The following is a 57,671-nucleotide window of genomic DNA, read 5'->3' as shown; positions in this document are numbered from 1 at the left end:
AGAATCTAGTTCAAGTTCTATTTCGTCAAATTGCATAACCTCTGGATTCAGCAAAGCATGCCTCGCTGCTTCTGGGCACGAAAGTGTAGCAGATTGTTCTAAAGATCCGTTAATCATATTAAGAGTCCGAGGATAGGTTGAGCAAACACTAGATAAATAGTTTTCCCCTAAATTCAATTGAAAAGAACATAATTTTTCAGTATTTAAAAAAGGGCATGCGTTTTTATTATCCATTTTAATTTTAGCATAGTTAAGATCACTTGACTCATTTCGTAAGCGCGTTATGTGATCGTTAATGATCGGGACGAATTCTTTGTCCCGTATATTCTTATAACGTTTATAAGTTTTTTTATCAATAACAACTGTCCAGCCTTGACAGCATGTGTCTTCACAGAACGAACCAATACACTGAAAGTTTTTCATATATTGGGGTACAAGGGCTTGGTGCATTTTCTTGCTCATGTTATCTCTCCTCGCCTAAAAAAGGATATATAGTTTTATCGGCTAAAGCGGACAAAAAAGTAAGTTTAATAACAATAATCCAAAGAAAAAATAAAACTCAATCGTATTCTTACCGATATATAGAATAAGATCGCTATTGAGGAGTGAATAAAATGGAGATATCCTCTGTTCATTCATTACCAGGACAGAAGAATAACATGAGACAGGGACCGGGAACAAGTGCTACAAGCGAGCAGAACAACACGAACAATCAAGCGGAACTGAATCTACAAACAAAGCCTGATTTACAGAATGAGATTGCCGGCCTAAACAAATGGCTACAATCTACGAATACCCATGTTAAATTCACCTTACATGAAGATCTAAATGAGTACTATGTACAGGTTATTAACGATCAAACGAATGAGGTTATCCGCGAAATACCATCAAAGAAAATGATGGATATGGTTGCAAAAATGCATGAAATGATCGGTCTGCTCGTGGACGAAAAAAGATAGGAGGTAGAAATAAATGGGAATACGGATTAGTGGTATGGCTTCTGGAATGGATACAGAGAAGATGATTAAAGATTTGATGAAAGCTCAACGTGAGCCAGTTAATCGTTTACAACGAAATAAATATTCAACAGAGTGGAAACGAGATGCTTATCGTGATATGAATACTCTTTTTGCAGACATGCAGAATTCACTGAAGAATCTCCGAATGACCAGTAGCTTCAACAAAAAAGTTGCGGCCTCAGAAAATGATAGTGTTGCCACTGCCAAGGTAGTAGGTAAACCAACACTCTCATCCTATACAATAGAGGTTCAGGACTTAGCAAAAGCGGGAACTCCTTCAAGGACGGAATTTAGCACAGGAGTAACAGATCCTAAAAGTCCTATTGGCGGTACAGATTTTACAATCACTGTTGGTAAAGATACGAATGGTGATGGTACGGTAGATACAAATGATGCTGCTGGTATACCAATATCAGTATCTGCGACAGACACCTTAGAGAATGTCATAGCTAAAATTAACAATACGAATACAGGTGTGAAAGCCAGTTTCTTTAACAATAAACTGGTTCTTACTTCAGAAGATGGCAAACAGTTTAAAGTTGAAGCATCTACTGTGAACAATTTGAACATCGGAAGTTCTACAACATCTACTCCAGGGACGGCAGGGACTCCGGCAAAATTTAAAATTAATGGTGTAGAGTACACCTCTCCTACAAATTCGTTAACTTTTGATGGCATGGAAATTAATTTAAAGCAGGTTAACGTTGGTGCCCCGGTAGTTATTAATACAAAAACTGACGAAGATGCTGTATACACCATGATTAAAGATTTTGTAGACAAGTACAATGCCATCATTGAAACTATTAACAAAAAGATTTCTGAACCAAAATATAAAGGCTACCAACCGCTTTTGGATGAAGAAAAAGAAGCTTTACCTGAAAAGACAGTCGAAAAGATGGAAAATATGGCTCGTAGTGGTATTTTACTGCGTGACCCAATTTTGACCAGCGGATTACATGAGCTAAGAAGAGCAATTAGTACACCATTACAGGTTGCTAGTGTTAATAAATCAATGGATACTTTGTCAGAAATAGGTATCGGTGGACCTCCAAATGGTAAGTATGCATATCAAGAAAATGGAAAACTTTATATTAACGAAACAAAGCTGCGGGAATCTATTCGTAATAACGGGGAAGATGTCCTCAAGCTATTTACAAATTACAGTGATAATAGTAACGCTGCTACGAAGTATAATGAAAGTGGCATTGCCGAGCGTCTGTATGGGCAAGTGAAACAAGTAATCGATAAAATTACCGAGCAAGCTGGTTCCTCAGGAAGTGTATTTGACGACAGTAATTTGAGTAAGAAATTAAAGCAAACAGATGATGAAATCAATCGCTGGGAAGATCGTTTAAAATTAATCGAAGATCGTTACTGGAAACAATTCTCCGCCATGGAAAAAGCAATGTCAAAATCTCAATCTCAGGGATCTTGGTTTGCACAAATGTTAGGGCAACGATAATAGGGAGTGATGCAGATGTTACAAAATGCTGCTCAAACGTACCAATCGAATCAAGTAACAACGGCTACTCCTGCTGATTTAACACTGATGTTATATAATGGGGCACTCAAATTCATTAAACAGGCAAAGCTAGCTCTTGAGGACAAAGATGTAACAAAAGCTCATGAAGCCTCGATCAAAGTACAGAACATCCTTTACGAGTTAATGTCTACTTTAAATAGTGACTATGATATTTCAAAAGAATTCTCCAGACTCTACGAATATATGCTTCAACGGACAATAGAAGCAAACATGCGTAAGGATGTGGATATTCTGTTAGAAGTAGAAGACCTGTTCATTCAATTCCGAGACACTTGGAAAGAAGCCATGCTTTTGGCGAAGAAACAAGGGTAAGGTATCTAATATGGAAATGACAGTCGATGCTCTTCTAAATAGTCTGCTAGAATCAACAGTGCGTTTAGAGAAAGTAGTAAGTGTAAAGGATTCTGAACCGGATACATGGTTGTCGTTATTGGATGAACGAGAAGAAGTGATTTCTAAAATTCAGCAGATGGGTATAGAGAATGAATCTCTATCTGCAATGCAAAAGCAGCAGCTGGAGCAAATGTACGAGATTAACCAACGCCTCATTCCCCTTATCGATGGAAGAATGCAAGGCGTCCAGCAACAACTAAACAACCTCCAACGCAGCAAGCTCGCAATGAATACGTACAACGAAATGGGTCCAAACGGCTACGGAGCCTTTATCGACCGCAAAAAGTAAAAAAACGGCCGGGGAACCGGCCGTTTTCTTTTCACCACTTATGCACGAATATCAATTGTTTTTCCAAGAGATGGATGACTTGCCTGAGCCGCTTGAACATTTTGCTGCGTCTTAGCAAAACCCTCCAACATGATGGAAGCTTGCGCTTGCGCAGTCTCCTGCACTTGCTTCGTCAAACTAATAGTAACAGCTTGTTTTAATTGTACGGCATTCACAGATGATCACCTCTTTGCCAGAATTACTTTCTTTATCATTATCGACATTTTCTATACCAAGCTTCACTATAACCATGACTCTATTCTCTCATCTTTTTTCCACCATCTGCTATACTTTAAGAACAACTTGCTGAAAAACTAGGAAGGTGAATCACTTTTGTCCACAAAACGCCGCTCACTCGTCTTAATCGGAGCTGTCCTCCTCATCTTCATACACGCGGTCTACCTAAACGGAACCTTATCGGACCTCCTCAACGTAACCGCCATCGAGCTAGTCGCGCTCTCCGTAGTCATGTCCTACGCAGTTAAACGCAAGCATCTTGACTTGAAAAAAATCTGGCGCCTGCTCATCCACGGCCGGCAAAGCAACGTCGAAGAAACGATCAAGCGCTTCTACTACTACGCGCTCGTCCAGAAGGAACAGGGCTATATCGCGCTCGAAAAGGAGCTGCAACAAGAACCTGATTCATTTGTCCAACGAGGATGCTTTCTGGCGATCGAGGGTGTTCCGGAAGAAGAGCTGCGCCTGATCCTGGAGAACGAGCTCAAGGGAGAGCAGTACCGCTACCAACAATCAGCAGGGTTCTTCCGCCTCATTAGCTTGTTGGCGCCGGGGATGGGACTGGTCGGTACGCTCTTGGGGATGACGGGCGTACTGAAGTCACTCGAAGACATGGCCTTGACCGGACACAGCCTGAGCGCAGCGGTCGTAGCGACGTTGTATGGCGCGCTCTTGGCGAACTTGTTCGCTCTGCCATGCTACTACCGCCTGATGGATCTGTACGACCGGGAAATGTTTGAAAAGCGTCTTTTCATCGAAGGTTGTGTTGGTCTCCAGCGCATGGAGACACCACGCTTGCTGTTTGAAAAGCTGAACTCATTCTTGCCAGGTGACCAAAAGCTGGTGCTGATTAAAGAAGCAGGCAGCATGAAGGGCACGATCGAAAGGCAGGACCGCTATGCATGACGAACGCTTATACGACGAAAAAGAGCTAGAAAAAAGCTGGCTGCTTAGCTACAGTGACCTGATTACGCTGTTGTTCGTGATCGTGATTATTATCGCAGCGATGCAGACAAAGAGCATTCAGTCACAAAAGGAAGATGTCCAAAAGGAAAAAGCGAGCTTAGAGAAGGTGCATGAGAGTCTCGACCTGCTCAATCTGCAAAAGCTGGAGCTGCAACGCGAGGTCTACCAATTGGAGGCTCGCCAGAAGGAGCTCAAGGGCGAAACAGAAAAAGAAGGCTCCCAAGACACAGTGAGCGTGCCGAAGCGGCCAATGGGCATGTCTGACTCGAGTGAGCGCGATATGGAGACGGTACGCAACCAGCTATCCTCCGCTTTGGCTGAGCTGAATCTCGACTACGAGGAGACCGAAGAAGGCCTGCGTATCCGTTTGCCGGAAACGATTTTGTTTACGAGTGGTTCGGCAGACCTACAGGCGCAAGGGAAGCAAGTTGTCGGGACGGTAGCGGGGGTTTTGAAGCGCTTTGAACACAAGGTGAGAATCGAAGGCTATACAGATGATGTGCCGATAACTCGCAGTTCCTACCAATCCAACTGGGAGCTATCCTCGGCGCGCGCGATCTCTGTCATGCGTGAAATGGTCAATGCTCACTCCTTGCCAGCGTCTCGCTTTACCGTGGCTGGCTTGGGCGAATACAAACCGCTTGTGGACAACTCCAACGCGGAGAACCGTGCGAAGAATCGCCGGGTAGAGATCGTGATTTTGGGGGAAAAAGAATAATTCATTATTTTCAGATAAAAGCAGGATTTTTATATGCAGGATAGAACTATATCCCGTATATATGAATCCTGTTTTTTTGCTGCTAGTTCCACTTATTCTCCCATTTCGTTCCCCTTACTTTCGCACTAAAGTGGCAGAATATACAGGAAAATAGTTATACCCAGCTTGTGCACAATGGTATGTGGATAATGTGGATAACTCTGTGGAGAACGCAAAAAATCCGTAATTTCCATGTGGACATTGCTGGGGACAAAATGGGCAGATAGAGAGTCACAAGGGGGATTTCGAAATGCGTATCGGGACAAATTGGTTCAAATCGCTCGCGTTGGTCGTCGGTGTGGGGGTACTCCTCGCAGGCTGTGGATCGGGTGGTCAGCAAACGTCTGGCAATGGCGGAGCGAGTGGTGGTTCAGGTGACAAAGTGTACGTAGTCGGTACAGATGCGGCATATCCACCGTTCCAAATGCTTGAGGCTGACAAGATTAGTGGCCACGACATCGATGTGATGAACGCGATCGCGGAAGCTGGCGGATTCAAGATTGAGTGGAAAAACACAGGATGGGACCCGCTTTTTGATGGACTGGACAAAGGGACGGTTGATATTGGAATCTCGTCCATCACGATCACGGAGAAGCGCAAGGAGAAATACGATTTTTCGGACTCATACTTTGAAGCGAATCAACTCATTCTGGTAGCGGAAGATTCTCCAGTGACGAAGCTGGCAGATTTGAAAGGCAAGAAGATCGGGGTTCAAGCTGCGACCACGGGTGAAGAAGTGGTCAAAAAAGCGTTTGGAGATACGTACGAAGGCTTGAAAGGCTATGACGACATGCCATCCTCTGTCGATGACTTCTTTAATGGTCGAGTAGAAGCTGTGGTTGGCGACAATGGCGTTTTGTCATACTACGTGAATAAAGTAAAAGATAAGAAATTTAAGCTGATAAAAGATGATTCCTTTGAAAAGGAATTTTACGGAATTATCGTGAAAAAGGGCAATACTGATGCCATGAACAAAATCAACGACGGATTAAAAAAGATAAAAGAAAATGGAAAGCTGCAGGAAATTTACACCCAGTACTTTGGCAATAAGTAGGCAGCAAAATGGCCGGGTGCGTCCTTCGACGTAGCCGGCGTTTGTTCGCAACTTGGCTTGCTGACATGAAGAAGGGAGGATTAGCCATTGGACTGGAGTGTCATCTACGACTACCGTGAATTGTTTATTCGAGGCATTATTAATACGATTTTACTAACAGCTGTGGCTACGGTTTGCGGAACATTTTTAGGGTTGTTCATCAGCTTGGGCAAAATGTCCTCCAAGCGAATCTTGCGTTGGACCTGTTCGATTTACGTAGAGCTGTTTCGGGGAACTCCGATGCTGGTCCAAATTTTGCTGATTCATTTTGCGGTGATTCCGTCGATTTGGGGTATTCTGTATCCGGGAGCGAGCAGCCCGGAAGCGATTTATTCAGGCTTCGTCGCGCTTTCGCTCAATGCGGCTGCCTATATGGCGGAAATCTTTCGGGCTGGCATCCAATCAATTGATCCGGGGCAAATGGAAGCGGCACGATCACTTGGCATGAATAAGGGACTTGCCATGCGCCAAATTATTCTTCCACAAGCGTTTACACGTATGCTACCTGCAATCGGAAATGAGTTTATTGCTCTTTTGAAAGATTCGTCTCTTCTGGCAGTAATCGCGACACCGGAATTAAATTATGCGGCCATGAACGTGGCGAAAAGCACCTTTGAGCGGTACCCCCCGTATTTAACGGAGGCGGCGGTTTATTTGGTACTTACTTTGTTCTTGTCCCGTGTAGTCGTGAGAGGACTTGAGAAAAAATATTCCACACGGTAAAGGGTGAGCGTGTGGAATCAATCGCCTGAATTGGGGAAAGCTAGACTTGATTTCATTTTCACAAAAGAAAGGGTTGTGCTGTTTCATGCAAGGCAAAGTAAAATGGTTTAATGCAGAAAAAGGATTTGGATTTATTGAACGAGAAGACGGTGATGACGTATTCGTCCATTTTTCGGCGATTCAGTCGGACGGGTTTCGTTCGTTAGATGAGGGACAGGCTGTAGAATTCGACATTGTGGAAGGGGACCGCGGTCCACAAGCGGCGAACGTCGTAAAGTTATAAACGAAACAATAGCAAAATCCCCCTGGTTCCTTGATAGGACAGGGGGATTCGTTTTTTCTACGTGTTTAACTGATCATTCTTTGAATGCGTAGGGAGCGCTGGAGTCTCAGGTCTATAAAATCATTACCTCTACGAACGAGAGGGCGCATAGGCTCATCAGTATGAATCATAATGATTTCGACGTGGTCGCCATTGTTCAAAAGCGCATGGGAGCCGACGTAAAGTAAGATAATGTGATGGATAAAACGAGATACAATCATCGGATTTAATTGGCCTGAACAAGCTAACTCCCACAGAACATTCGCGGCTTCAAAGGGAGAGGTTCCCTTCCGATACACGCGATCTGTGCATATCGCATCAAATACGTCTGCGACACTGATGATTTGGCATTCAAAAGGGATGCCATCTTTTTTTCGTCCGAGGGGGTATCCACTTCCATCCCAACGTTCGTGGTGCATCAGAGCGCATTGTGCCAGCAAGTTGTCGGCATCGTCCATGGTGCGCAGGAGCTCGTAGCCGTATACGGTATGCTTTTTCATAATCGTATACTCTTCGTCTGTCAAACGCTCTGGCTTGGACAGCAGCTCATCGGGAATTTTCATTTTGCCGATGTCATGGAGAAGACCTGCAAGGCCCAAAAAATGAACATCGTGTTGCGGCAATCCTATGATTTTTCCGATTAAGGCTGCCACAATACCTACGTGCAGGGAGTGGCGATACGTGTAACTTTCCGTTCCTTCATTCAAATAAATGAAGCGCAGAAACCTCATGTGATGAAGAACCTGATCGAGCATCGGATGAACAGCGTCGCTAAATTGTTGCAGTCGAGGAGTATCCCCATTTGCGAGCTGGTTAAATAAATACTCGGTTTTTTGTACGGCTACCATATAGGCCTTTGCAGCCTCTGCCTCACTCCAATGGAGGAGAGGAAAAGGCATTTCGGGTGCTTCCGAGTCAGTAGTAACGTGTACGGCTTCCACTTGATGAGCCTCTAGCAGTCGTATATCACTAAGATGAAGGTTTGCACCAGCGGGTAATAAAAGCAGGCCGTACTCATTGTAGACGTCTTGAGCGAGCGTTGTTCCGATAAGTGAATGGGAAGGTTTTACCTCGGCCATGAGGATTCCTCCAGTGCGATGTACGACCGCGATATAAGATAGGATGACTACCTCTCTTATTATAGCATAGGGAATCTAGTAAGTATTGGTAAAATAATGTCGGATATTGATGGTTTGTAAAAGATTTGCAAAGATTTTTTTAAGCTGAGTGGAAGGATTATTTACAGAACTGGCGAATACCTATGTATAGACGGAAGGAGGTTGGAACCATGAAATTTAACATTCGTGGAGAAAACATTCAAGTCACCGCTGCGCTTAGAGAATATGTCGAAAAGAAAGTCGGCCGTCTGGAAAAGTATTTTGAAACTCCACAGCCTACAGAAGTACAAGTCACCATGCATGTACATCGCGGAGAAGGCACGATCGAGGTAACTATCCCACTGAGTGGGGTCATTATCCGAGCGGAGGAAACGCACGAAGATATGTATGCTGCTATCGATCTGGTAGTAGAAAAGCTGGAACGTCAGATTCGTAAACACAAAACGAAGCTGATGAGGAAGCTTCGAGTGGATTCGACAGGAAGAATCGCACAACGTGAGAGTCAGCCAGTAGCAGTCATGATCCCGGAAGTGGATGAGGATGATATCGACATAGACATCGACATCGTTCGAACCAAACGCTTCGATTTGAAGCCGATGGATGCACAGGAAGCGGTCATGCAGATGGATATGCTGGGACACAGCTTCTTCGTTTTCCAAAACAGTGACACTAATGATGTCAGTGTGGTGTATCGCCGCAATGATGGGCGTTACGGATTGATTGAACCAAAATAACGAAACTTTACACATTCTCATTCGTATAAGACTAGGGAGTTGCTATTGGCAACTCCCTTTACTTGTGTAGAGGATGCTCTATTTGATAAAATATCTTTTTAGAAAGTATTATTTTCGTAGAATCGGTATCCTTTTTTATTATTGGACTCATGCCGGCTTTGCATTTTGTTTGGCAGTATATGGAAGGGGTGTCCTCATGTTAGGACTCGTTAAAAAGATATTTGGCGATAGCAATGAACGTGAAGTAAAGAAAATGTTTAAGCGTGTAGAAAGTATCAACGCGCTGGAACCAACGATTAAGGCACTCTCGGATGACCAATTGCGGGAGAAGACAGCTGAGTTTAAGGCGCGCTTGGCAAATGGAGAAGAACTGGACAAAATTTTGAACGAAGCGTTTGCCGTTGTGCGTGAAGCATCGATCCGTGTACTGGGCATGCGTCACTTCGACGTCCAAATGATTGGTGGTATGGTGCTTCAGGAAGGCCGTATCTCCGAGATGAAGACGGGTGAAGGTAAAACGCTGGTTGCGACACTGGCTACATACCTGAATGCCCTGATGGGAAAAGGCGTCCACGTCGTTACCGTGAACGAATACTTGGCTGAGCGTGACTCGACTATCATGGGTAAGCTGTATAACTTCCTCGGACTGACAGTCGGTTTGAACAAGAACGGACTGAGCCCTGAAGAAAAACGCGAAGCATACGCGTGTGATATTACGTATGGTACGAACAATGAATTTGGCTTCGATTACTTGCGTGACAATATGGTTCTGTACAAGGAACAAATGGTGCAACGTCCACTCTTCTTCGCTATCATCGACGAGGTGGACAGCATTTTGATTGACGAAGCACGTACGCCGTTGATCATCTCCGGTTCTGCTAACAAATCGACAGAGCTGTATTATATCTGCTCGCATTTTGTGAAGCGTCTGGAAGAAGAAAAAGATTTCACCATCGACGAGAAGCTGAAAATCGTCAGCCTCACAGATGATGGTGTGAGCAAGGTCGAACAGGCATTCAACATCGACAACCTGTACGATACGGCACATACCACGTTGAACCACCACATTACGGCGGCTTTGAAGGCTCAAGTTTTGTTCAAGCGCGATGTTGACTATGTGGTGCAGGAAGGCGAAGTTGTGATCGTCGACGAGTTCACCGGCCGTCTGATGGTTGGACGTCGTTACAGCGATGGCTTGCATCAAGCGATTGAAGCCAAAGAAGGTCTGCGTGTCCAAAGCGAGAGCATGACACTGGCGACTATTACTTTGCAAAACTACTTCCGTATGTACGAGAAGCTGGCGGGTATGACAGGTACAGCAAAGACGGAAGAAGAAGAATTCAAAAAGATTTACGGTCTCGATGTTGTGGTTATTCCAACGAACAAGCCAGTACAGCGTATCGATTCACCTGACCTTGTTTTCAAAACAGAGGCAGCTAAATATCGTGCGGTTGTAAACGACATTGTCGAGCGTCATAAAAAGGGTCAACCGATTCTGGTAGGTACCATCTCCATCGAAAACTCGGAGCGCTTGTCCCAAATGCTGAAGCAAAAAGGCGTACCGCATAACGTATTGAACGCGAAGCAGCATGAACGCGAGGCGGAAATCGTTGCACGTGCAGGTGTGTACGGAGCGGTTACCATTGCGACAAACATGGCGGGTCGCGGTACGGACATTCAGCTTGGCGAAGGTGTTGCGGAGCTGGGTGGTCTTCATATTATCGGTACAGAACGTCACGAGAGCCGTCGGATTGACAATCAGCTGCGCGGTCGTGCTGGTCGTCAGGGGGACCCGGGTTCATCCCAGTTCTTCCTCTCGATGCAAGATGAGCTCATGCGTCGTTTCGGTGCGGACAATATCATGAATATGATGGATCGCTTGGGGATGGAAGAGGATATGCCGATCGAGAGCCGTCTGGTTACTCGTGCGGTAGAATCCGCGCAGAAGCGTGTAGAGGGATCGAACTTCGATGCGCGTAAAGGCGTTCTCCAGTACGATGACGTCATGAATCAGCAGCGTCTGGTTGTCTACAAACAGCGTAAAGACATCCTGGAACAGGAAAACCTCAGCGATGTTGCTTTGAATATGATCTACGCAGTGATGGAGCGTGCAGTGGCTCTGCATTGTCCAAAAGAAGAGGTACCAGAGGATTGGGATCTGCAAGCTTTGGCCGATGCAGCCAATAATGGATTCCTCCATGAAGAAACGATTACGGCTAAAATGCTGAAAGGCATGGAAGCAGAAGAAATTCTCGAGCTGTTAAAAGCAGAAGTCGATAAGCAGTACAAACAGCGTGAAGAAGAAATCGGCGAATCGATTCGCGAGTTTGAAAAAGTCGTCATTCTGCGTGCTGTCGACAGCAAGTGGATGGATCACATCGATGCGATGGATCAGCTGCGTCAAGGTATTCACCTGCGCGCCTACGCACAAAACGACCCACTTCGTGAGTACCAGTTCGAAGGATACGAAATGTATCAAGGTATGCTGGCTGCTGTTCAGGAAGAAGTCGCTATGTATATCATGAAGGCCGAAGTCAGCCAAAACCTTGAGCGTCAAGATGTCATTCGTGGTCAAGGAATCGATCCGAGTAGCTTGCAAACCTCCGGACCATCTGATCGTCCAGATCCGGAGACCTCCGGTGATGCTGATCCGAAAAACCGCGCACAGCGTCGCGCTCAGGAGCAAGAACGCAAACGCCAAAATAAGAAACACTAAGCAATAACAGAACATTCTCCTCGTATCGGCAAATTCGGTACGAGGGGAATGTTTTTTTCTTGCCCATTCCTAATGCCTTGACAGTATTCGTCCCCATCTATTCTTCCTCGTCTGATATTAACGATCTATTTGTCTAACACTGGTAAATGTGATCGAACGATTCAAGTGGTAATTATCTGAAAAATAAATAGAATCATAAGTACAACACTTTTACCAAAAATTCACGAAGACGGGGGAATGAACAAATGAGAACGTCAGTGAACGTGATGGGGATACAAACAAAAAATATTATGGAGCGCATTTCCGTTACTTTAAAAGCAGTCCTACAGACAGGAAAAGAAAATAAAAAAGTACAGCTCATTGAAAAGGAGGAGGGGATCGAATTACCGAGAGTCATCTCAGCACAAGACCCGGTCTTTGAGGACAAGAGACTGATGGAGGAAATTCCGGAGCCGAATTGGAAGGAGGCCTTGATCGCACCTCCGAATGGAATGGTGGATCGAACGCGTGAAAGTCCATTAGCCAAAAAATATCGAAAAACACACAGTGGAAAGCGACAAGCTATCATCAAGCAAGCATACCAGTTGAAAGCAAGCGAAGCTCGGCGTACCCATCTCTTTCTGGTTGCTGCATCGCAGACGGAAAATAAACAACCGCATGAAATACGAGACCTGAGATCCTCGCCATCACCACCGGTGGCAACGTGACAAAGAGTAGCGGCGAAGTCCCTTTTCTAAACGTGACAAGCTGCCGTATTTGCGCATCGGGCAAATTACGTTACAATAAAACATAGCTTACGTAAAGAGAAGGTGATTCGCAACATGGCATTAATCGATATTGCGGACATCAAACAAGAGATGTCTAGCATGGCTAAGCGTTTAGCGGATATCAGGGGGTCTCTTTGACCTCCCAGTAAAACAGGAACGAATCGGTGAACTGGAAGAGCGCATGCTGGCACCCGATTTTTGGGATGACAATGATGCAGCGCAGAAGACAATCAGTGAACTGAATGCAATCAAAAGCCTCGTAGAGACGATGGCCAAGCTGGATTCTCAGTACGAGGATCTCCAGGTAATGCTGGAGCTCGTCATCGAAGAAGGAGATGCGTCGCTCATTCAAGATCTGTATGACAGTACGCAGGAGCTGCGGAAGTCATTTGAGAGCTTTGAGCTGGAATTGCTTTTGAGCGATGAATACGACAAAAACAACGCCATTCTGGAGCTGCATCCGGGAGCGGGTGGTACGGAGTCCCAGGATTGGGCGTCCATGCTTCTGCGTATGTATACACGTTGGGGGGATGCCAAGGGCTTCAAGGTCGAAACATTGGACTATTTGCCTGGCGATGAAGCCGGTGTAAAAAGTGTTACTCTCCTCATTAAGGGCTACAATGCGTATGGCTACCTCAAATCAGAAAAAGGGGTTCATCGTCTTGTGCGGATATCTCCGTTTGATGCCTCTGGACGCCGACACACATCGTTTGTGTCTTGCAACGTCCTGCCGGAGATCGAAGACGATAATGCGGTAGACATACGTACTGAAGACCTGAAAATCGATACGTATCGGTCCAGTGGGGCGGGTGGTCAGCATATCAACACGACTGACTCCGCTGTACGGATTACTCACTTGCCTTCTGGAATTGTGGTGACGTGTCAAACAGAACGCTCCCAGATTAAAAACCGGGAGCGTGCGATGAAGATGCTGACGGCACGACTGTTTGAGAAAAAACGGGAAGAACAAGAGAAAACGTTGGCCGCTATTCAAGGTGAACAAAAAGATATTGCGTGGGGCAGCCAAATTCGTTCCTATGTCTTCCATCCATACAGTCTGGTAAAAGACCACCGGACGAATATGGAGGTAGGAAACGTTCAAGCCGTCATGGATGGTGATATTGATTCGTTTATCGATGCCTATTTGCGCGCGCAGATTAATCGTTAAACGAAACAGTAGGCTTCAAGGCTTTTGGTATGGATATCGATACGGTGGTTCCTTTGCCGACATCGCTGGCGATGTTGATTGTACCGCCGTGATCGCGAATAATTTTTGAGCTTACCATTAACCCCAGGCCAGTTCCTGTTTCTTTTGTACTATAAAAAAGCTCTCCTAATCGGGGAAGTAGCTCGGCAGGGATACCTTGTCCTTGATCGCTGATTCGGATGATAACATCGGAAGTGCGCTCTACAACCTTGATTGTGAGATTTCCACCTAACGGCATGGCTTCCATGCCGTTTTTTATGATGTTTATGAAGACTTGCTTGATTTGATATTCCTCACACAATATGAGGGACGTGACTTGCGGAAAATCAGTAAGAATGGATACATTTTTAAGAAGTGCCTGCGGTTCCAAAAGCTTAATGACAGACGAAAGCAATGGCAAAAGGCCGTTGGGAGCAAATCGCAACGCTTGCGGCTTCGCCATTATTAAAAGCTCACTGGTAATCGAGGTGATCCGGTCAATTTCAGATCGCATAATTTGCAAGTATTGCTGATTGGCGAGCTTGTCCCCTTCCATGAGTTGAATAAACCCTTTTAGGGCCGTAAGCGGATTGCGAATTTCATGGGCGATACCCGCGGCAAGCTCTCCTAGAACGGACAGCTTGTCAGAGTAACGAAGCAATTCCTCTGATTGCCGACGTTCTGTAATATCACGTGCTACAAAAACCGTGCTGAGAATATGACCGTTTGAACAAACGTCAGGTGTCCCTTTCACATCGAACAGCAACATTCTACCGTCTGGGTGCAGGTAATGGTACTCGGCGTCGAGCGTGATCTTCTGCTTCAACATTTGAGCAAAATCGCTCTTGGCGCTAGATACTTGCTCAGGATGAATCAAGATCGAAAAATGCTGGTTGATCACTTGATCAATCGTGAGACCAGTTACCGCCTGAACAGAAGGAGAAGCGTAGGTAATCATTCCATCTACGTTTACAATAAAAATCAAATCCATAATGTTCTCGGATATTAACCGAAAGTTCTCTTGTATTTGGTGAAGAGCCTCTTCCATTTTCTTTTGCTGCGTGATGTTTTTGGCAATCGTATAGCGACTGATGATTTCGCCGTTTTGAAAAATGGGAAAACTGGAAGCGATAATATCCACAACCTGCCCGTTTTTATGGAGCAACTGATAATGCTTATTTTTTCTGATTCCTGCAGAGAGGATTTGTTGTTGTTTCTTACTGTCGAGACCCTCAGTAGAAGCGAGAACTTCCCAAATTTGCATGCGCAGCAATTCTTGAGAGGTGAATCCTATCAATGCTTCACCAGCAGCGTTTACGCCTGTGAATCTGCCCTGCATATCGAACATGAAAACAGCGTCAGGATTGTTGTGGAAGAGAGATGTATATAACTGTATCTGCGTGTCCATACCTATCCGCCTCTCTGTTGCTACTTGCTACCTTTGAATCGTTCGCTGTTGAAAGGAAAAATCCTACCAGACCAAAGTCCGTATTCATAATTATGTTATACTTCATGAAAGAACAAGGTCATGAAAAAGGAGAGAAACCGTCCATGTTATATGCCGCATTTTTGCCAATCGTGAATCAAGAGCTGAATGCTCAAGTAAGACCTGCGCATCTTACGTATATCAATGATTTGTACAAGCAGGGAAAAGTGTTTATGGCAGGACCTTTCACAGACAAGCTCGGGGGATTGGTTATTTACAAAGCAGATTCTCTGGAAGAAGCTCGTAAATTGGCGGAGGCTGACCCAGTTGTCGTGGAAGGCGCACGGACGTTAGAGTTGCGTGAATGGAGTCCGTTGGAATTTCCTTTGTCCTAAATGGCTGTCGTAAGAATGAGAAGTGGAAGTCGGAGGCATACTTAGCGAAGAAATCCGAATAAAGGAGGGAACAGCCTTGAAACGTATTCCACTCGTTTTGACAGCGGCTGTACTCGCATTCTCGCTAAGTGCCTGTGGCGGAAATCAGCAAACACAGCCGCCAGCCAATCAACCAGCAACAGAGGCTCCGGCTACAGAAACTCCGCCAACCACGGCACCATCCGGCAGCTATGATGCAGCAACTGCAGAAACCATGTACAAAAATACCTGTTCAGGCTGCCACGGACAGACATTGGAAGGGGCAGTTGGACCGAACTTGCAAAAGATCGGCAGCCAGTTGAACAAGGACGAGATCATGGGCATTTTGGAAAAAGGAAAGGGATCAATGCCTCCGGGTCTCGTCACCGGAAAAGATGCAGAAAACATTGCTGCATGGTTAGCGGATAAAAAGTAAACAGGGCAACAAACCAGCGCTTGAGCAATCGGGCGCTTTTTTCTTTGGCCGCAAAAAAGTTTTTCTGTTGTATTCTGAATGGATTTTTATTATTATTCATGTATAAAAATACAGGATAGAATAAAGGGGAGAGAGCATGGTTCGGGTCGGGATTGTTGGAGCAACGGGTTATGGTGGCGCGGAGTTGATCCGTCTTTTGGCTGGGCATCCGCATGTTGAGATTGCCAATTTATATTCAAGTTCATCAGAAGGGGAGAGCTTGGAGAAATCGTTTCCACATGCAGCTGGACTCGGGTTGCCCACATTGTCACCAATTGATGCAGACAGCATGAGCGGTGTGAACGATTTGATCTTCCTTGCTACACCTGCGGGAGTAAGTAGCACGCTGTCTCCGCAGCTGGTCGAAAAAGGCGTGAAGGTCATTGATTTATCTGGGGATTTTCGTCTAGAAAACGGTGCGGTCTACAAAACGTGGTACAAACATGAGCCGGCCCCGTCCCAATGGGTAGAAGCGGCTGTTTACGGTTTAACCGAGTGGAATCAAGAGCAAGTAGCGGGTGCCAGTCTTATAGCGAATCCAGGGTGTTATCCCACTGCTACACTCCTCGCCTTGCTCCCGCTGGTAAAGACAGGCTGGGTACAGCCTAACAGTTGGATCGTCGATGCCAAATCAGGTGTGTCCGGCGCTGGACGTGGAGTATCGCTGGGAGTTCATTACAGCGAGATTAATGAAAGCATCCATGCTTATAAAGTTGCGAGTCATCAGCATACACCAGAGATTGAACAAGAGCTGCAAAAACAGAGCGGGGAAGAGACGCTTGTTCAATTTACGCCGCATTTGGTGCCGATGACCCGAGGGATTTTAGTCACGGCCTACGGACAACTAACAACTGACGTCACACAATCACAAATCCAGGAGCTATATGAAGCTGCTTATGCGGATAAGCCTTTTGTGCGTGTACGTCCTGCAGGCAGTCATCCACGTACCAAAGAAGTTTACGGCTCCAATTACTGCGATATCGCCATCCATGTTGATCAGCGCACGAAGCGTGTCATCTTGCTGTCGGTAATCGATAACATGATGAAAGGCGCCGCCGGTCAAGCTGTACAAAACATGAATGTCATGTTTGATTTGCCTGAGAAAACGGGCTTGCCGCTCGTACCTGTATACCCGTAGAGGAGGAAAGCAGATGCAAGGAATTGTTGTGATCAAATGTGGCGGAAGCACCATGGATCAGCTGCCTGACTCTTTCTTTCAGGCAATTGCCGGACTGCAGGCGCAAGGACAAGAGATCGTCATCGTCCATGGGGGCGGACCTGCCATTAACAGTATGCTCGATCGAGTTCAGATCACTCCGCAATTTGTCGATGGGCTTCGTGTTACCTGCGAGGACACGCTGCGCATTGTAGAGATGGTCTTATGCGGCAGTATCAACAAGACGCTGGTAAAAAGGCTGATACAGGCAGGAGCCAAGGCTTGGGGAGTAAGTGGAATCGATGGTCAGACCTTTTTGGCAACAAAAACGATGAAGCCACTCGGGTGGGTAGGAGAAATAAAGAAGGCTGATACGACCATTCCGAAAGCGATTCTTGAGCAGGGATACGCCCCGGTGATTGCTCCTCTTTCCGTTAATGAAGATGGCACAGAGACATATAACGTCAATGCGGATGTAGCCGCAGGAGCGATTGCAGCAGCACTTAGCGCCGAAAAACTGATCATGGTGACAGATGTTCCGGGCATCATGCAGCCACAGACAGACGGCACCAAGGCAGTAGTGCCAGCAACAAGTGCAGAAGAGATACAGGAAATGATTCGGGCAGGGATTATTACTGGCGGAATGATTCCGAAGGTTCAGGCAGCTATCGATGCTCTCGGACAGGGTGTGGAGCAGGTTGTCATCTGTCAGGGAACCGCTGAAGATCTGCTCGGTGTTTGTGCGGGGCAGGCAGTTGGGACAACAGTCCGTATGAATATACTCAATGAGGAGGGAAATGAATATGCATACAACAACAGCGCCTGTGCATCTCATGAATAACTATGCGAGATGGCCAATCAGTTTGGTAAAAGGACAAGGAAATCAGGTGTGGGATGATCAAGGCAAGCAATATCTCGATTTTACCTCAGGAATTGCCGTGACCTCGTTAGGGCATGTCCCGCCAAAATTAACGGCAAAGCTGCACGAACAGCTCGATACGTTGTGGCATTGCTCGAATCTGGTGCATGTGCCTCAGCAAGAGATTTTGGCGGAAAAGCTGAGCCGTTTGTCTGGACTGGATCAGGCTTTTTTCTGCAACAGTGGGGCAGAGGCGAATGAAGGCTTGATCAAGCTCGCCCGCCGCTATGCACAAAAAATAAAAGGGACCGACCGTTACGAAATCATCAGCTTTGAACAGTCTTTTCATGGACGGACATTGGCTACCCTGACGGCTACTGGACAGGAAAAGGTGAAGGACGGCTTCGCACCATTGCCGCAGGGATTTGTCACCGTTCCTTACAACGACCTTGATGCGGTCAAGTCAGCCATTACAGACAAGACGTGCGCGATCATGCTGGAGCTGGTTCAGGGAGAAGGCGGCGTACATCCGGCAGAAGAGGCGTGGGTGAAGGCGCTGCGTGAATTGTGCGATGCGCACGGATTGCTCCTGTTGATTGATGAGATACAGACCGGGATTGGCCGCACGGGTACATGGTTTGCCTTCCAGCACTATGACGTGAAGCCAGATGCGATTTCATTGGCAAAAGGCTTAGGAAGTGGTTTCCCGATCGGAGCGGTAGTTGCGACCAAAGAAGTAGCAGCAGCGTTTGCTCCAGGTACGCATGGTACTACTTTTGGCGGGAATCCATTGGCAGCAACTGCTGGAATCGCGACTCTTGCGACGATGGAAGAGGAGCAGATTTTGGAGCGGGTAGCCCATATCCATGACGTATTGATCAAAGAGCTGGAGAAGCTCAAGGCAGAGCATCCAGACAAAGTGGTTACGGTTCGGGGAAAAGGACTGCTTCTCGGTGTAGAACTTACGATTCCTGCAGGTGAGCCGGTCGCGTATGCACGGGAAAAAGGAGTCATTATGCTGATGGCTGGCCCGCAAGTAGTGAGACTCTTGCCTTCTTTTGTGACGACCGACGATGAAGTAAAGCAAGCCATTACCGTATTAAGCGAGGCGCTGTCGCAGGTTTAGATAAAAAAAGCAAAGAATGCAACGGGTGGAAGTGATCAAAAAACTCGTTGCATTTTTATAATTCCGAATGTATATTAATACAAAAGGTTGCATAAATTTTCGGTAAGAGCGATCAGTCCGGTGCCTATTGGAGAGGAGTTGCTTTATAGATGGATAGAGAGAATCAATCGTTAGGAACAGGATATTTAACGCTGGAGAGCGGCGAGGTTTTTACAGGGAAGCTGTATGGCGCCCCCATTAACGGATTCGGAGAAGTGGTTTTTCATACAGGAATGACGGGATACCAAGAGGTGATGACAGACCCTTCTTTTGCAGGGCAAATCGTTACCTTCACATATCCCTTGATCGGAAACTACGGGATCAACGAAAAGGATTATGAGGCAGCCAAGCCAGCGTTGACAGGGATGATTGTCAGCGAGCTATGCATGGAGCCAAGCCATTACGAATCAAACATGACTTTGGCTCAAGCGGCAGAAGCATTTGGATTCCCGATTCTTGCGGGGATCGATACGCGAACGATTACCAAGCGCGTCCGTCAAGACGGTACCGTATTCGGTGTCATTTCCGATCAGCCTATGCAGGTAGAGGAAGTGGTGTCCCTGCGCTACAAGCACGCCAAGAAATCATTAGTTGCCAACGTATCCAGACAACAAGTGGAGCGTTATCCGGGAACAGGCGAACATGTCGTCTTGATTGACCTCGGCATGAAGCAATCGATTTTGGATGCACTTCTCCAGCAGGGCTGCCGTGTTACGGTCGTTCCTTTTGATACGAGTTTTGCCCAAATCAATGCTCTCGCACCAGACGGCTTGTTATTTTCCAATGGGCCTGGCGATCCAGAGCACTTGCTTGCGTATTGCAGCGAATGGCGCAAAGCCGTGGAGCAGTACCCGACATTGGGCATTTGTTTAGGACATCAAGTATTGGCGCTAATGTACGGCGGCAAGACAGAGAAGCTTGCATACGGTCACCGCGGCAGCAATCATCCGGTCAAGGATATGATGACTGGCAAAGTATATATGAGCTCACAAAATCATGGGTACGTGGTCAAGGAAGAGTCTCTGGATAAACGCCAGTTAACGGTTTCCTATCGCAATGTCAATGACGGTTCAGTCGAAGGATTACGCCATGTCAGTCTGCCTGTTTTTAGTGTGCAGTTCCATCCGGAAGCACATCCAGGCCCAAGTGATACATCCCACATTTTCCACCAATTCTTGCAGTCGATGCGCGTAGTAGGAGCGAAGAGATATGCCTAAATTGCCACACATTCATAAAGTATTGGTCATCGGTTCTGGTCCGATCGTCATCGGGCAGGCAGCGGAATTTGATTATGCAGGTGCACAGGCTTGCCTTTCCCTGAAAGAAGCGGGCGTGCAGGTCGTGCTGGTGAATAACAATCCGGCTACGATCATGACAGATGAACAAGTAGCGGACAAAGTGTATTTGGAGCCGCTCACGGTGGAATCCGTGACAGCTATTATCGCAAAAGAGCGTCCCGATGGCCTCTTGCCTACGTTAGGCGGCCAAACGGGACTTAATCTTGCTGTTTCTCTAGCAGAAGCGGGCGTGTTGGAAAAGTACAGTGTGCAGTTGTTGGGTACGCCGCTGGCTGCCATTCAAAACGGGGAAGACCGTGAGCTGTTCAAGCAATTGATGCAGCAAATCGGAGAGCCTGTTCCAGAGAGCGATACAGTCGAATCTGTAGAATCAGCCATCGAGTTTGCGAACGCTATCGGCTATCCAGTGATTGTCCGTCCTGCTTATACACTCGGAGGAGCAGGTGGCGGGATCGCAGCGGATGAAGCGTCATTGCGAAAGGTTGCAGCAGGTGGCATTGCAGCTAGTCCAATCGGTCAGGTGCTGATTGAGCGGAGTGTAAAAGGCTGGAAAGAGATCGAGTACGAGGTTATGCGTGATGCTAATGATACCTGCATCATCGTGTGCAATATGGAAAATTTGGACCCGGTAGGGATTCATACGGGAGACAGCATTGTCGTCGCGCCATCTCAGACACTGACAGATCGTCAGTACCAAATGCTGCGCAGCGTATCTACGAAAGTGATTCGTTCGCTTGGGGTAGTAGGTGGTTGCAATATTCAATTTGCGCTTGATCCGAATTCCGATCGGTATGTGCTGATCGAGGTAAATCCTCGTGTCAGCCGTTCCAGTGCGTTGGCTTCCAAAGCAACAGGCTATCCAATCGCGCGGATCGCCGCCAAGCTCGCACTAGGCTACGGATTGGATGAGGTACTCAATCCAATCACGGGCTATACGTACGCTAGCTTTGAACCAGCGTTAGACTACATCGTTGTCAAAATCCCGCGCTTCCCGTTTGACAAATTCCCGCTGGCAGACCGCAAGCTGGGGACGCAAATGAAAGCGACTGGCGAGGTCATGTCGATCGCCCGCAATCTGGAAGCAGGACTATTGAAGGCAGTTCGTTCTCTGGAACAGGGATGCACACATTTGACTCGACCAGAGCTGGCATCCTGGACGCGTGAGGAGCTTGCACATTCCCTACAGGAAGCGACTGATATCAGACTGTTCGTTTTTGCTGAGGCGATCCGCAAAGGCTTTACAGAAAGTGAGCTGCACAATCTGACTGGTGTCGATCCGTTTTTCTTGCGGAGCTTGCGTAAAATCGTGGACTTGGAAGTAGAGCTGTCTTGCCACGATAGCAAAACACTGACCTCAGAGCTGTTGTTGGAAGCAAAGCGTCGCGGGTTTGCCGATGAAACGATCGCTTCACTGGTTGGTGCTACACCTGCTGAAATCAAATCACTTCGCCAAGAATCGGGCATTACGCCTTCTTATAAAATTGTGGATACTTGTGCGGCAGAATTTGATGCCCAAACTCCTTACTACTATTCGGATTGGCAAGGAGTAGATGAGGTAGAGTCACTGGCTGGCCGCAAAGTACTGGTACTTGGCTCAGGTCCCATTCGCATTGGGCAGGGAATCGAGTTTGACTACTGCTCCGTGCATGCAGCCAAAGCGCTTCAGGCAAGCGGTATTGCCGCTGTCGTTGTGAACAACAACCCAGAGACGGTCAGCACTGATTATGAAACAGCCGACCATCTTTATTTTGAACCGCTTCACGTAGAAGATGTCCTGCATATCGCAGAACGCGAACAGGTAGAGGGCGTCATGGTTCAATTCGGCGGTCAAACCGCGATCAATTTGGCAGCCAAGCTGGAGCAGGCGGGTCTGAAAGTAATGGGTACGTCGCTTGCAGCCATCGAACGCGCGGAGGACCGCGAGCTGTTCTACACCATGCTGCGAAAGCTGGACATTCCGCATATCCCCGGTAAAGGAGTATCGTCTTTGGAGGATGCGACCGCGATAGCGGAGGAAATCGGCTTCCCTGTTTTGATGCGACCTTCGTACGTCATCGGAGGGCAAGGTATGGTAGTAGTCCACAATATCGACGAGCTGCAGGCTACCATTCAAGACTGGTTGAACCATCCGAACATGAGCATGTTCTTTCCGCTCCTCGTGGATAAATACGTTCCAGGTAAGGAAGCAGAAGTAGATGCGGTATGTGACGGACAATCTGTCATCATCCCTGGAATTTTCCAGCATGTGGAGAGAGCGGGCATCCACTCAGGCGACAGTGTAGCCTTGTTCCCGGCTCCACATCTGACGGATGACATCAAGCATAAAATCGCGAGCTATACAGAAGCAATCGCGGGAGAAATGGAAGCCGTCGGGTTAATCAATATTCAGTTTGTCATTGATGGCGAAACGGTTTATGTACTGGAGGTAAATCCTCGTGCTTCACGGACCGTACCGATTACGAGCAAGGTGACTGGCATCCCGATGGTTCAATTGGCGGTCCGCGCACAATTGGGTGAAAAGCTGTCGGAGATGGGCTATGGTACAGGGCTTTTGCCAGAGATTCCGTTTGCAGTCGTCAAGGCACCGGTTTTCTCCACGATCAAGCTGAATGGCGTAGATCCGGTACTAGGTCCAGAAATGAAATCGACGGGCGAAGTTCTCGGCTTGGGGCATTCTTTCGAAGAGGCAGCAGGCAAGGCCTTTGCTTTCAAGGATAATTTGTACGGCGACTGGCAAAAAGGACAGTTGGTCATGATTTCTTTGGCAGATGGAGATAAGCAGGACGGCGTAAGAGAATCAATCGGACAAATGCAAGCAGACGGTGCCAATCTGGCGGCGACTCCGGGAACGGCCGAATGGCTGAAAAACGAAGGAATTGTCGTGAAGCATATCGTGGCAGATGAAGCGGCGTGGATCGACCTGTTGCAAGAGGAAGAAGCGGCCTTCGCACTTGTTACTGCAACGAAAGGAAATCGTCACGGCCGGACGGGATTTGCCCTGCGAAGCCGGATGGTACAACAAGGTGTGCCATTGTTCTCCGCTGTCGATACGTTCGAGTTATACGTGAAGTCTATTATGAAGAAAAGAGGTGGCTCGCATGCAGCCAGTGAAGATATTGGAACACTTTCAAAACTTGCCGTTACAAAAGCATAAAGGAAAAGATTTCTTGCGCGTCGATGAATTCAACGGGGAGGAATTAATGGAGCTGCTCCATCTGTCTGCTCACGTCAAGCAATTGCAAAAGCTGGGACAGCCATTCCAGCCTTTGCAAGGCAAGACGTTGGGGATGATCTTTGACAAGGCTTCTACCCGCACGCGCGTCTCCTTTGAAGTAGGGATGCATCAGTTGGGTGGCCTGGGGATGTTCATGAGCGGAAAAGAGCTGCAGCTCGGACGCGGGGAGCCGATCAGCGACACAGCGAAAGTTCTCTCGCGGTACGTAGATGCGATCATGATTCGGACCTTTTCCCACTCTTATGTAGAAGAGCTTGCTCTGCACGCGTCGATCCCCATTATCAATGGCTTGACCGATCTGTACCACCCTTGTCAGGCTTTGGCTGATCTGCTGACGATCTGGGAGCATAAAGGCAAGTTGAAAGGAGTCAAGCTCGCCTATGTAGGAGACGGCAACAACGTGGCGAACTCACTGGTGCTGGGCGCAGCTCTGCTAGGCCTGGATGTGCGGGTGGCGACTCCGGTAGGCTACGAAATGGATGCAGCGATTGTCGCAAAAGCTACAGGGTACGCAAAACAAAGCGGTGGAAAAATGATGGTGACCACTGACCCGATAGAGGCTGTCATGGGGGCAGATGCTGTATACACGGACGTTTGGACTAGTATGGGTTTTGAAGAAGAAAATGAGGTGAGATTGAAAGCATTTGCCGACTATCAAGTGAACGAAAAATTGGTAGCAGCGGCAGCTCGTGATTATCTCTTCTTGCACTGCTTGCCAGCACATCGTGGTGAAGAAGTGACAACTGGGGTTATCGACGGATCGCGCTCTGTCATTTTTGATCAGGCTGAAAATAGATTGCACGCGCAAAAAGCGATTTTGGCGGCGCTGGTGTGAACATAGTTCTAGTTAAATAGAACTAGTTGTAATTAAATCGAATAGACTATGAATCTATGATTGCCGAATTTTGTCACTTATGTGTAAAATAAAGGTAGGAAAGAAGCGAAGAAGTACGGACTGTATCTGGTCGCTTGGTCCGTATGGAGCCAGTAGCGAATCCGCCCTTTTCCGAAATGGAAAAGGAAAGGGGAGCAGGGGCTGTACTTGGTCGCTTGGCCTCTGCATCACGGACAGTAGCGAAGCCAGCTTTCTCCACTATGCCTAAAGGGGGGAAAAGAAAATGAAAAAATGGTTCGCGGCAATTATGATGGTGGTAGCAATCGTAGCAGCTACTTCTGCAAACTACAACATTGGGTAATATGGGATGCAAATAAAACACCGCTTGTAACAAGAGTGGTGTTTTTCTCTAATATTTCGGAGGAATACCTTTATGCTACTTGATGTGATTGGTTTATCGTTTGTAGTTGCTCTATTAAGAGGTGGAAGGATTAAAGAGTTTCCGAAATTTCATAAACTCTCTCTTCTCTTTATTAGCATAGCCCTACAAGCTTTTTCGGCGCTCTATCCTCCGGCAGGGGGGATATTCGTATCGATCTCCTATGCATTCATTCTAGCCTTTCTCATGTTTAATCGCCAATTTGAGGACATGCGTATCTTCATGATGGGCTGGTTTTTAAATGCGTTGGCTATTTGGACAAACAATGGAAGAATGCCGATTGATTTGGAACAGGCGAAAAAATTGCCTTACGATCTTACTCCGGTTATCAATGGGACGAATTTTAAGCATAGCGTTTTGACTGAGAGTACAAATTTGCCGTTTTTAACAGATGTCATCTACATGCCTTCGATTATTCCAAGGGTAATCAGCATAGGCGATATTTTTATTATGCTGGGTGCATTTTTATTAGTACAACGCTTAATGAATAAGCCAATCTCACTATTACAACTCCGAGAAGGAAAAAACTATGCAACGAAAAGTTGAGTTTGGATCAACAATGAAAAAAATAGTGGTGACTTGGATTTTTCCACTAGCGGCGTTAGTGATTTTTTATGATTCGTTGTCTGACTGGGAGCCAAGAGAGCATTGGGGAGTTTTGTTTGCGTATACATTACTCACCATCTTTTCTACGTTCGCTCCCATACGGACGTTGAACACCATATTGACACTAAACAATGCAGTTATTTTTTCCGGTATTCTCCTCTTTGGAGCTTGGGTAGGTGTTTGGTCGGCCGTTGTTGAAACGTTGATACTGGCGTTTCTAATCAGGTCCAACCCGGTAAAAGCTATGGCGAATATTGGCCAGCTGGTGTTAACTATTTGGTTTGTCGGTCTCTTCAAAAACTCTATAGATCATGTACCAGCTTCCACGATGTTAATGGATTTACTCTTAGCTGTATCGTACTGGTTTATCAATATAGTCCTATGTGGGTTAGGGATTTCTTACTTTTTTAAGACGAATTGTTTTACAACGGTTCAGAAAATGGCAAAAGGAACAACGCTCACATACCTTTTGCTAATGGTAATGGCGGGAATCGGATCTCGACTGTTTGAGACTTATGGACTATACACATTAGTTCCCATGATGGCTGCTTTTATCACGATGAGTTTTGTGTTCCATCAATATTACGACAGTATGAATAAACTCCAACAAAAAGTAGAAGAAGTCAAAACATTCAACCATAAGTTTTTGACTGCCATGGCAGCTTCTATTGATGCGCGAGATCGTTACACGAGTGGCCATTCCCAGCGAGTGGCACACTGGGGAAGAGAAATTGCCAAGGATATTGGTCTGTCTGCTACAAAAGTAGAAGAAATTTATGTTGGCGGTCTTTTGCACGACATTGGAAAAATCGGAATCGAAGACGAAATTCTCAATAAAAAAGGAAAGCTCACTCCAGAAGAGTATGACAAGATCAAGCAGCATACCGTCATTGGCTACGAAATCATTTTGCAAGCAGGGATGTTCAATGAATTGCTTCCTGCGATCCGCTCCCATCATGAGCGTATAGATGGAAGGGGATATCCGGATGGTTTAGCTGGGGATGAGATTCCGCTGATGGCGAGAATTTTAGCCATTTCAGACGCTTTTGATGCGATGGTTGCGGACAGGCCCTATCGAAAAGGTTTGCCTGTGGAGGAAGCGCTTCAAGAAATCAAGCGGGGCTCCGGTACCCAATTTGATCCGATATTGGCGGAGCATTTTATCAGAATCGTTCACCGACTGCCGTGCGAAGAGTTGCAGAGCATTATTGGAATAGAGTCCATCCCACAAAAACAGTTACAGGAGGCAATCAGATGAGCTGCCCCTTGTAACTGTTTTTATTCGTTTACGACCATATGCGGACGATCTCTCTGGTTTCTAAATGACAGGTAAGCTTGAATACATCTGGATTGCTTAATTTCTCCCAATCGTGAAAGCCAAAGCGATCATCAATTGATTTCATGAGCAAGGCCAGCAGGCATCCGTGGCTGACAAGCACAATATTGTTATGCTCGTCTGCTAAAATCTCAGTAAGCAACGAATTTGCCCGGTTGATAGCAGTAAGACTGGATTCGCCTCCTTCGAATTCAAGAGCCAGGTCATCGAACGTATCGCGCAGCCGCTCGAACCAATCCCCACGCGGTACTCCGCTAAGGACGCGCTCGACCAAACGCGTGTCTTCTTCAACCACGATTCCGCGTTCTTGTGCAAATGGCCGGATGGTGGCAATCGCCCGATGATACGGACTCGAAATGATTCGATCAATGGGGAAACCTGCGAAGAAAGTGGCGAGCTCCTGAGCTTGTACTTCTCCCTTTTCCGTGAGCAGGGCTTCGGGTTCTTGGCCAGCAGCCTGACAATGACGTACCAAATAAATTGTTTTCATAATCCCTCCAACAGACTTCTCCTATGGAAATCCTCCCTTCACTCATTCGCTGCCTTGGATAAGTTTCCCTTTTGCTGACGCAAACGTTTATGCATAAACAGATGATGAGTATGCATAAAAACAAGATACTTTTTATGCGAGAATTGTATATTTTCATTGTATCTCCGTTTTAGACTGCGAATTAACAAGAAATTCACAAGAAAAATAGTTGTATTTTTATTAGTTCATTTGTATAATTACTCGCATAAGAGAAACTTCGAAACGGGGAGAGAGAATGATGGCAAAAGAAAAAATTGTGTTGGCCTATTCAGGCGGTTTAGATACATCGGTAGCAATTAAATGGCTGCAAGATACGTATAACTACGATGTCATTGCAGTTGCATTGGATGTAGGGGAAGGGAAAGACCTCGATTTCGTACAGAAAAAAGCATTGCAGGTAGGGGCATTGAAATCAATCGTAGTGGATGCAAAAGATGCATTCGCAGAGGAATTCGTATTGCCAGCCCTGAAGGCAAACGCGATGTACGAAGGCAAGTATCCATTGGTGTCTGCACTGTCGCGTTACTTGATTTCGCGCGTGCTGGTTGAAATCGCAGAAAAAGAAGGCGCGGTAGCTGTCGCACACGGTTGCACAGGAAAAGGAAACGATCAGGTGCGCTTCGATGTTTCCTTCACAGCGCTGAACCCGGATATCAAAATTGTGGCGCCGGTTCGTGAATGGGGCTGGACGCGTGACGAAGAGATTGAATATGCGAAAAAGAACAATATCCCGATCCCAATCGATTTGGACAATCCATACAGCATTGACCAAAACCTGTGGGGCAGAAGCTGCGAGTGCGGTGTTCTGGAAGATCCATGGGCCGCTCCTCCAGAAGGTGCATACGATCTGACGAAGTCGATCATGGATGCTCCAGACGAGGCAGAAGAAATCGAAATTACTTTCGTGCAAGGGAAGCCAACTGCATTGAACGGCGAAGAGCTCCCACTGGCTGAGCTGATCCTCAAGCTGAACAAAATCGCTGGAAACCATGGAGTAGGTCGTATCGACCATGTGGAAAACCGTTTGGTGGGCATCAAATCTCGCGAAGTTTACGAGACACCGGCTGCGACTACTTTGATTTTGGCGCACCGTGAGCTGGAGTTCCTGACGCAACCTCGTGAGGTCGCTCAGTTCAAACCGATTGTCGAGCAAAAACTGGCGCAAGTGATTTACGAGGGTCTCTGGTATTCGCCAATTCGCAATGCTGTCCAGGCATTCATTGAAGAAACGCAAAAGCACGTAACGGGTGTCGTACGCGTAAAGCTGCACAAAGGACATGCGATCGTTGTAGGCCGCACCTCTGCATCGTCTCTCTACAGCCATGAGTTGGCGACTTACAATGCGGGTGACCAATTCGACCACAAAGCAGCACTCGGTTTCATCAAACTGTGGGGTCTGCCTACAAAGGTATACGCACAGGTAAACGAGGGTGTACTGCACGAGAATAAAAATACTGCCATTAAGATTTTGGATGAAAAGGATGCGATCAAGCAATGAAACTCTGGGGAGGACGCTTCACGAAGCCGACGAATCAACTCGTAGAAGAGTATACTGCTTCTATTTCTTTCGACCAGAAAATGTGGCGACAGGACATCGTCGGAAGCCTGGCTCATGTTGCCATGTTGGGCAAGTGTGGCATCCTGCCGATGGAGGAAGTAAGACAGATCATCGCTGGCTTGAAAAAAGTAAAAGAGAAAATTGAGCGCGGGCAAGCTGAGTTTCTCGTTGCGCACGAAGATGTGCATATGAATATTGAAAAGATGCTGATTGAAGAGATCGGTCCGGTGGGAGGCAAACTCCACACCGGACGCAGCCGCAATGATCAGGTTGCGTTGGATATGCACCTGTACCTCAGAGAAAAGCTGATGGAGATTATCCAATTGGCAATGTATTTGCAAGAGGCATTGCTTGAGCAAGCCAGCCAGCATCTTGACACCGTCATGCCAGGCTATACACATTTGCAGCGCGCGCAGCCAGTATTGTTCGGCTATCACCTGATGGCGTATGTGTCCATGCTGCAACGTGATATCGAACGGATGACGGAGACGTGGAAGCGTGTGAATGTGCTGCCGCTTGGAGCAGGTGCCCTCGCAGGTACGACATTCCCGATCGACCGTACGTTTGTAGCGGAATTGCTGCAATTTGACGGCATCTATCAAAACAGCATGGATGCAGTGAGTGATCGTGATTTCATTGTCGAATTTTTGGCAGACGCTTCTTTAGTCATGACCCATCTTTCCCGTCTGTGCGAAGAGCTCGTCATCTGGAGCAGTCAGGAATTCTCCTTTGTGGAGCTAGACGATGCATTTTGCACGGGGTCCAGTATCATGCCGCAAAAGAAAAATCCTGATGTAGCAGAGCTGGTTCGCGGAAAAACTGGGCGTGTTTACGGCAATTTGTTTGGATTGTTGACCGTATTGAAAGGTTTGCCGCTGGCGTACAACAAGGACATGCAAGAAGATAAAGAAGGCATGTTCGATACGGTAGCAACCATTCATGGTGCGCTAGCGTTGCTCACGCCGATGATTAAGACGATGCAAGTCAAAGCAGATCGCATGCGTCAAGCAGTTACCAACGATTTTTCCAATGCGACAGACCTGGCAGATTACTTGGTTCGCAAAGACATGCCATTCCGTCAGGCGCATGAAGTTGTAGGAAGAACCGTCTTGTACTGCATCGAGCAGCAAAAATATCTTCTCGATTTGACCTTGGAAGAATTCCAGAACTTCTCAGAGGCTATTGGGGCAGATGTGTATGACGCTCTAGCTGTTGAGACAGTTGTCAATGCACGCAACGTGTTGGGCGGAACTGCCCGTAATCAGGTGGAAGTCCAAATTGATTGGTACCGCAAGCAACTGGTAGAAACACATGCGTGGGTGGACAAAAACAGTCAAAAGGTCATGATTGAATCCTTGATCGATGTCGGTTCGCCTGCATAAAAACGTACTTGTAGGTAAAACAAAAAACCCCAAGCTTTGGGGTTTTTTTGCGCTCTATCCTTATCTACCGACTATTTTCGAATCAAAGCCTAATGCGGTTGCGTACGCAAGAGGCAACTCCATGCGGGCTGTCTTTAAAGGATCGACGACCTGACAGATACGCAAATCTCCCGCAGCGGAGAGCAGGAAGGTGGCTTCGGCCTTTTCCACGCCCAGCTCTTCGTGTAGAAATTGCACCATGTTGATTACCGCTCGATCCGCAGCCTTGTCCAGCTCCTTTTCCGACGCAATCGTGATCAGGTGCTCTTGGTTGACTGCCATCGGTAACGGCCACTGCTTTCCTTTTATCACATCGAGCTTTACGGTTACTTCCCCTGCGATTTCTACACCACATACAGCTACTTCACCGTCAGCCATTGCAGCATGGAGGTCACCAAGGGCAAATAATGCGCCCGGAACATTTACGGGTAAAAGCAATGTAGTACCTTCACGGATTTGCTTGCAGTCCATGTTGCCGCCGTGATCGCCCGGCGTACCGCATGAAATGGCTTCTTTGGCAGGAGCTGTTCCAATTACGCCAATCATGGGGTTGATCGGAACCTGAAGCTTGTCTGACAATACAGCTTTTCCATCTTGTATCGGAATCATTTTAATCACATTTTCTTGCAGGTCGAATCCCATTACACCCAGTTCTGGTCCAGTAACCATTACGCCTTGGTTTTTAATCTCAATTTTCTGAATATGAACAACCAAAATATCGCCTGGTTCTGTTTCTTCTATATAAATAGGGCCGGAAGCAGGGTTGATCCGATTCCAATCAAGCTCTTGAAACACGGTGTCAGCCGATTGGATTTGGTCCTCGAAGCAATCGCAGGTTTCAAACGTTACGATGCTGCCTGCTTCCACCTTCAAGACCGGCCGATTCTCAGGAGACATGGCATAAATCACGTCCTGCTTTTTTACTCTGTACATGGTTGCAGTCCTCCACTCCATTTCGGAATTTACATATATTTCTTTATCATAGCATGAAATGCCTGTGTGTTTAGCGTCAAATCATGGAGGAAATAATTGTACAAAGGGATCGAAGGCCTAAAGAGAGCAGGGAACAATCATGCAAGAGAGCTACAAGATCAGTCCCCGTCAACTATTGATGCTCGTCACCCTTGTTACCATTGGGGACTCTGTTCTCGTCCTGCCTGGCATGACGGCTGCACTCGCTAAACAGGATGCGTGGATATCCGTCCTGATCGGGCTTGTGGTGGGACTGCTCAATATTATGTTACTCATAGCTGTGGGAAAGCTTTATCGGAATCAAAGCTTTTTCACCTTCGTTGATCAAACCGTTGGGAGAGTGTTGGGAACCATCATTACACTCTCGTTTATTTGCTATACTCTGTTTTCAGCAGGGGCGCATGTGATGGAAATTGGCGACTTTGTTGGCACGCATTTATTAGTCTCGACACCAAGATTCGCGATACAGCTATTGTTTGTCATTGTGATTATGTTTGGTGTGAGTTTAGGACTGCAAACAGTCGCAGAATCGGCAGAAATCTATTTTGTCTGGTTCTTTTTCTTTTTTGGTTTACTCATGATTACTCTTCTGCCACAGGTGGAAATGTCGAGAATTCAACCTGTTTTTGAAAATGGGTGGATGCCTATTTTGCAGGGATCTACAGCGGCATTTGCCTTTCCTTTTTCAGAGCTGGTCATTTTTATGGCGGTTCTTCCGTTTGTCTCGCCCATCCAAAAACGAATGAGATCTTTTTTTCTGGGGACGTTGCTTGGGGGAATTGTGCTGTTCATCATCATGGTGATGTGCATCCTTGTTTTGGGGGCAGAACAGACTTCGCGACATTTTTATCCGACCTATGTTCTCATCAAACAGCTAAAGCTCGGGGATTTCATTCAACGGCTAGAGGCGATTATCGCAGTGATCTGGTTTATCGCTGTTAGTGTCAAAATTACGCTGTACTGCTTGTTTTTCCATTTAGGAATCCGTCACGTCTTTCGAATCGACAACTTCAAGGTTCTAATCTTTCCGTACATTGTTTTGCTCATGGTGATGTCTACGATTTTCTCGCCCAATATGATCGTCTATGGCGACATCATTGCGAAGTACTGGCCATTCTATGATTTTACCTATAGCATCGGTGTACCGTTGGTGCTGTTATGTGGAAATCTTATTCGGAAAAAATGGCTGAATCAAAACTGACGATCAAATTAATAAACGCCGTACTCCCATTTCTGGAAGGCGGCGTTTGCTTGTGTTTACAAAGACATGCGAAGAATCTGTGCCACATCATCGCTCGTCAACGTTTTGAATTGGCCGATCGGTCCAAACGGAGTAGCTTTTTCGGCCATGAGCTGCAAATGCTCGTCGGTGATACCGTAATCAGCCAAGCGAGTAGGGGCACCGATGCGCTCAAAGAAAGCTTCCGTAGCGGCGATCCCTTCCAATGCCACCTCATCATCTGTTTTGCCGGCAGGATCGACATTCCACACTTCTGTCGCGAACCGCACAAAGCGAGCGACGTTTTCACGGTACACATAGCGCATCCATTTCGGGAAGATGATCGCCAGACCGCCACCGTGCGGGATGTCGTAAACAGCACTCACAGCATGCTCAATGGAGTGGGTTGCCCAGTCTGTTGTGACACCAACCGGGAGAGTGCCGTTCAATGCCATTGTTCCGCAGTACATAATGTTGGCCCGCGCATCGTAGTCTTCCGGATTGGCGAGGGCGCGTTCTGCATTTTCGATGACGGTCTTCATGATCGACTCAGCAAAACGTGTTTGCAATGGAATTTCGGTTGTATGCGTGAAATACTGCTCGAATACATGGGACAAAATGTCGCTGATTCCGTAGATCGTTTGGTCCCGTGGCACGCTAAACGTATGCTCTGGGTCCAGAATCGAAAATGCCGGAAATGTCGTGCTAGCTCCATGCTTTTCTTGTGTCTCCCAGTTAGTGACGACACTTCCCCGGTTCATTTCAGAACCAGTAGCAGCAAGTGTCAGTACGGTACCGAGGGGCAAAGCCTCTTGTGCGGCCGCTTTGCGCGTATAAAAATCCCATACATCTCCTTCGTAAGGAACACCGATCGCGACTGCTTTGGCCGCGTCGATTACACTGCCACCACCTACAGCGAGTATCCAATTGACGCCCTCTCGGCGGCATAACTCAATTCCTTTGTTCACGGTGCCCAGACGTGGATTTGGCTCCACTCCTGGCAACTCATGCACGCGGCAGCCCGCGGACTGCAGGAGAGAAATCACTTTGTCGTAGAGACCGGTTCGCTTTATACTGCCACCACCATATACCAAAAGGACAGTGGGACCTAGCTGTCTTGCTTTTTCCTCGAGCTGGGCCAATTGACCCCGTCCAAAAATTAGCTGTGTCGGGTTATGGTAAACAAAATTTTCCACGTTATAAACAGCTCCTTTTTTATGATGCCCTCTTGTCACACTCATTGTAGCCAACTGTTTTCCATGATGCTAGTTGGTAATGTGCAATCTTATTTTCTCCCTAATTCGTGGCAGTTGTTAACAATCGAAGCTGTTTCGACAAGAAATGAGAGATTTAGTGGATACCATCCGTGAATCGTGGTGGTATAATGGATAGGATGGGAATTCCCGCTGTTTTTCAACAAGGTATGGCAGCGGTTGCTAGTGGGTAGAGGGGTTTTGTCGATTTTTACTTTAAAATTCAGGATCAAGATACATAGACAAGGATCTGACGAAGTAGGATGTGATTGGCTTGATCGAAATGTTTGATGTGTGGAAAACATACCCGAATGGAACGAATGCTTTGAAAGGTATCAACATTCGGATTGAGAAAGGTGAATTTGTGTACGTAGTAGGCCCCAGTGGTGCGGGTAAATCTACGTTTATCAAATTGATGTACCGTGAAGAGAAGCCGACGAAAGGACAAATCTTTTTGGGTGGCTTCAATGTCAGCAGAATCAAAGAGCGCCAAATTCCATTAGTCCGCCGCAGTATCGGTGTCGTGTTCCAAGACTTCAAGCTGCTGCCGACGTTAACCGTTTTCGAAAACGTTGCATTTGCGATGGAAGTAATCGAGAGCAATCCGAAACAAATTAAGCCGCGCGTGATGGATGTTTTGGGACTGGTAAAGCTCAAGCATAAAGCAAAAATGCTTCCGAGCGAGCTGTCCGGTGGTGAGCAGCAACGTGTTGCCTTAGCGCGTGCACTGGTGAATAGCCCGGGAATCATTATCGCGGACGAGCCGACGGGGAACCTGGACCCAGAGACCTCATGGGAAATCATGAAGCTGTTTGAAGAAATCAATCAGCGTGGCACGACAGTCGTTATGGCTACCCACAATAGGGAAATTGTAAACACCATGAGAAAACGGGTGGTTGCGATCGAAGCAGGCCAAATTGCCCGTGATGAGCAGAGAGGGGAATATGGTTATGAAGATTAGGACGCTGGGGCGCCATGTCCGTGAAGGGGTCAAAAACCTCGGGCGGAACGGCTGGATGTCGTTCGCTTCAATTAGTGCCGTGACCATTACCCTCTTTATCTTGGGCGTTTTCCTCATTCTGGCGATGAACGTCAATTACTTTGCGCAGTCCGTGGAAAAACAAGTAGAAATTCGGGTCTTCATGGACTTGCTGGCGACAAAAGAGAACATCACACAGGTTGAGAACAACATCAAGAAACTTCCGCAAGTAGAGTCTGTTTCATTTGTTCCGAAAGACGAAGGGCTGAAGCAATTTAAAGAGAGCCTTGGTGAAAAAGCGTATTTGTTCGAAGGATTGGAGGAAAGCAACCCTCTGCCGGATGCGTTTACCGTAAAAACGAAGCAACCGCAAGACACTGCTGCTGTTGCCGCTCAAATTAAAAATATCCAGTATGTCAAAAGCCTAACCTATGGGGAAGGCACTGTGGAAAAGCTGTTTTCCTTGACAGGAGCAGTCCGTAATGTCGGGATTGCCTTTATTATTGGACTTGGTTTTACAGCGATGTTCTTGATTGCCAACACGATTAAGCTGACAATTGTGGCACGTCGCAGAGAGATTGAAATCATGAAGCTGGTTGGTGCCACGAACTGGTTTATCCGTTGGCCATTCTTTGTGGAGGGACTCATGATGGGGGTGGCAGGGGCTTTGATTCCGACCATTATGTTAATGGTTGGCTATTACTACCTCCTGGATGCCATTCACTCCAGTTTTGAAGCTTCCCAACTGTTTAAACTGTTGCCGCTATTCCCGCTCGTGTATCAAGTGGCGTTGGCTTTGCTGGCGATTGGTGCATTCATCGGGATTTGGGGAAGCTTGGTGTCCGTACGTCGCTTCTTGCGAGTTTAATAATTTGAAGAGCGTGGGAGGAGTATCATGAGAAAGAGAATCCTGCTAGCACTCGTAATCACTGGGCTTGTAGTCGGTACTGTGCTCCCGACAAATGTGAGCTTGGCAGCGCCTAGTAAGGCCTCTTTGGACAAGATTAATCGAGAGCTAAAAGAAATCCAAAAGAAGAAGAAAAGCCAGCAGCAGCAATTGAAGAAGACCGAAGAACAGATCAATGTCGTACAAAAAGAGAAAAAGGGCTTGGAAACGCAATTGATGCAAATCGATTTGCGTCGCAACGATACACAGAAAAAGCTGGACAAGCTTGAGAAGCAAATGGATGATACCAAGGAAAAAGCAGCAAACGCGCAGGATCAGCTGGATGAGGCAAAAGATCGCGTAGCGAAAAGGGATGCCTTGCTCAGAACACGTGTGACTTCCATGTATGAACGCGGTACGGTCTCCTATTTGGATGTCCTTCTCGGTTCCTCTGACTTTGGGGACTTTTTGACGCGTATGCAGGCCTTGCAGCTTATTTTGGAGCAGGACACGCGTATTTTAGAGGATAACATTCGCGATAAGGAAACCATCGAGACCAAAAAGAAAGAAATTGATCATCAATTGACTGTGTACGCCGGGATGTTCGATGAGGCTGAGGAGCTCAAAGCCGAATTGGACAAGCAGTACAAGCAAAGTATGGTGGTCAAGGCTGAATTAGAAAAGAAAGAATCAGCTCTTGAAGTGGATTTGGAGCAGTATGGGCAGGAGCTTTTGGCTATCACCAAACAAGAATCAGCCAAATACGCGGAGCGAGTACGTGCAATGAGCGCATCCAGTACAGGCTACAAGGGTGGGAAGTTTGCTTTGCCTATTGCAAGTGGACAATTTCGCTTCACTTCTGGGTTCGGAATGCGGTCAGACCCGTTTACAGGCCGCTCGGCTGGGCATAATGGTGTAGATATGGCAGCACCGAAGGGAACGCCAATTTTGGCTGCGGCTGATGGAATCGTTCTCTTTGCAGGATATAACGGCGGCTTCGGGAATACAGTAATGATCAAGCATAACGCAGAATATACCACTCTGTACGGTCATATTCGCGAGGGAGGTATTAAGGTTTCTGTTGGGCAATCCGTATCGAGAGGCCAAAAGATCGCAGAGGTAGGATCAACAGGTCGTTCAACCGGAAATCACGTACACTTTACCGTCTATAAAAACGACGTAGCAGTTAACCCAATGCCGTATTTGAAGTAGACCCTCGTGCGACCAGACAAATATTGTTAACGGAACATGCATACACTAGCAGCATATCTTTTTCCGGTAGCACAAAGGATGGTGACGTAACAGTGAGATGGAAAGGACGTACCGTAATCGCGCTTGTACTCATCTCCATGGTAGCCAGTAGTTTTATTACGATGGCGATCATGAAGACATCGGCTAGCGCCAGTTCAAGTCAAGGTGGGGCTTTAACAGCATCCAGCATGGCGCTATTTTCTGGGAGCGGAGATTATCCGAAAGAGTTCCAGAAGCTGTACGAGGCGTTTTCAGCAATCAAGAAAGATTACATCCAAAATGTCACCAATGAGCAGTTAGTAGAGGGTGCAATTGGCGGAATGGTCGGGTCGCTCGAAGATCCGTACAGTGATTACATGGACCCTCGTTCTGCTGAGGAGTTCACATCTACCCTACACTCGACTTTCCAAGGGATCGGGACAGAGGTAACGATGCAAAATGGTCGGGTAACGGTTGTTTCGCCATTCAAAAACTCTCCAGCAGAGCGTGCAGGGCTGCGGCCAAACGACCAAATTTTGAGTGTAAACGATGAATCCCTTGAAGGATTGGACCTGCATCAGGCAGTGACGAAGATTCGTGGTCCAAAAGGAACGAAGGCGGTTCTCAAAGTAGTGAGGGCCGGAGTGCCAGAGCCTCTTACCATCGTGTGTGTGCGTGATGATATTCCGATTGAGACAGTAAACAGTCAGATCATCGAGAAGAACGGTGTTAAAGTAGGTGTGATCAGCCTTACCCAATTCTCGACAGACACAGCTAAGCACTTCAAAGAACAGCTGGCTGCTCTTGAGCAGAAGGGGATTGGCGGTCTGGTAATTGACGTTCGAGGAAATCCGGGCGGGTATTTGCTAGCTGTGAAAGAAATCGGAGAAATCCTCGTACCGAAAAAAGGCAAGATCGTGCAAATCGAGTATGGAAATGGCGGACAGCAAAAAGAAGAGTATTTCTCGACTACAGAAGCTGCCAAGCCTTACCCAATTTCGGTACTGATTAATGGCGGAAGCGCCAGTGCATCGGAGATTCTCGCGGGTGCTATGCGGGATAGCGGCAGCTACAAGCTGGTCGGTGAGAAGACCTTTGGCAAGGGAACCGTTCAGAGTACAATGGAAATGAACGACAAGAGCCAATTGAAGCTGACGATTGCCAAGTGGGTCACACCGAGTGGTGAATGGGTCCATAAAAAAGGCATTACGCCAGACTTTGCAGTCAAGCAACCAGACTATTTCAACGCAACTCTGTTGCCGGCAGATAAAGTATTGCAACGCGACATGGCTGGCACTGACGTGAAAAACCTGCAGCTCATCCTGAAGGGCTTGAATCTGTCCCCAGGACGCGAAGATGGCTACTTTGATGTAAAAACAGAGGAAGCAATCAAGCAGTTCCAAACCTCTAACAAACTTGAGGTAACTGGCAAAGTAGACGCGAAGACACGCTCTTCGCTGGAAGAAAGTCTCCGTAAAACGATGACGAAGCCAGAGAATGACCTGCAATTGCAAAAAGCTCTGGATGTAGTCACGGGCAAGTAATGAATAATCAAGAAAATGGAAGCAGGTAATTCCCTGCTTTCCGTAGAAATGATAACCACGGCAAATCAAATGCCGTGGTTTTTCTTTCTTTCAGTTGAGGTGAGGCAATTGGCGATACAGGCAGATATGCTTACCATTGCATATGGCTTTGCCGCATTTTTTATTAATCCTGTCTTCTATCTCTTTCTGGTGTTTATTTATTTGCATTATCGCAGACAGATGAACCTGGAAAGACAGCTTTTCTCTGCACGCATTCAGTCCCCTCTGCTCTCGACGATACGGGCTGTAGGGATGGGCTTGGTAGGAGGCTTGCTGATTTCTCTTCTAAGTGCAGGACTCGGCGTGGTTGTGCAAGCACAGGATTTGTGGATACTATGGGGATTGGCGCTCATCTTGGCGCTGATTCGTTTACGGTTTCTCTGTTTCGCATACGCTGCAGGGATTTTGGCGATTTTACACGCGATCACACAGGTCATTCCACCGGTTACGGATGTTCCTGGATTGAGCTTTGTCTGGGAAATGATTCGTCAGGCGAAACCATTGCCGTTGCTTGCGTTAGTTGCGGTTATGCACCTGATTGAAGCGATGCTTGTACGCTGGAATGGCGGACGGGACGCTTCTCCGCTGTTCGTGGAAGGGCAGCGTGGACGGATTGTCGGTGCCTATTTGCTTCATTCTTTTTGGCTGACGCCAGTCGTGCTGTTCGTACAGATGGAGCCAGGTGCTATTAGTGGTGCGTTGTATCCAGGGTGGCCGTTCTTTTCGCCGGAAGCCGCTTCATTCGGACTGATGCTTCTGCCGACAGTGACCGGATTCTCCGATATGACGCAAACGATGACACCTTATAGAAAAGCAACGCAGGTTGCGAAAAATTTGACGCTGTATGCGATCATTTTGCTGGGCTTATGCGCTCTCGCTGTATGGTTTTATCCATTGATCTTGCTGGCTGCGATCTTTGCACTATTCGGTCATGAGGCGCTGTTTTTCTGGAGTCAGTATCAAGAAAGAAAACGTTCGCCTTATTTCATCCAGTCTTCGCGTGGCGTAAAAGTAATGGGTGTCATTCCGGGTACAAGAGCAGAGGAGATCGGCATCACACCCGGTGAGATTATCGTGAAAGTAAATGGCATTTCGGTGCGGGAAAAAGAAGATTTATATCCAGCACTACAAGCCAATCCTGCCTTTTGCAAAATGGAAGTACTTACGCGTGAAGGCGAGCTGAAGTTCGTACAGTGTGCGGTCTATGCGGGCAATCATCACCAACTGGGGATCATTGTGGTTCCGGATGCAAATACCCGTGCATTTGTTGATTTGAAACGCGCCAGTGTAGTCGAGCTGATCAAGCAAAAGCTGGAGAAGCTGAATGTAGGAGCATAAGGATAGTTGGGGAGAAGGTATGCAGGCAAAAGTGCATACCTTCTTTTTTTCGAGAAAAGCTCGTCTACTCGGTAACTTACTGGTGGCTGTTGCGTCTCAATGGAGGAGGAAATAAGGGGGAGTTGGTTCGGTGTTCAAAGTAAAAAGAACAGTCTCATGGTTTTTGTCGGGTACATTAGCTGCTGCCACGGTTTTTGCTGCACCATTATCAGGAGCAGGCGCAATGAGTCCTGTGACCGTAGCGCAGGCTCAATCGGTTGTAGCTGTGCCGATGCATGTGACGAAAGGTGTCCAAAAGCTAGTCAAGCTTGTACCGGAATTGTCTTCGCGCTATGTCGTTTACGGTGGAGATGTGGATGGACCTGGTGTTAGCGGGGTGGCGGTCACTTTTGCGCAGTCTGCTGCTGAGGCTGAGTCGTCCATGGATGATGCGATTTTTGACGGACAGACAGGGGAGCTTCTCAGACTGAATCTTACCCCGAAAGCAGCAACAAAGCCTGCGTACCCGAATGAGCAGCAAGCCAAAGCACGTGCGTTGGCTTTTGTCGCTGGTTTGCAGGGAACTGGTACAGGTAACACCTATCAGGCGAGAGAGGTTTATAAAAATAAGGACCTATTGACGGTTCGACTGGTGCGAGTCCTAAATAATGTAGTGCTTGATGACGATTATGACTGTCTCGTCAGTTTTGATACATCAGGAAGAATCGTTTGGTTTTCCACGTTTGATGGCAGGTTATACGAAAAAGTAAGTCCTTCTTCACTCCCATCTACGCAGCGCGTCATCTCCGCGGAACAAGCTGTACGAAAGTGGCAAGAAAGCCGTCCATTGGAGCTTGTTTATTTATTGCCTATTCATAATCATAGCGATCAGGTGGAAGCAAAGCTTGCCTATGTCCTGAAAAATGGAATCATAACCCAACAATATACAGGTAGTGCATTGGATGCCTTCAGTGGCAACCGATTGGTAACAACGAATTCAAGAGCGACAACGAGCCCGTCTCAGACCATCAATGTGAATGGAACAGGTGAGAAGTGGGTTGCGCAAACAGAAACGCAAGCGCGTGATTTGTTACGCATGTTGTTTAAACTCGAAACAGAAAAGCTGCCGCTGTCCATCTACGAGGCGAGTTACGATGATGGTCCAGCCCTTCGTTATTTCATATGGGGAAATTTTGGTGAGGGGGTTCCCGATGCTGACAAAATATCTCGAATGGCTACCTTTCCTGAGGGAAGCAGTAACGGCGAGCAGCATCATCTCCTCGTGACAGATGCGAGGACTGGTGAATTTCTTGAATTTTCCACGAAGGTAAACAATCCGCAATGGTCTAATGTGAAAACGGATAAGAAGCGGGATCGAGTGAAAGCGGATAAGCTTTTGAACAGATTGACTCCGTCTGGAAGCAATCAGTTCCAAATAACGGAGGATGGAGATGAAAGGTACACCTCGATCATAGCTGATCCCATTGTGAACGGGATTCCGGTTTATGGGATCAATCAAAGTGCGGAGGACGGGATGTATACGATTCGGATCGATTCATGGACGGGGACATGGGAGCAGGTGAGAATAAACAAACCGGTCAGTGTCAAATACCCGGCCGGTTCCCAAGCCCTTAAAGAACAAGTGGCCATGACCCGATTACTGCAAACCTATCCACTTGAGTTGACCTACATTCACCAGACAGATCATAAGAAAAACACGATTACGTGGAAGCTTGGCTATGACCTTTCGTTTCGCCAAACTCGCCCGCATTGCTTCTGCGGGGGAGAATTTAAAGTAGATGATACGTTTTATGTGGATGCGATAACCGGAAAAGTGATCGTAAACGAATAGGACCCTGCAAAAGAAAAGCCGCCTTCTTCGATTCGAAGATGTGCGGCTTTTTGTATAGGATTCTAGGCAGTTGCTTCGAATCCTGTGATTTGATTGAGAGCGACTTTCTTATCATCCTGAAGGACGAATTCGACTACTCCGTTTTTCATGCTGACAGCTTTGACCACTCCGGTAAGAGGAGTATTGGTAGTGGTGCCGTCCGGATTCGTTGAAGACTGGTTGTACGTGATGTTGTAGCCGATCATTTGCGCGTAGGCAAGCGAGTTGCCCATTGTTCTGTTTTCAGGTTTCACTGTCATGCCTACGATTTCTTCGGCTTTTACAGTTGATCCATTATCCAGTTGGAATTGTGCGGTACCGTTTTTGGTGGTAAAGCCAGTGATGACGCCATTCAAGATTTCATCAACCTTGGAAACGTCGTGAGTGGTATCTGGATTGCCATCCCGGTCGACTTCCTTGGTTACTTTATAGGAAATCTCTCGACCGATCATTTCCATGTACTTCACGCTGTTATCGAGCGTATTGCCAGCCAGACCTTGCGATTCCAGTCCGGAGACGTCTGCCAGTGGAATCGGTGTCGATTCGCCTGCGATACGGAAGTAGATTTTGCCTTGATCCATGTAGACGGCATCAAGTACGCCTTCTTTCTTCTCCGTCTTGGTTTCTCCCGTCATCTCGTCCTTGGTAGTAAGGGAATAAGAGGCAGTGCGACCTACCAGCTTTTCATACTTTTCCAAAGTGACCATGCTGTTGTTCGATTGCTCCATCAGCGTGGTCATTTTTGTGATTTTTTCTACCATAGTCAGCATACTTGTCTGCTGGATGAACTGAGAGTTGTCCATGGGGGACATAGGGTCTTGATGCTTTAGCTGCTCCAGCATGAGCTTCATAAAGGCATTTTGGTCGAGCTCCGTGGTGAACTCCTTTTTGCCTTTATAGCTCATATGCGGTTGTATATAAGGGTTATTTTTGACGGTTGTTCCGGTATCTGACATGTCAATCCTCCCTGAAGGTGGCGAGTCTATCTGCGTTATGTTTGTACTTTCTTCATCTTATATCGGTAAAATCGGCGGAAAGATGAAGACAAACATTTGTTCGAATTTTGGGCTTAAACTAGCCGGAATTGTGTTATAATGGAAGTAGAAACAGTCATGCTATGAGGAGATGAACGAGGGAATGGAGCGTTTTGAATTGGTATCGGAGTTTCAACCGTCCGGTGACCAGCCGACCGCCATTGCCGAGCTGGTGGCAGGGTTAAAGGCTGGCAAGCGACACCAGACATTGCTTGGTGCGACGGGAACGGGAAAGACTTATACGGCTGCCCAAGTAATTGCTCAGGTGAACAGGCCAACACTCGTGATGGCACATAACAAAACTCTGGCAGCTCAGCTTTGTGCAGAGTTTAAGGAGTTTTTCCCGAACAATGCGGTGGAATACTTCGTCAGTTACTACGATTACTATCAACCCGAGGCATACATTCCCCAATCGGATACGTTTATTGAAAAAGACTCGAGCATCAACGACGAGATCGACAAGCTCCGTCACTCGGCTACCAGTGCGCTGTTTGAACGCCGAGATGTGATCATCGTTGCCTCCGTCTCCTGCATTTACGGATTGGGTTCGCCGGAAGAGTACCGTGAACTGCTCTTGTCTTTGCGCGTTGGCATGGAAAAAGGACGAGACGAGATTTTGCATCGTCTGGTCGATATCCAATACACACGCAACGATATCAACTTTACACGTGGTACGTTCCGCGTGCGGGGTGACGTGGTGGAGATTTTTCCTGCCTCACAGAGTGAGCAGGCGATTCGCGTAGAGTTTTTCGGAGATGAAATTGAACGGATTACTTCGATTGACGTACTGACCGGAGAGATTTTGGGACAGCGTGATCACATTGCCATTTTCCCTGCCTCCCACTACGTTACGCGCGAGGAGAAAATGAAGCTGGCTGTCCAAAGCATCGAGGCCGAGCTGGAAGAAAGACTGAAAGAATTCCGTGATGCGGGCAAGCTCTTGGAGGCACAGCGACTGGAGCAACGCACACGGTACGATATTGAGATGATGCTGGAGATGGGCTTCTGCTCCGGGATCGAAAACTACTCGCGCCATCTGACAGGACTTCCTGCGGGGCACGCTCCGTATACCTTGCTGGATTACTTCCCAGATGATTTTATCGTCATGATGGATGAGTCGCATATGACCTTGCCGCAGGTTCGGGGGATGTATAACGGTGACCGCGCGCGGAAGGATGTACTGGTCGATCACGGATTCCGTCTGCCTTCTGCACGCGATAACCGTCCACTCAAGTTCGAGGAGTTTGAAGGAAAGCTGAAACAAGCGATCTACATTTCAGCTACGCCTGGTCCATATGAGCTGGAGCACAGCCCAGAAATGGTGCAACAGGTGATTCGTCCGACAGGCTTGATTGATCCGACGGTAACGGTACGTCCGATCAAAGGACAGATTGACGATCTGATTGGCGAAATTCAAGCCACGATTGCGAAAAATGAGCGTGTTCTGGTCACGACTCTGACGAAGAAAATGTCTGAGGATTTGACGGACTATCTGAAAGAAATCGGAATCAAGGTCCGCTATCTTCACTCGGATATTAAAACGATTGAGCGGATGCAGATTTTACGTTCGTTGCGTTTGGGTGAGTTTGACGTGCTGGTCGGGATCAACCTCTTGCGGGAAGGTCTAGACTTGCCGGAGGTATCGCTCGTGGCGATTTTGGATGCAGACAAGGAAGGCTTCCTGCGCAATGAGCGCTCGCTGATTCAGACGATCGGTCGGGCTGCGCGGAACGCTGAGGGACGCGTTATTATGTACGCGGACAAAATGACAGATTCGATGGCATCTGCGATTCGAGAGACAGAGCGTCGTCGTTCCATTCAGATGGCTTACAATGAAAAGCACGGCATCACGCCGCAAACCGTGAAAAAGTCCGTCCGCGAAGTGATCGAGGCGACCAAGGTAGCGGAGGAAAAAGCAGATTACTTGCCACATGCAGACTTCAAAAAAATGTCGAAGAAGGATCGCGTGGCTGTCATAGAACGTATGGAAGAAGAAATGAAGGAAGCGGCACGCAACCTCATGTTCGAGCGTGCGGCCGAATTGCGTGATTTGATTCTTGAGCTGAAGGCGGAACTCTAAGGAGAGGTTTTTTTCATGCCATTAGAACATATTGTCGTAAAGGGTGCACGTGCCCACAATTTAAAAAATGTTGATGTAGTCATTCCGAGGGACAAATTCGTCGTTCTGACGGGTTTGTCTGGCTCGGGTAAGTCCTCGCTCGCTTTTGATACGATTTACGCAGAGGGACAACGACGCTATGTCGAGTCTTTGTCCGCATACGCCCGTCAATTTCTTGGGCAAATGGACAAGCCGGACGTGGATTCGATTGAGGGACTTTCCCCTGCGATCTCGATTGACCAGAAAACGACGAGCCGCAATCCGCGTTCCACGGTAGGTACGGTTACGGAAATCTACGACTATCTGCGCCTTTTGTATGCGCGTGTAGGTAGAGCGGTTTGCCCGGAGCATGGTATCGAGATTCAATCCCAGACCATTGAACAAATGGTCGATCGCCTGATGGAGTATCCTGAGCGCACGAAAATGCAGATTCTCGCGCCTATGGTGCAAGGTCGCAAGGGAGAGCATGTCAAGCTGCTCGAGGACATCCGCAAGCAAGGCTTCGTTCGCGTGCGGGTCAACGGTGAAATTACCGATCTGTCCGAGGACATCAAGCTGGAAAAGAACAAGAAACATAACATTGAGGTTGTCGTTGACCGGATCGTCGTGAAGCCGGATGTACAGGCGCGTCTCGCAGACTCCTTGGAAACGGCACTTCGTTTAGCAGATGGCAAGGTCATCGTCGATGTGATGGAGCAAGAAGAGCTGCTGTTCAGTGAAAAGCACGCTTGCCCGGTATGCGGCTTCTCCATTGGAGAGCTGGAGCCGCGGATTTTCTCCTTTAACAGCCCATTTGGTGCTTGCTCGGAGTGTGATGGACTGGGTGTTAAGCTAGAGGTAGACCCGGATATGGTCGTTCCTGATGCGACGAAGACGCTCAATGACGGGGCGATTGGTGCATGGGAGCCGAAGACTTCGACTTACTATCAACAATTATTGGAATCAGCTTGCCGCCACTTTAACATTCGGATGGATGTGCCATATGAGGAGCTTACGGCAGAGCACCGACAAATCTTGATGTACGGCAGTGAGGGCGAAAAAATTCACTTCCGCTATGAGAATGAGTTTGGGCAAGTGCGCGAGGCGGTCGTACCGTTCGAGGGTGTCGTCATCAACCTGCAACGACGTCATCTGGAGACGAGCTCGGATTACATCCGCGAGCAAATCGAAGGATTTATGAGCCAAAAGGCGTGTCCTGTCTGCAAAGGTCAACGTTTGCGTCAGGAGAGCTTGGCGGTAAAGGTCGGGGAGCGCAGCATTTCTGAGCTGACTACACTGTCGATTCTCGATGCGCATCAGTTTGTCGAGGGACTGGAACTGACAGAGCGGGAAACGAAGATCGCGAACCTGATCGTAAAAGAAATCAAGGCGCGATTGAACTTCTTGATTGATGTCGGACTGGATTACTTGACACTGAGCCGTGCGGCAGGAACACTGTCTGGGGGAGAAGCACAGCGGATTCGACTGGCTACGCAAATCGGTTCTAGTCTGATGGGTGTTCTCTACATTTTGGATGAGCCGAGTATCGGACTGCATCAGCGGGATAATGCGCGTCTGATCAAGACGTTGGAGCATATGACCAAGCTGGGGAATACATTGATCGTCGTCGAGCATGACGAAGATACGATGATGGCCTGCGATTATATTATTGATATTGGACCGGGAGCCGGCATACATGGCGGTCAAATTGTAGCGGCAGGAACTCCGGAAGAAGTCATGAAGGACCCTAACTCCTTGACCGGGGCCTATTTGAGCGGGCGCAAATTCATTCCTGTTCCGATGGAGCGTCGCAAGCCTTCGGACAAATGGATCAAGATTGAGGGCGCAAAGGAAAACAACCTGAAAAACGTCACTGCGAAGCTTCCTTTAGGTGTTTTCGTTGCCGTAACAGGTGTGTCTGGCTCAGGAAAAAGTACACTGATCAATGAAATTTTGCAAAAGACACTGGCTCGCGATTTGAATAAGGCAAAGGTGAAGCCAGGGGAGCATCGCCGCATCTTGGGACTGGAGCATTTGGATAAGGTGATCGACATCGACCAATCTCCAATTGGACGTACACCACGTTCCAATCCGGCAACATATACAGGTGTCTTTGACGATATTCGCGACCTGTTTGCTTCCACCAACGAAGCCAAAGTGCGCGGCTATAAAAAAGGTCGCTTCAGCTTTAACGTAAAGGGCGGCCGTTGTGAAGCGTGCAGCGGTGACGGGATTATTAAAATCGAGATGCACTTCTTGCCGGATGTGTATGTGCCTTGCGAAGTTTGCCACGGCAAGCGCTATAACCGCGAGACGCTCGATGTGAAGTACAAAGGCAAGAGCATTGCTGATGTCTTGGAAATGACGATCGAGGATGGGGTAGAGTTTTTCCGCAATTTGCCGAAGATTGAGCGCAAGCTGCAGACCATCGTAGACGTAGGGCTGGGATATATGAAGCTTGGGCAGCCTGCTACCACGCTCTCTGGCGGGGAAGCACAGCGCGTCAAGCTGGCCTCCGAACTGTATCGACGCAGCACAGGACGTACCTTGTACATTTTGGATGAGCCGACAACCGGTCTGCATACAGATGATATCGATCGTTTGCTGAAGGTGCTGCAACGATTGGTGGAAAACGGAGATACGGTGTTGGTCATCGAGCACAATCTGGATGTCATCAAAACGGTGGATTACATCGTGGATTTGGGACCAGAGGGTGGTACCCGTGGCGGAGAAATTGTCGGAACAGGTACACCAGAGGAAGTGGCAAAAATGGAAGGCTCCTATACAGGTATCTATTTGAAGCCGATTTTGGAACGCGATAGAGAACGGACGAATGCCAAGCTAGAGCAATTCGTTTCGAAGTAATCGAGAGACTGCCTCCCTGATTCAGGGGGGCATCTTTGCTAAGTGAACGCAAAGGGGGAGGAAAAGATGGATTACGTGAAAGATTCTCTTGCCGCACTACCTGCCGAGCTAGTGGTGGAAGCACAGAAGCGTTTTGATGGACAAGATCCTGCACACGATTGGCAGCATAACTTGCGTGTGATGGCGATGTGTGAGCGGATTGGTCGCGAGGAAGGGGCAGATATGGAAGTGCTGCGCCTCGCTGCTTTGCTGCATGACATTGGGAGAGCAGAAGAAAGGCAAACAGGAGAGTGCCATGCCGAGATCAGCGCAAGACTGGCAGGGGAATGGCTCGCTGAACGCAGTATGACGGAAGCATTCATCTTGCGTGTGCAGTCTGCGATTCTCGCCCATCGTTTTCGCAAAGAACGACCTCCACATACCTTGGAAGAAAAAATCTTGTTTGATGCCGACAAGCTGGATTCGATTGGAGCTATTGGAGTGGCTCGGGTTTTTGCTTATACTGGGGTTATTGGGCAACCCATACAATCGGATAACCCCAATCAGCATACACCTTATAAGGAATACACGTGGAAGCTGCAACGCATCAAAGACAAGCTTTTCACCAAGACTGCCCAGCAAATCGCCGAAGACAGGCATCGATTCATGACAATGTTTTTTGAGCAATGGGAATGGGAAGTAACGGGGATTCGATAATCGTTGCGTGAAGGCAAGACTGTATAGGGGGAATGCACCATGAGCCGCTGGATAATCAAAATGCTTTTAAATGGGGCTGCGCTGCTTTTGATCAGCAATTGGTTCCATTCCATTTATGTCGCGAATTTCACAGTAGCACTTTGGGCTACGTTGATCTTGGGGATGGTGAACACAGTGATTCGGCCGATTCTGCTGTTTTTTACCTTTCCCTTGCAAGTATTGACAATCGGTTTGTTCTGGTTTGTCATTAATGCCGTGACGTTTGCGTTAACTGCCTACTTTATTGATGGATTTGAAGTGGGGCCATGGCCTGACAACATTGGAACTGTCATCGTGGCAGCAGCACTGATGAGTATTTTTGGCTACCTCATTGAAGTTGTGGTAGGGATGAAGAAAGAAAAGAGATAGTATGTTCGAAAAAGCCCCGTATTCTCTAAAACGAGTCGCGGGGTTTTTGCCTAATCAGGATGGTCGGTCTTATTAGGTTGTCGTAGGTACAAAGGTTTCGATACAATAGAGACACAACCATAGGGACGGAAAATCCCATTGTGAGGGGGAAGCTTCATGCGTAAAACGAATGTGAGCCATTTAGTGGACCATTTCAATATGACGATCTTGAGCGGGGAAGAGGGCTTGGGGCGTGAGATTACCGTAACGGATTTGAGTCGTCCCGGCCTGCAGTTAGCCGGTTACTATTCGTATTATGCGGAAGAGCGGATTCAATTGTTCGGCTTGACGGAGATCAACTTTTTTCAAACGCTGACTCCAGAGGAACGGCTGGAACGGATGAATTTTCTCATGCAAAGTCAGGTTCCTTGCTTCTGTGTGACCCGTAATCAGATGGTGCCTGAAGAGATGATTGACGTTTCTAATCGGTTGGGGGTACCTGTACTTCAGTCCCCGCTGGCAACGACTACGCTAGTCGGGAAAGTGACCAACTTCCTGGAGAATCGTCTTGCACCAACGACGACGATACATGGGGTACTCACAGACATTTACGGTGTCGGCGTTTTGATTATGGGATCGAGCGGGATCGGGAAGAGTGAGGCTGCACTTGAGCTTGTAAAGCGCGGACACCGACTCGTAGCAGATGACGCAGTGGAGATTAAGCAGACACAGGGCGGGCAGCTAAGCGGTAGCGCTCCTGAGCTGATTCAACATCTCTTGGAAATCCGCGGCGTGGGGATTATCAACATTATGACGATGTTTGGTGCAGGTGCGGTTCGCAATGTAAAGAACATCGAGATGGTTGTTCAGCTAGAGCTGTGGGAGCCTCATAAAATGTACGAGCGGTTGGGACTCGATGAGGAAACATTGAAGATCATGGATACGGAAATTCCGATTATTACCGTTCCTGTTCGACCAGGACGAAATTTGGCAGTCATCATTGAGGTTGCAGCGATGAATTTCCGTTTGAAACGGATGGGTTACAACGCAGCGATGCACTTCACACGGAAACAGTCGAATGCCATTCTAGAAGATGCCGATTCTGACTTGTAGGAGAAAGAGGCGCATATGAGGAAGACAACACGTTATCCCGTAAATGGGGTAAACCCGCTTTGGCACATGTATCGAACGGTAAGCTTCTGGAAAGTCATGAAAAATTTTATCGTCATCCAACTCTCCAGATATACGCCGATCGTTTCGTGGAAGAACTGGATGTACCGCACATTTTTGCGTATGGAAGTAGGACAGCATAGTGCGGTTGCGTTGATGGTGATGATGGATATCATGTTTCCCGAGAAAATCAAGATCGGTCGCAATTGCGTGATCGGGTACAATACGACGATACTCGCCCATGAATATTTGATAGATGAATATCGTTTGGGAGAAGTGATTATTGAGGATGCTGTCCTGGTGGGGGCCAACACTACCATTTTGCCTGGAGTAACGATTGGCAAAGGGGCCATTGTCGCAGCGGGAACGGTTGTTCATAAAGATGTCCCACCTGGTGCCTTTGTAGGTGGGAACCCCATGCAGCTCATTCGAACGAAAGCTTCAGAGGAAGAAGGCATGTAGCGTCTCTTCCCCTTTGATCAGCCGTCAGGTGTTTACCCTGGCGTTTTTTTGTTTTGGGTGAAATTTTCCGACTATTCTTATCTTAGTTGACCTAAGATTCTCGACGTGGTAATCTTCTTCATAACACTTTAGTTTATTACCATATTAGCAGAGTAAAGCAAATGCAATGGAGGGAACAAAGATGGCAAAGCCGTTGGGATTCGAAAAGCCGCTCGGGATGCGGGACATACTGCCGGAATCACTGGCGAAACAACGGCATTTGGAGCGGGAGCTGCGGCAGTGTATCGAGAGATGGGGCTATGACGAAATATCCACACCCTCTCTGGAATACTTCGATACGGTAGGAGCAGCAAGTGCGACGCTGACAGACCGGATGTTTCGCCTCCTGGATAAACAAGGCCACACTGTAGTCTTGCGTCCGGATATGACGACGCCAATTGCGAGGGTTGTTTCCTCCCTTTATAAAGATGTTCCATATCCGATTCGGTTGTATTACCAGGCAAATGTGTTTCGGGCACAAGAAAAGGAAGCGGGACGGAATGCGGAGTTTTCTCAAACTGGGATCGAGCTGATCGGGGATGCGTCTGTCGATGCGGATGCGGAAGCCATTGCGCTTGCTGTGTTTTGCTTGCGGGCAGCTGGTGTGGAGACGTTTCGCATTGCCGTTGGGCATGTCGATTTCGTAGACGGTCTTTTGGAGGAAGAGATTGGAGATGAGCCTATTCGCAATCAATTCCGCCAGTTTTTGTACGAGCGGGACTTCGTTGGCTTCCGGCAGTTACTTGCGACAGTAGACATTCCGTCAGAGGCGAAAAGTCGATTGGAAGCCTTGCTACGGCTGCAAGGGGGAAAAGGAAAAATCGAGGTAGCCCGTGAATTGGCAGGCAACGGAAAGGCAATGAGGGCAGTCGAGACGATTGCATCCTTGTGGGAGTCGTTAGAAGCCTACGGGGTGACAGAAGATTTGTTGATCGATTTCAATCTGATCATCAATTTGAACTACTACACAGGCGTCGTTTTCGAAGGGTACGCGGCAGACTTGGGCTCCCCGCTTTTGGGCGGAGGACGCTACGATCAGTTGCTCTCCCAATTTGGGCGGGCTGCATCCGCCACAGGCTTTGCGATCAAGATGGATCGGCTGCTTCAGGTCACTCCTTTCGTAAAAGGGCAAGCACCTGCGCGAGTTTTGCTTGTTTACACGGAGGATTGCCGCGGCGCCGCTTTGGCAGAAGCACAGCAATTGCGTGAGGACGGGCTCGTAGTAGTGACACGTCTCGTCTCCAAAATAGATGAGAAACAGGTTGGACAAGAAGCGGGATATACCAAGGTCATTTGCATGACACAACAGGAGGAGTAGGAGATGGCACTCACGAAAAACGACCAAAAGCTGACGATCGCCATGCCAAAAGGACGGATTTTTGAAGAGGCCGTCCATTTCCTCCAGCAGGCTGGCCTGCAGGTTACTGCGGATCTACAAGATTCGCGCAGACTGATCATCCCTGTGGAAAACGCCAAGCTGGAATTTATTATGGCGAAGCCTACTGATGTCCCTACTTATGTCGAGTATGGGGTGGCTGACGTTGGCGTAGTCGGCAAGGATGTTTTATTGGAGGAAGAGCGAGATGTTTACGAGCTGTTAGATTTGCATATCGGCTATTGTCGCATGATGGTAGCGGGTCTACCAGACTGGAAACCGACGGAAGCACTGCGTGTTGCGACGAAATATCCGAAGATTGCGTCACGGTATTTTCGTGAGCAGGGACAGCAGGTTGAGGTAATCAAGCTAAATGGTTCAGTAGAGCTTGCACCGATGATTGGGCTGGCTGATCGTATTGTGGATATTGTTTCGACAGGTAGGACATTGCGGGAAAATGGCTTGGTCGAACTGGAGAACATCTGTGAAATTACGACGAGGCTGATTGCCAATCGAGCCAGCTATCGGATGAAAAGTGAAGCGGTGGATGAGATCGCCGGAAAATTTTTAGAGGTCATTCCTTGCGGGAACTAGAGAAAAAGGGGAGACAGCTATGCGTATCATGTCAGCCAGCCAGTATGACGGGAAACGATCGGTAGACGCAGGCACGAGAGAACAGCAAGAAGCGGTGAAGGCGATCCTCACTTCGGTTCGCCAGCAAGGGGACGAAGCGCTGCGCTATTACACGGAACGATTTGATCGTGTGCTTCTTCAAAACTTCCGTGTGAGCGAAGGTGAGTTTGCAGAAGCAAGTGAGCTCGTTTCTCCACAAGTCAAAGCGGCATTGGAAGAAGCAGCCGAAAATATTCGGGCGTTTCATGAGCGGCAAGTGCGTCAGTCCTGGTTTACCACCAAAGAGAGTGGCACATTGCTTGGCCAACTGATACGTCCGTTGAAGCGCGCAGGTTTGTATGTACCAGGCGGAACGGCAGCTTATCCTTCCAGCGTATTGATGAATGCCATTCCTGCCAATATTGCAGGTGTTCCTGAAGTAGTCATTACAACACCTCCAGGAGAGGATGGGAAAATCAATCCGGCGATACTCGTTGCAGCTCAAATCGCAGGAGTAAGTGAGATATACAAGGTAGGCGGAGCGCAAGCGATTGCGGCATTGACCTACGGGACGGAGCAAATCAAAGCAGTCGATAAAATTGTTGGCCCCGGTAATATTTTCGTGGCGCTAGCGAAGCGAGAAGTATTCGGATTGGTCAGTATCGACATGGTGGCAGGGCCTAGTGAAATTGCGGTGATCGCAGATGAAACGGCCAACCCGCGTTACGTCGCGGCAGACCTGCTGTCTCAAGCCGAGCATGATCCGATGTCAGCCGCTATATTGGTTACGACATCGCATGCGCTGGCGGAGCAGGTGTCACAGGAAGTCGAGCGACAGCTTGCCGATCTTCCACGCAAATCGATTGCAGAAGCGGCGATACGCGACTACGGCGCTATTTTACTCGTCGACGATTTGGAAGAAGGGTTTGCCGTTATCAACCGTATCGCACCCGAGCATTTGGAAATCATGACGGCAGAGCCATTTGAGCACCTCGGAAAAGTGGAAAATGCAGGAGCAATTTTCCTCGGCCCATACAGCTCAGAGCCAGTCGGGGATTATTTTGCCGGTACCAATCACGTGATTCCTACGAATGGAACAGCTCGTTTTTCTTCGCCATTATCCGTCGATGATTTTATCAAGAAGTCGAGTGTTGTTTCCTATAGCAAGCGAGATTTGCGGGAAAATGGACATAAAATTGTGGCACTGGCAGAACAGGAAGGATTGTCTGGGCACGGTCGAGCGATCCTTGCGCGATTGCTAGATTTTGAGACCGAAGAGCAGGAGAGTGAAAAGAGATGAGTGAAGGGAAACAACGTGCAGCACAGATCGAACGCAATACGAATGAGACGCAGATCGCGCTTTCCTTTGGTGTAGACGGCGCGGGTGAGAGCAAGCAAAATTCGGGTGTTCCATTTCTGGATCATATGCTAGACCTGTTTACCCGACACGGACATTTTGACCTGACTGTCAAGGCAAAGGGAGATATCGAAATCGACTATCACCACACGGTGGAGGATATCGGGATTTGTCTTGGGCATGCTCTGCGGGAAGCGTTGGGAGACAAGAAAGGCATCAAGCGTTATGGAAATGCGTTTGTCCCGATGGATGATGCGCTTGCGCAGGTTGTCATTGATATCAGCAACCGCCCTCATCTGGAATATCGCGCTACGTACCCTACAAATATGGTTGGTCAGTTTCCGACGGAGCTGGTACACGAGTTTTTATGGAAGCTCGCACTGGAGGCGCGGATCAATCTGCACGTGATTCTGCACTACGGTCACAATACGCACCACATGATTGAGGCGATTTTCAAAGCGCTGGGCCGTGCACTGGATGAAGCGACGACGATCGATCCGCGTGTAAAAGGGGTCCCGTCAACAAAAGGGGTTTTGTAACATGATCGGCATCATCGATTACGGCATGGGGAATTTGTACAGCTTGAGCAAGGCGTTGGAAAGGCTGGGCTATTCGTACGAGTTCGCTTCTCAAGCAGAGCGCCTGCCAGAATATAGTGGGTTGATTTTGCCGGGAGTCGGGGCGTTTGGGGATGCGATTGCCAACATACGTGAGCTCGGATTAGAGCAAGCGATCAAGGGATATGCAACAACAGGTCGTCCGATCTTGGGTATTTGTCTCGGAATGCAGCTTTTATTTGAGAAAAGTGCGGAGCATGGAGAGAATGCGGGCTTGGGGCTGCTCGGTGGTGAGGTTGTTCGTTTTCGAGGGGATTACAAGGTACCGCACATGGGCTGGAATCAACTGATAATAAAGCAAAAGCAACCGTTACTAAACGGTGTGCAGGAAGGCGATTACGTCTATTTTGTCCATTCGTATCACGTCTTGTGCCAGTCTGATGTCTTGCTTGCGACGAGTGACTATCATCAGGAGGTCACAGCCATTGTGAATCGTGACAACGTATACGGCATGCAGTTTCACCCGGAAAAGAGCGGAGAGACAGGAATGCTGCTGCTGCGCAACTTTGCCGTTCAATGCGAGGGGGTTTTGACATGAGCTTTATCGTTTATCCGGCGATCGATATTCGCGGGGGCAAGTGTGTTCGGCTTTTTCAAGGAGATTACGGGCAAGAGACAGTGTACGCTGATTCACCGCTCGCGATGGCGAAGCGCTGGGTAGAGCAAGGGGCGTCCTGGGTTCATCTCGTAGATTTGGACGGGGCAAAGGAAGGCAAGCCTGCAAATGCAGCGCTCATCAAGGAGATAGCGCGCTCGATCCCTGTACCCGTGCAGGTTGGAGGCGGCATTCGAACAGAAGAACAGATCGCGGACTATTTGGAAGCGGGTGTCGCGCGAGTGATCGTCGGGACTGCCGCTATCGAAGACGAGCCTTTTACGAAGCGAATTCTTCAAAACTATGGGGACAAAATCGCGATTGGTCTGGACTGCCGGAATGGGCTGGTGGCTACCAGGGGGTGGTTGACCACGACAGATGTCCAAGCGACAGAGCTTGCCAAGCGGTTGGTTACGTATGGTGCCGAGACGTTTATTTACACCGATATCGCCCGTGATGGCACGATGACAGGGCCTAATGTTGAAGAAATTGCAGCGTTGGCGATGGCTACAGGAAAATCAGTGATAGCCTCGGGAGGTGTCAGCCAACTGGACGACTTGTTGACGCTCGCTGCCCATGCTTCGGACGGAGTTTCTGGCGCCATTGTTGGTAAAGCACTTTACACGGACGCTTTTACATTGGAAGAAGCGCTCCAGCGTATGGAGGAGCGTGAAGCGAATGCTGGCTAAACGAATCATCCCGTGTCTCGATGTAAAAGACGGACGGGTGGTAAAAGGCGTGCAGTTCGTCGGACTTCGCGATGCAGGAGACCCGGTTGAACTGGCAAAAAAATATAGCGACGAGAGAGCAGACGAGCTGATCTTTCTCGATATTTCCGCGTCCCACGAAGGGCGCAAGACGATGGTGGATGTCATCGAAAAAACAGCCGCAAACATTACGATTCCTTTCACGGTTGGCGGCGGCATTAACAGCGTTGACGATATGAAAAGGATTTTGCGTGCGGGTGCGGACAAAATTTCGTTGAATACAGCGGCTGTTTTGCGTCCGGAATTGATCCGCGAGGGAGCGACGATCTTTGGCTCACAATGTATAGTCGTGGCGATCGACGCGAGAAGTGTCGGGGAAAATCGCTGGGAAGTGTATACCCACGGCGGACGGAATGCGACGGGGAGGGACGTTATCCACTGGGCGCAGGAAGCAGAAGCGCTGGGAGCGGGAGAAATCCTTTTGACCAGCATGGACGACGATGGAGAAAAGAAAGGCTTTGGCCTTGAATTGACCAAGAGGGTATCAGAAGCGGTCGGAATCCCGGTCATTGCTTCTGGTGGAGCGGGCTCGAGGGAGCATTTTTACGATGTCCTGACGCAAGGAAAGGCAGACGCTGCGCTGGCGGCTTCCATTTTTCACTATGACGAGACGTCGATTCACTCGGTGAAAGAGTATTTGCAAACCAAAGGAGTTGTCGTACGACCATGACAGGAGCAGAAGAGTTTGCAGTGGAAAAATTGCGTTTTGACGACAAAGGGTTGATCCCTGTCATCGTGCAGGATGCCGGAAGCAAGACAGTCTTGACGCTTGCTTATATGAATGAAGAATCGCTACAAAAGTCATTGGCCACCAAAGAAACATGGTTTTGGAGCCGTTCCCGACAACAATTGTGGCACAAGGGTGAGACCTCGGGTCATACACAGCGGATTGTCTCTATGCGGTATGATTGCGACGGAGATGCACTGGTTGTGATGGTCGAACCGAATGGGCCTGCTTGTCATACGGGGGCGTACAGCTGTTTCTCACAGGAAGTTCTCACCGATACAGATGAAGAACCAGTACAAGCAGATCGGTTTGCGATCTTAAGTGAGCTGGAGGAACTGATTGCTGCGCGGGAGGCAGAGCGCCCGGAAGGCTCCTACACCACCTACTTGTTCGAAAAAGGCGTAGACAAAATACTGAAAAAGGTCGGCGAAGAGGCGGCCGAGGTCATTATTGCAGCGAAAAATCGAAGTCGTGAGGAGCTGCGGTACGAGGCATCTGATCTGATCTTTCACTTGATGGTTCTGTTACGGGAGCAAAAGCTGCCGCTGGCTGAAGTGTTGATGGAGCTTCAGAGGCGCCGTTAAAAGAAACGGGTATGTAGTTCAAGGCTGAATGTAGTAGAGATATTTGATAGAAAGAGCGGGATGTTTTTCTCGCTCTTTTTCCTTTCGTAACGCGATATTTTAGCTGTTTCTCGTTTTTTTGATTAAAAACTTTTAAAATTACTCTTGATTTAGATTTTTATATGTGATAGATTATTCCTTGTCGCCAAGAACGACGACAAAATACGAGAAAAGAAAACGAGATTCGATAAAAAACTTCTTGACTCGTAAACAACGAACGTGATAAGATGTAAAACGTTCGACAAAAAATGCTCTTTGAAAACT

The 57,671-nt window shown here is 47.8% G+C and carries 54 protein-coding genes (1 of these 54 running past the window's edge); 46 read left to right on the top strand and 8 right to left on the bottom strand.

Going from position 1 to position 57,671, the window contains the following annotated elements; all coding sequences use genetic code 11:
• Positions 1-462, bottom strand: the 5' portion of a protein-coding gene (gene fliB, locus C7R91_RS07055) for a flagellin lysine-N-methylase (RefSeq protein ID WP_047069753.1). It extends 780 nt beyond the left edge of the window; the window shows 462 of its 1,242 coding nt (coding positions 1-462); its start codon is at positions 460-462; the stop codon falls past the left edge of the window.
• Positions 463-614: 152 nt separating this feature from the next.
• Between fliB and flaG the strand changes: the two genes are divergently transcribed.
• Genes flaG through fliT form a run of 4 tightly spaced genes read left to right on the top strand, consistent with a single transcriptional unit; the run spans position 615 to position 3,244 of the window.
• A complete protein-coding gene (flaG, locus tag C7R91_RS07050) occupies positions 615-959 on the top strand; it encodes a flagellar protein FlaG (protein ID WP_052773392.1) in 345 nt (114 codons plus the stop codon).
• 13 nt (positions 960-972) lie between these two features.
• Positions 973-2,481 carry a flagellar filament capping protein FliD gene (gene fliD, locus C7R91_RS07045; protein ID WP_047069752.1) on the top strand — a complete coding sequence of 503 codons (1,509 nt, stop codon included), beginning with the start codon at positions 973-975 and terminating at the stop codon, positions 2,479-2,481.
• 15 nt (positions 2,482-2,496) lie between these two features.
• Positions 2,497-2,874, top strand: a complete 378-nt coding sequence (gene fliS, locus C7R91_RS07040) for a flagellar export chaperone FliS (RefSeq protein WP_047069751.1) — start codon at positions 2,497-2,499, stop codon at positions 2,872-2,874.
• 10 nt (positions 2,875-2,884) lie between these two features.
• Complete coding sequence (gene fliT, locus C7R91_RS07035) at positions 2,885-3,244, top strand: flagellar protein FliT (RefSeq protein WP_047069750.1); 360 nt, start codon at positions 2,885-2,887, stop codon at positions 3,242-3,244.
• Positions 3,245-3,282: 38 nt separating this feature from the next.
• Here the strand turns inward: fliT and C7R91_RS07030 are convergent, their stop codons facing one another.
• A complete protein-coding gene (locus tag C7R91_RS07030; protein ID WP_015893542.1) occupies positions 3,283-3,459 on the bottom strand; it encodes a putative motility protein in 177 nt (58 codons plus the stop codon).
• Positions 3,460-3,616: 157 nt separating this feature from the next.
• Between C7R91_RS07030 and C7R91_RS07025 the strand changes: the two genes are divergently transcribed.
• The 5 genes from C7R91_RS07025 to C7R91_RS07005 all read left to right on the top strand — a co-directional run bounded on the left by C7R91_RS07025 (position 3,617) and on the right by C7R91_RS07005 (position 7,342).
• A complete protein-coding gene (locus tag C7R91_RS07025) occupies positions 3,617-4,426 on the top strand; it encodes a motility protein A (RefSeq protein ID WP_047069749.1) in 810 nt (269 codons plus the stop codon).
• Positions 4,419-5,204 (top strand): OmpA/MotB family protein, encoded by a 786-nt coding sequence (locus C7R91_RS07020; protein WP_047069748.1) that lies wholly within the window; start codon positions 4,419-4,421, stop codon positions 5,202-5,204. The genes C7R91_RS07025 and C7R91_RS07020 overlap by 8 nt, the downstream gene beginning before the upstream one ends.
• Before the next feature lie 289 nt (positions 5,205-5,493).
• Positions 5,494-6,297: a basic amino acid ABC transporter substrate-binding protein gene (locus tag C7R91_RS07015; RefSeq protein WP_047069747.1), complete on the top strand. Its 804-nt coding sequence runs from the start codon at positions 5,494-5,496 to the stop codon at positions 6,295-6,297.
• 87 nt (positions 6,298-6,384) lie between these two features.
• A complete protein-coding gene (locus tag C7R91_RS07010; RefSeq protein WP_047069746.1) occupies positions 6,385-7,059 on the top strand; it encodes an amino acid ABC transporter permease in 675 nt (224 codons plus the stop codon).
• An 85-nt stretch (positions 7,060-7,144) separates the two neighbouring features.
• Positions 7,145-7,342, top strand: coding sequence for a cold shock domain-containing protein (locus C7R91_RS07005; RefSeq protein WP_047070322.1), 198 nt, complete (start codon positions 7,145-7,147; stop codon positions 7,340-7,342).
• A gap of 65 nt (positions 7,343-7,407) precedes the next feature.
• On the opposite strand, the gene C7R91_RS07000 is transcribed toward C7R91_RS07005, so the two are convergent.
• Complete coding sequence (locus tag C7R91_RS07000) at positions 7,408-8,460, bottom strand: HD-GYP domain-containing protein (RefSeq protein ID WP_047069745.1); 1,053 nt, start codon at positions 8,458-8,460, stop codon at positions 7,408-7,410.
• 209 nt (positions 8,461-8,669) lie between these two features.
• On the opposite strand from C7R91_RS07000, the gene hpf reads away from it, so the two are divergent.
• The 4 genes from hpf to prfB all read left to right on the top strand — a co-directional run bounded on the left by hpf (position 8,670) and on the right by prfB (position 13,884).
• The gene (gene hpf / locus C7R91_RS06995; RefSeq protein WP_047069744.1) at positions 8,670-9,233 is read left to right on the top strand and encodes a ribosome hibernation-promoting factor, HPF/YfiA family; all 564 of its coding nucleotides are present in this window, start codon (positions 8,670-8,672) and stop codon (positions 9,231-9,233) included.
• A 196-nt stretch (positions 9,234-9,429) separates the two neighbouring features.
• Positions 9,430-11,949 (top strand): preprotein translocase subunit SecA, encoded by a 2,520-nt coding sequence (secA, locus tag C7R91_RS06990; RefSeq protein ID WP_047069743.1) that lies wholly within the window; start codon positions 9,430-9,432, stop codon positions 11,947-11,949.
• A 245-nt stretch (positions 11,950-12,194) separates the two neighbouring features.
• Positions 12,195-12,656, top strand: coding sequence for a hypothetical protein (locus C7R91_RS06985; protein ID WP_047069742.1), 462 nt, complete (start codon positions 12,195-12,197; stop codon positions 12,654-12,656).
• 114 nt (positions 12,657-12,770) lie between these two features.
• A protein-coding gene (gene prfB, locus C7R91_RS06980; protein ID WP_106786176.1) for a peptide chain release factor 2 occupies positions 12,771-13,884 on the top strand; the annotation gives its coding sequence in 2 pieces (ribosomal slippage) (positions 12,771-12,851 and positions 12,853-13,884; 1,113 coding nt in all).
• On the opposite strand, the gene C7R91_RS06975 is transcribed toward prfB, so the two are convergent.
• Positions 13,874-15,310: a PAS domain-containing sensor histidine kinase gene (locus C7R91_RS06975; protein ID WP_047069740.1), complete on the bottom strand. Its 1,437-nt coding sequence runs from the start codon at positions 15,308-15,310 to the stop codon at positions 13,874-13,876. The two genes, prfB and C7R91_RS06975, sit on opposite strands and share 11 nt — an antisense overlap.
• A gap of 143 nt (positions 15,311-15,453) precedes the next feature.
• Here C7R91_RS06975 and C7R91_RS06970 point away from each other — a divergent pair, with 143 nt between their 5' ends.
• The 10 genes from C7R91_RS06970 (at position 15,454) to C7R91_RS06925 (ending at position 27,067) form a co-directional block, all read left to right on the top strand.
• Positions 15,454-15,723, top strand: a complete 270-nt coding sequence (locus tag C7R91_RS06970; protein ID WP_047069739.1) for a YciI family protein — start codon at positions 15,454-15,456, stop codon at positions 15,721-15,723.
• 76 nt (positions 15,724-15,799) lie between these two features.
• Positions 15,800-16,177, top strand: a complete 378-nt coding sequence (gene cccB / locus C7R91_RS06965) for a cytochrome c551 (RefSeq protein WP_047069738.1) — start codon at positions 15,800-15,802, stop codon at positions 16,175-16,177.
• A 136-nt stretch (positions 16,178-16,313) separates the two neighbouring features.
• On the top strand, positions 16,314-17,354 hold the full coding sequence (argC, locus tag C7R91_RS06960; RefSeq protein ID WP_047069737.1) for an N-acetyl-gamma-glutamyl-phosphate reductase: 1,041 nt from the start codon (positions 16,314-16,316) through the stop codon (positions 17,352-17,354).
• A gap of 13 nt (positions 17,355-17,367) precedes the next feature.
• Complete coding sequence (gene argB / locus C7R91_RS06955; protein WP_047069736.1) at positions 17,368-18,213, top strand: acetylglutamate kinase; 846 nt, start codon at positions 17,368-17,370, stop codon at positions 18,211-18,213.
• The gene (locus tag C7R91_RS06950; RefSeq protein ID WP_047069735.1) at positions 18,176-19,357 is read left to right on the top strand and encodes an aspartate aminotransferase family protein; all 1,182 of its coding nucleotides are present in this window, start codon (positions 18,176-18,178) and stop codon (positions 19,355-19,357) included. The genes argB and C7R91_RS06950 overlap by 38 nt, the downstream gene beginning before the upstream one ends.
• Before the next feature lie 149 nt (positions 19,358-19,506).
• On the top strand, positions 19,507-20,613 hold the full coding sequence (locus C7R91_RS06945; protein WP_047069734.1) for a carbamoyl phosphate synthase small subunit: 1,107 nt from the start codon (positions 19,507-19,509) through the stop codon (positions 20,611-20,613).
• Positions 20,606-23,848, top strand: a complete 3,243-nt coding sequence (gene carB / locus C7R91_RS06940; protein ID WP_047069733.1) for a carbamoyl-phosphate synthase (glutamine-hydrolyzing) large subunit — start codon at positions 20,606-20,608, stop codon at positions 23,846-23,848. The genes C7R91_RS06945 and carB overlap by 8 nt, the downstream gene beginning before the upstream one ends.
• The gene (argF, locus tag C7R91_RS06935) at positions 23,793-24,764 is read left to right on the top strand and encodes an ornithine carbamoyltransferase (RefSeq protein ID WP_047069732.1); all 972 of its coding nucleotides are present in this window, start codon (positions 23,793-23,795) and stop codon (positions 24,762-24,764) included. Before carB ends, argF begins: the two co-directional genes overlap by 56 nt.
• Before the next feature lie 433 nt (positions 24,765-25,197).
• Entirely contained in the window at positions 25,198-25,749 is a 552-nt protein-coding gene (locus C7R91_RS06930; protein WP_047069731.1) for a DUF5317 domain-containing protein, read from the top strand.
• Positions 25,733-27,067 carry an HD-GYP domain-containing protein gene (locus tag C7R91_RS06925; RefSeq protein WP_047069730.1) on the top strand — a complete coding sequence of 445 codons (1,335 nt, stop codon included), beginning with the start codon at positions 25,733-25,735 and terminating at the stop codon, positions 27,065-27,067. The genes C7R91_RS06930 and C7R91_RS06925 overlap by 17 nt, the downstream gene beginning before the upstream one ends.
• 28 nt (positions 27,068-27,095) lie before the next feature.
• On the opposite strand, the gene C7R91_RS06920 is transcribed toward C7R91_RS06925, so the two are convergent.
• Positions 27,096-27,635 carry a histidine phosphatase family protein gene (locus C7R91_RS06920; protein WP_047069729.1) on the bottom strand — a complete coding sequence of 180 codons (540 nt, stop codon included), beginning with the start codon at positions 27,633-27,635 and terminating at the stop codon, positions 27,096-27,098.
• Positions 27,636-27,912: 277 nt separating this feature from the next.
• On the opposite strand from C7R91_RS06920, the gene C7R91_RS06915 reads away from it, so the two are divergent.
• Both C7R91_RS06915 and argH read left to right on the top strand, forming a co-directional pair.
• Positions 27,913-29,172 (top strand): argininosuccinate synthase, encoded by a 1,260-nt coding sequence (locus C7R91_RS06915; protein WP_047069728.1) that lies wholly within the window; start codon positions 27,913-27,915, stop codon positions 29,170-29,172.
• Positions 29,169-30,614, top strand: a complete 1,446-nt coding sequence (gene argH / locus C7R91_RS06910; protein WP_047069727.1) for an argininosuccinate lyase — start codon at positions 29,169-29,171, stop codon at positions 30,612-30,614. Before C7R91_RS06915 ends, argH begins: the two co-directional genes overlap by 4 nt.
• Positions 30,615-30,674: 60 nt before the next feature.
• Here the strand turns inward: argH and C7R91_RS06905 are convergent, their stop codons facing one another.
• Positions 30,675-31,586 (bottom strand): acetamidase/formamidase family protein, encoded by a 912-nt coding sequence (locus C7R91_RS06905; RefSeq protein ID WP_047069726.1) that lies wholly within the window; start codon positions 31,584-31,586, stop codon positions 30,675-30,677.
• A gap of 139 nt (positions 31,587-31,725) precedes the next feature.
• Here C7R91_RS06905 and C7R91_RS06900 point away from each other — a divergent pair, with 139 nt between their 5' ends.
• Complete coding sequence (locus C7R91_RS06900; protein WP_047069725.1) at positions 31,726-32,826, top strand: GerAB/ArcD/ProY family transporter; 1,101 nt, start codon at positions 31,726-31,728, stop codon at positions 32,824-32,826.
• 56 nt (positions 32,827-32,882) lie between these two features.
• Here the strand turns inward: C7R91_RS06900 and C7R91_RS06895 are convergent, their stop codons facing one another.
• Positions 32,883-34,040 (bottom strand): iron-containing alcohol dehydrogenase, encoded by a 1,158-nt coding sequence (locus C7R91_RS06895; RefSeq protein WP_047069724.1) that lies wholly within the window; start codon positions 34,038-34,040, stop codon positions 32,883-32,885.
• A gap of 331 nt (positions 34,041-34,371) precedes the next feature.
• On the opposite strand from C7R91_RS06895, the gene ftsE reads away from it, so the two are divergent.
• From ftsE to C7R91_RS06865, 6 genes are all read left to right on the top strand, one after another.
• On the top strand, positions 34,372-35,058 hold the full coding sequence (gene ftsE / locus C7R91_RS06890) for a cell division ATP-binding protein FtsE (protein ID WP_015893511.1): 687 nt from the start codon (positions 34,372-34,374) through the stop codon (positions 35,056-35,058).
• A complete protein-coding gene (gene ftsX / locus C7R91_RS06885; RefSeq protein WP_047069723.1) occupies positions 35,048-35,944 on the top strand; it encodes a permease-like cell division protein FtsX in 897 nt (298 codons plus the stop codon). Before ftsE ends, ftsX begins: the two co-directional genes overlap by 11 nt.
• Before the next feature lie 27 nt (positions 35,945-35,971).
• Entirely contained in the window at positions 35,972-37,174 is a 1,203-nt protein-coding gene (locus C7R91_RS06880; RefSeq protein ID WP_047069722.1) for a murein hydrolase activator EnvC family protein, read from the top strand.
• Positions 37,175-37,266: 92 nt separating this feature from the next.
• On the top strand, positions 37,267-38,736 hold the full coding sequence (locus C7R91_RS06875) for a S41 family peptidase (protein WP_047069721.1): 1,470 nt from the start codon (positions 37,267-37,269) through the stop codon (positions 38,734-38,736).
• A gap of 15 nt (positions 38,737-38,751) precedes the next feature.
• Positions 38,752-40,113 carry a PDZ domain-containing protein gene (locus C7R91_RS06870; protein WP_047069720.1) on the top strand — a complete coding sequence of 454 codons (1,362 nt, stop codon included), beginning with the start codon at positions 38,752-38,754 and terminating at the stop codon, positions 40,111-40,113.
• A 130-nt stretch (positions 40,114-40,243) separates the two neighbouring features.
• Positions 40,244-41,944 (top strand): hypothetical protein, encoded by a 1,701-nt coding sequence (locus C7R91_RS06865; protein ID WP_047069719.1) that lies wholly within the window; start codon positions 40,244-40,246, stop codon positions 41,942-41,944.
• 62 nt (positions 41,945-42,006) lie between these two features.
• On the opposite strand, the gene C7R91_RS06860 is transcribed toward C7R91_RS06865, so the two are convergent.
• On the bottom strand, positions 42,007-42,939 hold the full coding sequence (locus C7R91_RS06860) for a flagellar hook assembly protein FlgD (protein WP_047069718.1): 933 nt from the start codon (positions 42,937-42,939) through the stop codon (positions 42,007-42,009).
• Positions 42,940-43,120: 181 nt separating this feature from the next.
• Between C7R91_RS06860 and uvrB the strand changes: the two genes are divergently transcribed.
• The 14 genes from uvrB to hisIE all read left to right on the top strand — a co-directional run bounded on the left by uvrB (position 43,121) and on the right by hisIE (position 57,368).
• Positions 43,121-45,097, top strand: a complete 1,977-nt coding sequence (gene uvrB, locus C7R91_RS06855) for an excinuclease ABC subunit UvrB (RefSeq protein WP_047069717.1) — start codon at positions 43,121-43,123, stop codon at positions 45,095-45,097.
• Positions 45,098-45,112: 15 nt separating this feature from the next.
• A complete protein-coding gene (uvrA, locus tag C7R91_RS06850) occupies positions 45,113-47,980 on the top strand; it encodes an excinuclease ABC subunit UvrA (RefSeq protein ID WP_047069716.1) in 2,868 nt (955 codons plus the stop codon).
• 66 nt (positions 47,981-48,046) lie between these two features.
• Complete coding sequence (locus C7R91_RS06845) at positions 48,047-48,676, top strand: HD domain-containing protein (RefSeq protein WP_047069715.1); 630 nt, start codon at positions 48,047-48,049, stop codon at positions 48,674-48,676.
• 39 nt (positions 48,677-48,715) lie between these two features.
• Positions 48,716-49,084, top strand: coding sequence for a phage holin family protein (locus tag C7R91_RS06840; protein ID WP_047069714.1), 369 nt, complete (start codon positions 48,716-48,718; stop codon positions 49,082-49,084).
• Between the two features lie 156 nt (positions 49,085-49,240).
• Positions 49,241-50,176, top strand: a complete 936-nt coding sequence (gene hprK / locus C7R91_RS06835; RefSeq protein WP_007718288.1) for an HPr(Ser) kinase/phosphatase — start codon at positions 49,241-49,243, stop codon at positions 50,174-50,176.
• A gap of 15 nt (positions 50,177-50,191) precedes the next feature.
• Positions 50,192-50,695 carry an acyltransferase gene (locus C7R91_RS06830; protein WP_047069713.1) on the top strand — a complete coding sequence of 168 codons (504 nt, stop codon included), beginning with the start codon at positions 50,192-50,194 and terminating at the stop codon, positions 50,693-50,695.
• Between the two features lie 181 nt (positions 50,696-50,876).
• A complete protein-coding gene (locus tag C7R91_RS06825) occupies positions 50,877-52,052 on the top strand; it encodes an ATP phosphoribosyltransferase regulatory subunit (protein ID WP_047069712.1) in 1,176 nt (391 codons plus the stop codon).
• Between the two features lie 3 nt (positions 52,053-52,055).
• Positions 52,056-52,703 (top strand): ATP phosphoribosyltransferase, encoded by a 648-nt coding sequence (gene hisG / locus C7R91_RS06820; protein ID WP_047069711.1) that lies wholly within the window; start codon positions 52,056-52,058, stop codon positions 52,701-52,703.
• 19 nt (positions 52,704-52,722) lie between these two features.
• Positions 52,723-54,021, top strand: coding sequence for a histidinol dehydrogenase (gene hisD / locus C7R91_RS06815; protein ID WP_047069710.1), 1,299 nt, complete (start codon positions 52,723-52,725; stop codon positions 54,019-54,021).
• On the top strand, positions 54,018-54,617 hold the full coding sequence (gene hisB, locus C7R91_RS06810; protein WP_017252226.1) for an imidazoleglycerol-phosphate dehydratase HisB: 600 nt from the start codon (positions 54,018-54,020) through the stop codon (positions 54,615-54,617). The genes hisD and hisB overlap by 4 nt, the downstream gene beginning before the upstream one ends.
• 1 nt (position 54,618) lies before the next feature.
• Positions 54,619-55,233: an imidazole glycerol phosphate synthase subunit HisH gene (hisH, locus tag C7R91_RS06805; protein ID WP_047069709.1), complete on the top strand. Its 615-nt coding sequence runs from the start codon at positions 54,619-54,621 to the stop codon at positions 55,231-55,233.
• Positions 55,230-55,979 (top strand): 1-(5-phosphoribosyl)-5-[(5-phosphoribosylamino)methylideneamino]imidazole-4-carboxamide isomerase, encoded by a 750-nt coding sequence (gene hisA, locus C7R91_RS06800; protein WP_047069708.1) that lies wholly within the window; start codon positions 55,230-55,232, stop codon positions 55,977-55,979. Before hisH ends, hisA begins: the two co-directional genes overlap by 4 nt.
• Positions 55,969-56,727 (top strand): imidazole glycerol phosphate synthase subunit HisF, encoded by a 759-nt coding sequence (hisF, locus tag C7R91_RS06795; RefSeq protein ID WP_047069707.1) that lies wholly within the window; start codon positions 55,969-55,971, stop codon positions 56,725-56,727. The genes hisA and hisF overlap by 11 nt, the downstream gene beginning before the upstream one ends.
• Positions 56,724-57,368, top strand: a complete 645-nt coding sequence (gene hisIE / locus C7R91_RS06790; RefSeq protein WP_047069706.1) for a bifunctional phosphoribosyl-AMP cyclohydrolase/phosphoribosyl-ATP diphosphatase HisIE — start codon at positions 56,724-56,726, stop codon at positions 57,366-57,368. Before hisF ends, hisIE begins: the two co-directional genes overlap by 4 nt.
• Positions 57,369-57,671 lie beyond the last annotated feature (303 nt).

It is taken from the genome of Brevibacillus formosus (assembly GCF_003013405.1).
In the GTDB taxonomy this organism is placed as follows: domain Bacteria; phylum Bacillota; class Bacilli; order Brevibacillales; family Brevibacillaceae; genus Brevibacillus; species Brevibacillus formosus.
The sequence above is the reverse complement of the archived record's forward strand: the minus strand, read 5'-3'. Positions and strand labels throughout refer to the sequence as shown.

Coding starts and splice junctions, on each gene's coding strand:
- C7R91_RS06880 (WP_047069722.1), top strand. CDS start 35,972: ATGAGAAAGAGAATCCTGCTAGCACTCGTAATCACTGGGCTTGTAGTC.
- fliD (WP_047069752.1), top strand. CDS start 973: ATGGGAATACGGATTAGTGGTATGGCTTCTGGAATGGATACAGAGAAG.
- hisB (WP_017252226.1), top strand. CDS start 54,018: ATGAGTGAAGGGAAACAACGTGCAGCACAGATCGAACGCAATACGAAT.
- C7R91_RS06845 (WP_047069715.1), top strand. CDS start 48,047: ATGGATTACGTGAAAGATTCTCTTGCCGCACTACCTGCCGAGCTAGTG.
- hisD (WP_047069710.1), top strand. CDS start 52,723: ATGCGTATCATGTCAGCCAGCCAGTATGACGGGAAACGATCGGTAGAC.
- C7R91_RS06870 (WP_047069720.1), top strand. CDS start 38,752: ATGGAAGCAGGTAATTCCCTGCTTTCCGTAGAAATGATAACCACGGCA.
- hisH (WP_047069709.1), top strand. CDS start 54,619: ATGATCGGCATCATCGATTACGGCATGGGGAATTTGTACAGCTTGAGC.
- C7R91_RS06900 (WP_047069725.1), top strand. CDS start 31,726: ATGCAAGAGAGCTACAAGATCAGTCCCCGTCAACTATTGATGCTCGTC.
- C7R91_RS06905 (WP_047069726.1), bottom strand. CDS start 31,586: ATGTACAGAGTAAAAAAGCAGGACGTGATTTATGCCATGTCTCCTGAG.
- C7R91_RS06975 (WP_047069740.1), bottom strand. CDS start 15,310: ATGGACACGCAGATACAGTTATATACATCTCTCTTCCACAACAATCCT.
- C7R91_RS06970 (WP_047069739.1), top strand. CDS start 15,454: ATGTTATATGCCGCATTTTTGCCAATCGTGAATCAAGAGCTGAATGCT.
- C7R91_RS06930 (WP_047069731.1), top strand. CDS start 25,198: ATGCTACTTGATGTGATTGGTTTATCGTTTGTAGTTGCTCTATTAAGA.
- hpf (WP_047069744.1), top strand. CDS start 8,670: ATGAAATTTAACATTCGTGGAGAAAACATTCAAGTCACCGCTGCGCTT.
- argC (WP_047069737.1), top strand. CDS start 16,314: ATGGTTCGGGTCGGGATTGTTGGAGCAACGGGTTATGGTGGCGCGGAG.
- C7R91_RS07020 (WP_047069748.1), top strand. CDS start 4,419: ATGCATGACGAACGCTTATACGACGAAAAAGAGCTAGAAAAAAGCTGG.
- secA (WP_047069743.1), top strand. CDS start 9,430: ATGTTAGGACTCGTTAAAAAGATATTTGGCGATAGCAATGAACGTGAA.
- hisA (WP_047069708.1), top strand. CDS start 55,230: ATGAGCTTTATCGTTTATCCGGCGATCGATATTCGCGGGGGCAAGTGT.
- C7R91_RS06985 (WP_047069742.1), top strand. CDS start 12,195: ATGAGAACGTCAGTGAACGTGATGGGGATACAAACAAAAAATATTATG.
- C7R91_RS06860 (WP_047069718.1), bottom strand. CDS start 42,939: ATGTCAGATACCGGAACAACCGTCAAAAATAACCCTTATATACAACCG.
- C7R91_RS06925 (WP_047069730.1), top strand. CDS start 25,733: ATGCAACGAAAAGTTGAGTTTGGATCAACAATGAAAAAAATAGTGGTG.
- hisG (WP_047069711.1), top strand. CDS start 52,056: ATGGCACTCACGAAAAACGACCAAAAGCTGACGATCGCCATGCCAAAA.
- fliS (WP_047069751.1), top strand. CDS start 2,497: ATGTTACAAAATGCTGCTCAAACGTACCAATCGAATCAAGTAACAACG.
- argB (WP_047069736.1), top strand. CDS start 17,368: ATGCAAGGAATTGTTGTGATCAAATGTGGCGGAAGCACCATGGATCAG.
- C7R91_RS06950 (WP_047069735.1), top strand. CDS start 18,176: ATGCATACAACAACAGCGCCTGTGCATCTCATGAATAACTATGCGAGA.
- ftsX (WP_047069723.1), top strand. CDS start 35,048: ATGAAGATTAGGACGCTGGGGCGCCATGTCCGTGAAGGGGTCAAAAAC.
- C7R91_RS06945 (WP_047069734.1), top strand. CDS start 19,507: ATGGATAGAGAGAATCAATCGTTAGGAACAGGATATTTAACGCTGGAG.
- C7R91_RS07015 (WP_047069747.1), top strand. CDS start 5,494: ATGCGTATCGGGACAAATTGGTTCAAATCGCTCGCGTTGGTCGTCGGT.
- argH (WP_047069727.1), top strand. CDS start 29,169: ATGAAACTCTGGGGAGGACGCTTCACGAAGCCGACGAATCAACTCGTA.
- hprK (WP_007718288.1), top strand. CDS start 49,241: ATGCGTAAAACGAATGTGAGCCATTTAGTGGACCATTTCAATATGACG.
- C7R91_RS06915 (WP_047069728.1), top strand. CDS start 27,913: ATGGCAAAAGAAAAAATTGTGTTGGCCTATTCAGGCGGTTTAGATACA.
- hisF (WP_047069707.1), top strand. CDS start 55,969: ATGCTGGCTAAACGAATCATCCCGTGTCTCGATGTAAAAGACGGACGG.
- C7R91_RS07000 (WP_047069745.1), bottom strand. CDS start 8,460: ATGGCCGAGGTAAAACCTTCCCATTCACTTATCGGAACAACGCTCGCT.
- uvrB (WP_047069717.1), top strand. CDS start 43,121: ATGGAGCGTTTTGAATTGGTATCGGAGTTTCAACCGTCCGGTGACCAG.
- C7R91_RS06830 (WP_047069713.1), top strand. CDS start 50,192: ATGAGGAAGACAACACGTTATCCCGTAAATGGGGTAAACCCGCTTTGG.
- C7R91_RS06825 (WP_047069712.1), top strand. CDS start 50,877: ATGGCAAAGCCGTTGGGATTCGAAAAGCCGCTCGGGATGCGGGACATA.
- uvrA (WP_047069716.1), top strand. CDS start 45,113: ATGCCATTAGAACATATTGTCGTAAAGGGTGCACGTGCCCACAATTTA.
- fliT (WP_047069750.1), top strand. CDS start 2,885: ATGGAAATGACAGTCGATGCTCTTCTAAATAGTCTGCTAGAATCAACA.
- C7R91_RS06920 (WP_047069729.1), bottom strand. CDS start 27,635: ATGAAAACAATTTATTTGGTACGTCATTGTCAGGCTGCTGGCCAAGAA.
- hisIE (WP_047069706.1), top strand. CDS start 56,724: ATGACAGGAGCAGAAGAGTTTGCAGTGGAAAAATTGCGTTTTGACGAC.
- C7R91_RS06840 (WP_047069714.1), top strand. CDS start 48,716: ATGAGCCGCTGGATAATCAAAATGCTTTTAAATGGGGCTGCGCTGCTT.
- argF (WP_047069732.1), top strand. CDS start 23,793: ATGCAGCCAGTGAAGATATTGGAACACTTTCAAAACTTGCCGTTACAA.
- flaG (WP_052773392.1), top strand. CDS start 615: ATGGAGATATCCTCTGTTCATTCATTACCAGGACAGAAGAATAACATG.
- C7R91_RS07005 (WP_047070322.1), top strand. CDS start 7,145: ATGCAAGGCAAAGTAAAATGGTTTAATGCAGAAAAAGGATTTGGATTT.
- carB (WP_047069733.1), top strand. CDS start 20,606: ATGCCTAAATTGCCACACATTCATAAAGTATTGGTCATCGGTTCTGGT.